The following is a 57,491-nucleotide window of genomic DNA, read 5'->3' as shown; positions in this document are numbered from 1 at the left end:
AAGCAAAACATCATCGACCGTATTTACCGTATGGTATGGCAAGTGCTTTTGGGGTTAATTCCTCTGCTTGTACTGAGCGTTATTCTGAACGGAAAAGTAGATGACAGCCTAATTACCATGATTGCAGTGTTGACTGGAATTTGGCTTGTAGGTGTACCGCTTTGGATGATGTTTTACAATCGTGGAAATGTTGCAGTACTAGAGTATGGATTAGATGTTGATGATGTTCAGATTAGGTACACCTACTATGACATGGTAACCGCTGTAGATTGGGACAATTATAACGGATTTGAAATATCACTTTTTTGGCCAAAAAGAATAAAGATTATGGCTAAAGAAGGTAAAACTATTGAGTTGAGTTATTACACGTTTTCGGCGGAGCAACGCAAACAAATCTTTCGAGTATTGTCGGAACAACGAGAGAAATTATGAAAGCAGAATTTTGGCACAACCGTTGGAAAAATCGTGAAATTGGTTTTCACTTAAACGAAGTTAATCCATATCTCATTCAATACTTCGACACATTAGCTATAACTCGAGGCGGACGGCTGCTTGTGCCCCTTTGTGGCAAAACCCATGATATTGGATGGTTATTAAAGCAAGGTTACAGCGTAATAGGAGCAGAACTGAGTGAGCAAGCCATTAAAGAGCTGTTCGAGAACTTAGGACTAAATCCAGCAATCGAACCATCGAAAAGTGGGTTGTGGTATCGTGCTCAAAATATTGATGTCTGGGTTGGTGATATTTTCGATTTGAGTGTTGCGGATATTGGCCGAGTTGATGCGATTTATGATAGGGCAGCATTAGTGGCATTGCCAGAAGACATGAGAACACGTTATGCAGGACACTTAGTCAACTTAACTCAGAAAGCACCTCAGCTGTTGATCACGTTTGAGTATGACCAACAAAAAATGGAAGGACCACCTTTTTCTGTGGGTTCAGACAGAATCTCGAAACTGTACCGCGAACATTACAGTAGCAAGCTTTTGCAAAGAGAGCCGCTTGAAGGTGGTTTAAGAGGCAGTGTTGATGCTCAAACCGTAGTTTGGCTGCTTAGGTAATCCAGCTCAGCGTTATCCATACTTTGAAAAACTCAGGGTCACGTAGGTTACATAGGCGAGCAGAAGTAGGCTTGCTTCCGCTCGTGATAGCTTCCTACCCGTATAGAGAAAAACCATAAGCACTGCTGTTGTTGCTAATAATACCCATTGGTCAAACTGCAGGATTCTTTCGTTTATAGACAGAGGCTTTACGACGGCAGAGATGCCAAGAATACCGAGTAGATTAAATATATTACTACCAAGAACGTTGCCAATCGCAACATCGGTGTGCCTGCGGAGTGCCGCTATTACACTGATGGATAGCTCAGGTAATGACGTGCCAATAGCAACTAGAGTTAAACCGATTACGGCTTCAGACACTTGAAAGTGCTCAGCAATATTAACTGCGCCTTTCAACAAGGACTGGGAACCCAGTATCAGTAGCACCAAACCTACGATGCTGACACTTATAGTCCAACCTATACTCCTGATATTTTTCGGTTCTTCTGACTTTGGTTCCTCTGATTCTGTTTGATAAGCATAAATCAGAAATGCAGCGAGTAAGACTATAAATAGAGCACCTGCCAATCTTGAGAACAGGGCGCCCCCAATCAAAATAAAAAGCAATGTTGAAAGTAGGACTGCCGTTCCGTCTCTTTTTAATACAAGAGGCTTCACAGAGAGAGGGCTGATAACCGCACATATCCCAAGAATCAGCAAAATATTGCCAATATTACTACCAATAACATTACCTACGGCAATGTCGGGTTGGCCATTGATTGTTGCATCCAAAGAAACGGCAAGCTCAGGTGCTGATGTTCCGAATCCTACAATAACAAGGCCGGTTAACAGCGGGGAAACATTGAAACGTTGTGCGGTGGCTAAGGCTCCTTTTATCAGGGCCTCGCCTCCCGTAAACAGGAGTGCTATTCCCATCGCAATCAGTAAAATGTCCACTACGGTTCTCCTTTCCACGCTGAGTAGACAATGCTAGCGCTTTCACAGGGATTCTATCAATAGGCTAAAAAATGATATTTGAGAGAAAAGAAAAACGGGAGCAAAAGCTCCCGTTTTTTAATACTTAAAAATGTAAGAATCAATATTCAAACATTGCAGAAATAGACTCTTCATTGCTTACTCTGCGAAGAGCTTCTGAGAGCATTCCGCTAAGCGTAAGCTGAGTAACCATTCCTGTAGCTTTCATTTCTTCTGAAAGCGGAATACTGTCTGTAACAATTAACTCGTCGATTTCTGAGTTTTTAATATTCTCTACAGCGTTGCCTGAAAACACTGGGTGAGTAGCATAAGCGTAAACTTTACGCGCACCATTCTTCTTCAGAGCTTTCGCAGCTTGCGCAAGTGTTCCACCGGTGTCGATCATGTCGTCAACCATAACGCAGTCGCGACCATTCACGTCACCAATGATATGCATAACTTGTGACTCGTTCGCTTTTGGACGACGTTTATCGATAATCGCCAAGTCTGCGTCGTTCATAAGTTTTGCCATTGCACGCGCACGAACAACACCGCCGATGTCAGGCGACACCATTACCGCGTCGTGGAACGTTTGTTGCTTCATGTGTTCAAGAAGTACTGGGCTACCAAAAACGTTGTCTACCGGTACGTCAAAGAATCCTTGAATTTGCTCTGCGTGTAAGTCGACAGTTAAAACACGGTCAACACCTACACTTGAAAGGAAGTCGGCAACAACTTTAGCTGTGATAGGAACACGAGCTGAGCGTACGCGACGATCCTGACGTGCATAACCAAAGTAGGGTAATACCGCGGTAATACGCCCAGCAGAAGCACGGCGTAACGCGTCAACCATAACGATAAGTTCCATGAGGTTGTCATTGGTTGGAGCACAAGTAGATTGGATGATGAATACGTCCGAACCGCGGACATTTTCGTTGATTTGAACACTGATTTCGCCGTCACTAAAGCGACCTACATCGGCATCGCCTAATTTGATGTAGAGTCGATCAGCAATCTTGCGGGCCAGCTCGGGTATTGCATTGCCAGCGAAGAGCTTCATGTCAGGCACGGTAAACCTCGACCAAATTGTTTTTGTGGATGCGGAAAATGTCGGAATTTAATCTTCCAGTTGTTTCGCCAGGGCAAGATGCGCTGTTGAGCGATTCATGCCTTTTGCAACCCAACCCCGATAATCCTTTGGAAGACTTGCCAGAGCTCGTTTTGCTTCGTTTTCTGATGAAAATGGAGCAAATAAGCAAGCACCGGTTCCCGTCATTTTAGACGCCGCGTATTGTAGCAACCACTGGTGCGCAGCCGCAACACTAGGATAAAGATTAAAGACAAGTTGCTGACAATCATTACCAAGTTGCTGCCAGTTTAACCCTGTAATTACTTGGTCTGTATGGTGAATTGGCTTTGTAGAACGAGGCAGTTCTGGATGAGTGAAAACTGCCGCGGTACTTACATGTACTTGCGGATGAACAATGACATACCAGCATTCACTGGGACTTGCAGCTTCCAGTTCCTCACCTACGCCCCGTGCTAAAGATGCTTCGCCGTGGATAAAAATAGGCACATCAGCTCCTAGCTTCACCCCTATATCTGCAAGTTCTTGGTAAGAAAGGTTGAGATGCCAAAGTGCATTCAGCGCAATAAGCGTTGTTGCTGCGTCGGAAGATCCGCCGCCTAAGCCACCGCCCATGGGTAGGTTTTTCGTAAGGTTTATGTCTGCACCCAAAGATGTGTCGCCGGCGATACCTCGCAAAGCTCTAGCCGCTTTTATAATGAGATTCTCTTCTGTGCTCACACCTTCAATTTGTGGAGACAATCGAAACTCGCCGTCGTCACGAGCGCGAAAAGTTATTTGGTCGGCTAAATCTACAAACTGAAACAAGGTTTCAAGCTCATGATATCCGTCTTGGCGCCTGCCCGTAATATGCAGAAACAGATTCAGCTTGGCAGGTGCGGGTAAGGTAATTTCCTTATTCACTAGTAATGTCCCACCTTTGTATCTGCAGTTTAATGCGTGTCCCTGCACCTGTTAACTCAATGCTGGTGGGCAGTTGCACCCATTGTTCTTCGTTGTCGACTAATAATGGATATGCACGGTAGTGGTTAAACTCAACAAACCACTCTTGATAGACATCACTATTTCTATAGGTGTAAGACCAAGGTGTACCGTCTTCATAGTATTTAACAGCCTGTATATCACTTGAGTTTGGAATAAGGCTGGTCATTGCGTTTTGTACCAAAGTGTAGGGTAACGGCAGGTTCAAATAGTAAGACAGAAGGTAATCTACATTTTCAGCGGTATAACTTTCGTCTTCGAGCTCTAACGTAGACATGTCTTGCTGAACAGTTAACCGCGCTAATGTCCCTTGTAACGGGTGGTACAAACGAAATACGGAGCTAGTGGGGGTAACTAATGTACTTTGCCATGTTAGGTTTGCTGCAGAGCGATCCTGATTAACGTCATCGAAAAAAGCTATTCGTCCTTGCACTTGCCAATTACGAATGAGCTGAACTTGTTGTTGATGGTACTCAATTGCGGCGTTGGAAACGTCTTCATAACCCGTTTGATTTGGGCTTTGGGATGCACAACCTACGACAATAAGAGTTGCTAAAACCAGTGATAGAGAACGGAAAAAGTTAATAACATTCACCTTATATTCAAGTAGAAACGCCATGCAACTTGGCTTTTAATCATGTGACCCTTAGCTTACAATAGCGCGCTAAGTTCATGCCAGACGTTTTGCGGGTTTAATTAAGACTTCATGACCATCCTTGCAGTGGGTATTAATCACACAACAGCGACCGTAGACATACGGGAACGTGTTGCATTTCAGCCAAAGCAGCTAGAGTCTGCTTTGCAGTCTATGCTGCAACAAGGGCTGGCAACAGAGTCTGTGATTTTGTCGACTTGTAACCGCACGGAACTCTACTTTTGCGCAGAACAAGACAATTTAGAGCAAGTGATTGAATGGTTGGCCATGTACCACCAAGTGTCGAAAGAAGAGCTTGGTGAATATGTTTATCAACACCAAGACGAACTTGCTATTCAGCATCTTATGAAGGTGGCATCAGGGCTAGATTCACTAGTTCTGGGAGAGCCGCAAATTCTTGGACAAGTGAAAGAAGCATACCAAGCAGCAAGAAATGCTGGTGCTATCGGTAGTGTATTCGACCGCTTGTTTCAAAACACATTCTCGGCTGCGAAGTCTGTGCGTACAGAAACTCAAATAGGTCAAAACGCGGTTTCTGTTGCCTATTCAGCGGTGAATTTGGCGAAGCATATTTTCGACTCGCTAGAAAAAGCTGAAGTATTAATTGTGGGTGCGGGTGACACAGCAGAGCTAGCGGCTCGTCACTTAAAAGACCAAGGTGTACGAAAGCTAAATGTAGCGAACCGCACGCAAGAGCGAGCTGAAGAGTTAACTTCAGTGGTAGGTGGTAAAGCATGGTCGCTCGACCAGTTACAGCATCTTTTGCCACAGGCTGACATTGTTATTAGCTCTACAGCGAGTCCTGTTCCGGTTATTGGTAAGGGTTGGGTGGAAACTGCAATAAAGCAGCGTAAACACAAGCCTATGTTGTTTATTGACTTGGCTGTACCTCGTGATATCGAGGAAGAAGTAGGCGAGTTAAACGACGTATACTTATACACCGTTGATGATTTACAAAAAATTGTTTCGCAGAACAAAGAACAAAGACAGCAAGCTGCAAAAGAGGCGAGTGAAATCATCGCTCGCCATGTTAGTGAATTTGAAGAATGGATGCGCAGCTTGAATGCAGTTTCATTATTGCGTGAATACAGAGTCAATGTGGAACGAATTGCTCAAATTCAAAAAGAAAAGGCGTTAAATGCCATTGCTGCAGGTAAGCCACCTGAAGAAGTTATTCATGAGCTGGCGACTAAACTCGCAAACACTTTGGCACATAAGCCAACAACCGCTATACAGAATGCTGCGAAAAAGAATGATTTAAATGCGTTAGCAGCATATCAACAATTGATTCATCAAGAGGCAGAAGAATAATAATGCTAAAAGCGTCGTTAGTGACCAAGTTAGAGTCGTTACAAGAGCGTTATGAAGAATTACAAGTTCTTCTAGGAAGTCCTGAAATTATCTCGGACCAAAACCAGTTTCGTGCGCTATCGAAAGAGTACTCTCAACTTGAAGAAACAGTAGCCTGTTTTCATGCTTGGCAGCAGGCTAAAGAAGACGAGCAAACTGCACAAGACATGATGAGCGACCCTGACCTAAAAGAAATGGCCGAGGAAGAGCTCGAAACAGCACAAGCTGAACAAGAACGCTTGAGCAGCGACCTACAAATTCTACTGCTACCGAAAGATCCTAACGACTCAAGACCGTGTTACTTAGAAATTCGGGCTGGTGCAGGTGGTGATGAAGCCGCTATTTTTGCGGGCGATTTATACCGAATGTATTCACGTTACGCCGAAGACAACGGTTGGCGAGTAAGCATGGTAAGTTGCAACGAGGGCGAGCACGGCGGCTTCAAAGAGGTTATTGCTTATGTTGCCGGTGACGGAGCTTATGGTCGCATGAAGTTTGAGTCGGGCGGTCACCGTGTGCAACGTGTGCCAGAAACAGAGTCGCAAGGTCGAATTCATACTTCGGCGTGCACCGTAGCGGTTCTTCCAGAAATTCCAGAAGCCGAAGCGATTGAAATCAACCCGGCAGATTTACGCATTGACACTTACCGTGCTTCAGGCGCTGGTGGTCAGCACGTTAACCGTACAGATTCTGCAGTGCGTATTACTCACATTCCGTCCGGTGTTGTTGTTGAGTGTCAGGAAGAACGTTCACAGCACAAGAACAAGGCTAAAGCTATGTCTGTGTTGTCGTCTCGCCTACAAGCGGCAGAAGATGCAAGACGCGCCGAGGAAGAGCAGTCAACGCGTCGCGATTTGGTGGCTAGTGGTGACCGTTCAGAGCGTATTCGTACTTACAATTACCCGCAAGGGCGTGTAACAGACCATCGTATAAACCTTACGCTATACCGCCTTGATGAAGTTGTGGAAGGTAAGCTAAATCTTATTTTAGATGCGATTCTGCAAGAGCACCAAGCTGACCTATTAGCGTCTCTAGCTGACGGTGGCGAATGACCATAGCAGAGGCACTGTCTTATGCAAAAGGGTTATTTATAACGTCTGAAACGCCGTTAATTGATGCTCAGTGGCTGCTTATGAAAGTTTTAGATTGTGACCGTGGGTACTTATACACATGGCCAGAAAGGAAACTTTCCGATGAGCAGTTAGAGCAGTTTAAAGCATTTAGTGAGCGCAGAGCTAAAGGCGAACCTGTCGCTTTTATTACCGGATCACGGTCGTTTTGGACTTTTGACCTAGAGGTTAACGACTCTACATTAATTCCCAGAAGTGATACTGAAATACTGGTTCAAACCTGTTTAGAGCTTGAGGTGCCCGAGCACGCCGATGTGCTTGAATTGGGCACCGGGACAGGAGCTATCGCTTTAGCCCTGGCCTCTGAAAAGCCTGACTGGGCAATTATTGCGGTGGACAAGTCTCATGAGGCGGTGGAATTAGCCCGAAGAAACCTAGCTAGACTGGAGTTTGGTAATGTAGAAGTATTCACGAGCGACTGGTTCAGCAAGGTAGAACTAGGCAAGACATTTAACCTTATTGTATCTAATCCTCCGTATATAGACCCCGAGGATCCTCATTTAACTCGCGGTGATGTTCAATTTGAACCGAAATCTGCTCTTATTTCTGAGCATCAAGGTTACAAGGATATCGAATACATTATTACAAACGGGTTAGATTTTTTGTGCAACGAAGGGTGGCTGGCGCTTGAACATGGCGCTGAACAGGCATTACAAGTGCGGGATATTTTTTTGAAAAAAGGTTATAAAAGGGTTAACACCGTTCAAGATTATGCTAATTTGGATCGCGTAACCTTTGCGCAGAAAAGTGTATAAAGCTCGTTTTCTAATAAGCGACAAGATGCAGTTGGGAGATTGAACGCCTGATGAAAAGTAACTTTCTATTTGCAGATGAAGCAGAGAAAGAGCAGGATTTACCCGAAGAAAGCTGGAAAATCCTTATCGTAGATGATGAACCGGAAGTTCATGCCGTTACTAAGCTGGCTTTAAGTGATTTTCAATTTCTAGGGCGTGGCCTAGAGTTCCATAGTGCTCATTCGGGCGCCGAAGCAAAAGAACTGATTAAGAACAACCCTGATGCAGCAATAGTGCTTTTAGACGTCGTGATGGAAACAGACGACGCAGGGTTAAATGTTGCGCGCTATATTCGTGAGGAGCTTGGCAATCGTTATACACGTATTATTTTGCGCACTGGACAACCAGGACAAGCGCCAGAGCGCACAGTTATCGTTAATTACGACATCAACGACTACAAATCTAAAACTGAACTTACCGCACAAAAACTGTTTACAGCAGTGATGTCTAGCCTTCGTAGTTACCGTGACATTATTTCCATTGTGCATAGCCGTAATGGGTTAGAAAAAATTATTGCTTCGACTAATGACCTTTTTGCTTTGCAGTCAATGGAGCAATTTATTTCAGGTTTAGTCCAGCAATTAAGTTGGCTAATTGGCGGTGCTCGACAAACGTTCTATGCGGCGGCAGATGAAACTCAAAAGTCGAGTGAAATGAAGGTTCGTGCAGCATACGGAGAAGACGCCGACCATCTGCAAGGACAAATTATCAAGTCTGCCTTACCGAAAGAGGCTTTGGTGGAGCTCGACTCGGTTATTCGTACCCATAGTATTTATTATGGCGAAGACTTTGTTTTGGCCTATTGTCCGAGCCAGTGCCGGCCTCAGGGAGCTTTGCTTTGTCTCGCAGGGCTATCTCGCCCCTTAACTGTTAAAGAGAAGGAGTTGCTGCAATTGTTTGCAGACAACGTGCAAGTTGCTCTCGATAACGTAATTTGCCTACAAGACACAGACCAGTTGCTATCAGAGCTAGTTGCTCGCCTTATGGAACTTGAGCAGGAAAGCTATGCTCAACACCCAGAAAAACAAAGCGCCTATGTACAGCTTGTTGCTGAATTTATGAAAGAGTTGAAATGGTCTGGCGAGAAAGCACAGGTTGCCGGCACGGCTGCAACACTGTTTGAGCGCGCGGAAAAGCTATTTGCATTAATAGAAGAGCAACCAGCCAGTAAAGTATCACCTTGCCAACAACGTATAATACGCGCCATTCGACCACTACAAATGGCCGACAGTAAAGTAAGCCAAGTTGCTGTGCGTGCTTTGGATGAGCGTTTAGAACGCAGTGACGGCATGGGACTACCGGCCGGTAAATTAGCAGACGAAATTTCTGATGAAGCATTTGTATTTGGTTTGGCGCGAATGTTTTATGAATTGGTTCACCAAGACCTACCACTTGAAGATATCATTGGCCGTATTGAAGCTGAGAGAGGCAAAATATATCCTGCTGAACTTTGCGACTTGGTTAAGAAAAAAGGTCAGTCATTTTATGAGCTAGTAATGCGGCTCGACTCGTTATAGGAGATATTCAGTGTACGAAGGGTTTAAACATTTACATGCCTTATTTGCGGTATTAAGTTTCGTATCGTTATTGGCCAGAATAGTATTGGCATGGAAAGACTCCAGTAAGCTGAATAGCAAACCACTTAAAATTGTTCCTCATGCTGTAGACGGTTTATTCGTTCTCTCGATTGTGGGTATTTTGGTGGTTACGGGAGCTCATCCATTTACTAGCGGTTTCCACACCGAAAAGTTTATTGGTTTCCTCATTTATGTCGTATTTTCTGTGCTGGCTGTTTTGGCATTGAAAGGGCGTTTCCCAGCTGTAACTAAAGTGCCGTTTTCTCTAATCGCTATTCTCACTTGGTTATGGTTAGCGCACGTAGCATTTGCAAAACAACCTATTTTGTTTGCAACTGTGCTGTAAAAACTTCAAGAGGCGAACATGCAAATTCAACAAGTAGATGTTGCAGGAATTCCTGTTAACAACGACAAGCCGTTTGTTTTATTTGGTGGTATGAATGTACTTGAGTCTCGTGACTTAGCTATGCGAATTGCAGAGCATTACGTAGATGTCACACAGAAACTCGGTATTCCTTACGTATTTAAAGCATCATTCGACAAAGCTAACCGCTCGTCTATTCATTCGTTTCGTGGCCCTGGCATGGAAGAAGGGTTACGTATTTTTGAAGAGATCAAGAAAACATTCTCAGTGCCGTTGATTACAGATGTGCATGAACCTCACCAAGCTGCCCCGGTAGCTGAAGTTGTGGATGTTATTCAGTTACCAGCATTTTTAGCTCGTCAAACTGACTTAGTCGTTGCTATGGCTAAAACCGGTGCAATTATTAATGTGAAAAAGCCACAGTTTTTAGCACCGCATGAAATGCGTCACATTCTGACTAAGTTTGCAGAAGCAGGAAACGAGAAAATCATGCTGTGCGAACGCGGCTCTAGCTTTGGTTACAACAACCTTGTTGTTGATATGCTCGGCATGGACGACATGAAAGCCTTCGCTCCAGTTATTTTCGACGCCACACATGCGCTGCAAAGACCTGGTGGAAGAGCTGACTCTGCCGATGGTCGTAGGGCTCAAGCGGCACAACTAGCCCGAAGTGGTATGGCTTTGGGAATTGCAGGTTTGTTTATCGAAGCACATCCGAACCCAAATGAGGCAAAATGTGATGGTCCATGTGCATTACCACTGTCTCGTTTGGAGACGTATTTACAACAAATGAAAGCTGTAGATGACCTAGTGAAAAGCTTTTCACCGCTAGATACGTCAGTGTAGTTGGGCGATATTTTATCGTTTGACAATACTTGTTCAATATATTGCAGTCAGGTACAGTAACCCAATAATTAAACACCTGTTTTAAACAGGGTGGTTACAGTATCTGGGTGCAAGTATTTCATGAAAAAAGCAGCGAAAACCTCTGAGCGTATTCTTCGAGCAGCAGAAACTTTGTTTTCAGAACAGGGTTTTGAAGCCACTTCTTTAAGAGAAATAACTCAAGTAGCAGATGTTAACTTGGCGTCAGTTAACTATCATTTTGGTTCGAAAAAAGCGCTTATTCAGGCGGTTATGGCTCGTTATCAGTCGGTTTTTATGTGTGCGCTACAAACAGAGCTCGACGCTTTAGATGACAATGAATTACCTAGTAACCAAGATATTCTCGCGTGCTTTGTACGACCACTCTCTCAGCTTGAAGAAGTACGTAATGGTGGCGCTGCAATATATTTAAAACTACTAGGTTACGCATACAGCGAGATACAAGGGCACCTGCGTGCATACACCATGCAAAGATTCGGTGAAACTATTAGCTATGTTTTCAATTTATTTCATCGGGCAAATGCGCATTTGTCTGCCGAAAATCTATTTTGGCGGCTACACTTTGCATTAGGCACAGTTTTATTTGCTCAAGTATCTAGCCAAGCGCTATGTGAAATTGCAGAAGCAGATTTCAATGATCCCGAACCACAAGAGCAAATGCTAACTAGATTATTACCCTATATTGCAGCGGGTATCGCCGCCAAATAGCAACTATTGCATCGGAGTACAGAATGACTTTATTACTGTTAATCATTATTGCCGGCCTTATCGTATTTGGTATTCCAGATGTGCGGAAAAGGCTTATTTCAAAGCCAGCGTTTGCATTTTTCAAGCGAGTACTTCCGCCAATGTCGACGACTGAGCGTGAAGCCATGGAAGCCGGAGATATTTGGTGGGACGGTGAGTTATTCTCAGGTAATCCGAAATGGGAGAACTTGCTAAGTACGGAGCCTGCAAAGTTTACCGAAGAAGAACAAGCGTTTATTGATAATCAGCTAGAAACGCTGTTAGACATGCTCGATGATTTTGAAATTATTGCGCATCAAAAGGACTTACCTGAAGAGGTGTGGAGCTACCTCAAAAAGGAACGATTCTTTGCCATGATTATTGGCAAAGAATATGGTGGCTTAGACTTTTCCCCTGCGGCTAATTCTCATATTGTGGCTCGTATTGCCACCCGTTCATTAAGCGCCGCTGTCAGCGTTATGGTGCCAAACTCGTTAGGTCCAGGCGAGCTTTTAACCCATTACGGTACAGCAGAGCAAAAAGAGCGTTGGCTTCCGGCTTTGGCTTGCGGTGACGAAATCCCATGTTTCGCTCTAACGGGACCAGAAGCAGGGTCAGACGCCGGCGGTATTCCCGACACAGGCGTGGTGTGCCGAGACCAATTTGAAGGCAAAGAGGCTATTGGTATTCGCCTGAACTGGGACAAGCGTTACATTACATTGGCGCCTGTTGCTACAGTTCTTGGCTTGGCATTTAAGCTTTATGATCCCGAGCAATTACTGGGTGATAAGGAAGAATTAGGCATTACCTGTGCGCTTATTCCAACAAGCCATAAGGGCGTAAAAACAGGGGACCGCCATTTACCGCTTATGCAAGCGTTTATGAACGGCACAACTCAAGGTAAAGACGTATTTATACCACTAGACTGGATTATTGGTGGTGTTGACTACGCAGGTAAAGGCTGGCGTATGCTCGTCGAGTGCTTGTCAGCTGGTCGGGGGATCTCATTACCTGCTCTCGCTACTGCCTCCGGCCATAATGCGGAGCGTTACACCGGCGCTTATGCTTATGTAAGACAGCAGTTTGGTTTGCCTATTGGGAAATTTGAGGGTGTACAGTCTGCGATGGGCCGTATTGGCGGTTTAAATTACAGTTTAGAGTCGATGAGACGTTTAACTGTACTGTCTCTTTATAATGGTTATAGCCCTTCTGTGATTACCGCAATGACCAAATACCACATGACGGAAATGGGGCGCACTGTATTAAATGACGCTTTAGACATTCATGCGGGTAAAGGCATACAAATGGGGCCGTTAAACTATTTAGCGAATGGCTATTTGGGCGTTCCTATTTCAATTACGGTTGAAGGGGCTAACATTCTTACCCGAAATCTGATGATTTTCGGTCAAGGTGCAACCCGTTGCCACCCATATGTATTAAAGGAAATGGAAGCCGCAAGCAATTCAGACGAAGAGCAAGGTTTAAAAGACTTCGATGCATTGCTTATTCGCCATATTGGCTTTGCCGCAAGGAACACGTTGGGTAGCTTCTGGCATGCTATTACCTCTTCGCATTTCGCATCTGCTCCTGTGAGCGGTGAATTAGTGCGTTATTACCAGCACTTTTCACGACTAAGTAGGGCACTTGCGCTATGTGCAGATATGTCTATGTTAACTCTCGGCGGAGATTTGAAACGTCGTGAAATGCTTTCCGCGCGTTTAGGCGATGTACTTTCCCACCTATACATGGGCTCTGCAGTTCTTAAACGATTTGAAGACGAAGGGCGCTTAGCTGCCGACTTGCCGTTTGTTCGCTATGCGTTAGATCATCATTTATTTGAGATTGGGAAGGCATTTTCAGCTGCGTTTGATAACTTCCCAGCACGTTACGTGGGTAGTATTTTGCGTCGTCTTACTTTCCCGTTCGGTGTTCATTTCAAAGCACCATCAGACAAAGACGCTCGTGATATTTCAGAGCAAATGATGATACCGGGTGGAACACGTGATCGTCATACGTTCTTGTCATATTACAAAGAAGATCCAAAAGATATGACCGGCCACATGGAACTTGCTTTCCAGCTTATGTTTGAACTGAAGTCAGTATATAAAAAGCTATTGAAAGCAGAAAAAACCGGTGAGTTAGACCGCAACTTAAGCGGTGATGAATGGGTTGATGCTGCTGCAAAACTAGGACTCGTTGACGAGGACCAAGTTCCTGCACTTAAAACCTGTGAAGAGCTACGTAAACGAGCTATAGCTGTTGATAGCTTTGCCTTCGAAGCATTTAAGAACAACAAATATGAGAGCTTAGTCGACTAAGCAAGGACTTGAATAAGATGGAACTTATTTTACCTACCAAGGAATACGAGCTGTCGTATAGAAGCTATATTGAAGAACTAGGGGACGAGGAACGTTATCCTTTTCCCTTAGACTTCGACCATCAAGATTTTTCCGCACTTTTAGAACGTATAGAAGAGATTCGAAACGGTATTCGATTGCCTGAAAATTACGTTGCCAGCACTACCTATTGGCTTATTGATAAAGGTGAAATAGTCGGTGTGTCCAACTTACGGCACCAGCTTAATGACTCCATTAGGTTTATGGGTGGGCACATAGGCTTAAGTACTCGGCCATCGGTAAGGAAAAGTGGTGTCGGTAAAATTCTCATGCAAAAGACTTTAGAGCAGGCAACGAATATGGGTATTCGAGAAATCCATATTCATTGTGAAAAGTCTAATCCAGCATCAGCTAACCTCATTCAGTCATGTGGTGGAGAGCTCCACTCTGAGGTTACTGGTGATGCTCACTCTGGTGTTGTTCAGCGTTTTATAATCCGCACCCTTTGACGGCTGTCACGCTAGGCGTTACAATTGATCAAGTCATTTGCTAATAAAAGAACATTAGAGTTCTTTAATTGGGGGCGTTGTAGGAAACTACCGTTTAGTCTTCATGAGCGGGCTTCAAGAAAGTTGGATTATTTAAATTCGGCTACAAGTATTGAAGATCTGAGAGTTCCTCCAGGTAACAAACTCCACGCATTAAGCGGTGATCGTGTAGGGCAACACGCCATATCAGTTAATGACCAATGGCGCATCTGTTTTCGTTTCGAAAATGGAGATGCTTACGATGTTGAAATATGTGATTACCATAAATAAGGGGGCTATTTTGTCATTGGTTAATTGTAAACGTCCCTACAGAGTGCCTACTCATCCGGGGGCAATGTTAAGAGAGGATTTTTTTCCTGAGTATAATCTCACGGTGAGCTCAGCTGCGCGTTTACTTGGTGTCTCTCGTCAATCCATAAATGAATTAGTTCGTGAGAAAAGGGCGGTAAGTCCAGAGATGGCGTTGAGGTTGTCGCGGTTGTTTGGTAACTCCGCTGATGTGTGGTTAAACGCTCAACGTGAATTAGATTTGTGGTTAGCTGAAAAAGCTATTAAAGATAAGCTTGAGCAAATAGAAACGATTCAGAGCGAAGTTACTGTTAGCTCTTGATTGGATCTTGAACATTATATTTAGGCTAACAAGGAACTCACTATGGCTGTGTACGCGCTAAACCTTTTCGATATTGCAGACAAAGCAAGTTACTTAGCTTACGCCAAACGATCAGTATCCGAAGTTACGGCGCATGGTGGCAAAGTGATTTCGTTGGGAAAGTTTCGTGAGGCTGCGAAGGGTGATATTGAGCCACGCACAGTAATGATACTTGTTGAATGGGAATCTAAAGAGGCTTTTGAGAGCTACCGAAACGACCCCAAACTTGCCGACCTGCATCCTCATAGGGAAAAGGGAGCAACCAACTATATTTGGCACTTGTTCGATAAGCTAGAAGACTTACGCCCCATCTTAAAAGACGAGGCGTAAACTCCACTTAATGCTCGCTTTCAAATTTATCGAGTAGCGGATTTCTTTGCATGGGCTGCCAATCAGTCGTTGAGGTCGTGGCAGTTGCCGGGCAGCTACCGTTCTCAATGTAGTGATAAGCAGTTGACAGCAATGGGTCGTTATTGTCTCCCCAGTCTCCAACTATAGTGTCAGGTGCACTGCAGTCAGGTGCTATGCCATCGAAGTACCCACCTTGTCCTACGGCGTTTACTGTTTCGAAATTGATAGAGAAGAGAATTTCATCGCAGAATTGTCGTGGGCTTTGGCCTACTGGTTTGCCGCACGTTCTATCACCAATGGTGACTACGTCGACAAACGGTCTTAGGCTGTTAATCACTAACTCTGATGAAGAGCAGCTCGATGGCGTAGTAAGTACGTAAACTTTATCTACGTTGAGTCGGGTAATACCTTCACCCAAATCAAATAGAATGGAGTTGGGTTGGAAGTTGTCGTTGTATCTGTAGGTCACGAAGATCTCGTTTTGAACACTGTTCCAAGCGGCTTGAGACGATAATTGATTAGCGATACGAATAAGACCGCCGCTGTTGTAACGCAGGTCGATCACGAGCTCGTCTACGCCGTCTAGTTGGTCATAAGCGGTATTCAAATCTTGTGCAGAGCGATTGATAAACGTGTCGAATACAAAGTAACCCACTTCAACATCACCCACTTGTTCCCTTTGAGTGTGCATAACAGTGTTTGTTTCAACTTCCTCTTTACTCATAATGGCGCTGAGTACTTGACCGTCAGGTGTCCGCCATACAATGTCTTTTTCAATGCCTAATTCGTTCGGTCCGAATATGTCGCTATTTGAGGCAGTGCCCTGTGATATGCGATTGAACCATTCTTCAATGCTAACACCGTCAACCTCAATAATACGGTCTCCACGGTTCAGCCCAGCTTGCCCTGCGGGAGAGCCATCGTAGACATAACGAATTTCAATAACGTCTAGGTCTGTTCTGTTATTGCTGCTAAAGCCAAACCCGTAATAAACAGCATTTACATAGCGGTCGATGTATTCTTGTTCGGTGAGTAAAAACGAGAATTGATCGTCGGGCCTTTTCATCGCATTAAGCAGTGCGTCTAAGCTAGAATACTGGGAGGGATTAATATTCGCAGGAATGTCGTCATTCCAAAGGTAAGATTCATACATGAAAGCAGCCATTTCACGATTCTTCCCTGTTTGGCTACAACTTCCAACAACGTCGCCTACAACTTCCATTTGCGTGAAGTCTTCGACATTACAACTGGTGGCTAACAGACTTAAACCTAAAATAAGCGGATATTTTACTTTCATAACGTTTCACACCTCTAAACATCTTAGTAACATAATGAGTGAGCGTTACCGATAATTCAAGAAGAGAAGAGAGTGCATGAGCGGTTATTTGATTGATATTGAAGGCACAAGATTTGAAGAGAAAGATGCAGAACTGTTCCAACATACTGCTGTACAAGGCATGATTCTGTTCACTCGTAACTTTGACAATACGTTACAATTAAAAGAGCTAATCCAAGACATTCGGAACGCGGTTCAAAGACCTTTTTTGATTTCCGTTGACCACGAGGGGGGGCGAGTACAGCGTTTCCGCTCTGAATTTTCACCTATTCCTGCCATGGCAAGCTTTTACCAGCACTACCCAAACGACCTCGAGAAAGCCCAAAATGACGCGAAAGAGATGGGCTGGCTTATGGCTTATGAGTTGCGATGCTTAGACATCGACCTGAGTTACGCGCCAGTACTCGACGTATTCGGGGACAGTGAAGTTATTGGTAATCGTGCTTTTGCAGAACAACCAGAGCTTATTGTAAAGCTTGCAAGTGCATTTATGCAGGGTATGCGTGAAGCAGGAATGCGTAATGTAGGTAAGCACTTTCCTGGTCACGGAACGGTAGTAGCCGACTCGCACATCGCGATTCCGGAAGATATGCGCAGCAAACAAGAGATATGGTCGAAAGATTTAGTACCATTTAAAGAACTGGTAGACCAATTAGACGCCATTATGCCTGCTCATGTCATTTACCCTGAGCTAGACACTATGCCTGCTGGCTTTTCAAAGTTTTGGGTGCAGGACGTACTTCGTGAAGAATTGGGCTTTAAAGGTGTAGTGATCAGCGACGATTTAACTATGGAAGGAGCTAAGGTAGTAGGCGATGTGAATGCCAGAGCGCAAGCGGCTTTTAGTGCCGGTGGCGAGCTACTGTTAGTGTGTAACGACCGAGAAGCAGCAGAAGCTGTAATTAGCGGAACACCCGTCCCAGAAGGCAATGAAAGCGCGGTTACCAAGCTATTAGGGCAAGCATTTGAGCAAAACCCTGAACGTCACCGCGCTGCGAAAGAACTTGCTTATTCGTACGCTAGTGGGTCTTGAATGTTATTAAGTTCAAAAGCCTGTAAACGTTCGCGGCATGCGCTACAACGTCCGCAGGCTTTTTCTCTACCGTTATAACAAGTCCATGTGTTGCTGTAGTCGAGGTTCATATTTAAGCCATCGGCAAGAATTTCAGCTTTGGAGTTAGTTAGGTAAGGCGAAACAATGTCTACCGGTTCATAGTTAGCTATTTGGCTAACGTCGTTCATGGCTTTTACAAATTCTGGCCGACAGTCTGGGTAAATTGCATGGTCGCCAGAGTGCGCGCCGTACCATACCTCTTGTGCATCCAGTGACACCGCATAGCCAATTGCAAGTGAAAGGAGAATCATGTTGCGGTTAGGCACCACAGTGTTTTTCATGTTCTCTTCTGCATATTCTGCGTCTGGAACATCAATGTCGTCCGTTAAGGAAGAACCTGCAAGAAGCGAGTTAATTGCGCTTATATCTACAACTTTGTGTGGAATGTTGTATTGCTCGCAAACTGCGGCAGCGGCAACCAATTCACGTTTATGACGTTGCCCGTAGTTAAACGACAGTGCGTGAACGTTTTTCCCTGATTGAATTGCTTTGTGCAACACCGTAAATGAGTCCATTCCGCCAGAATAGATAACCACAATGTTTTTCTTTAACGCCGATTCGCTCACAGCTGTCTTCTCCTTTATAATTCCCGTATATTTTAGCGCACTGCGAAGCTCGATAGAACTTTAAATACAATAAGGACCGTTTGCATGAAAATTGCCCCCGCACCCCAAATTCAAACAACTTTGCCGGTGAATGAAGCATTTGAAACCATTCAGGGCGAAGGTGTTTATACAGGTGTGCCAGCAATATTCTTACGCTTACAGGGGTGCCCAATAGGTTGCCCATGGTGCGACACCCAGCATACGTGGCCTATGGAGCAAACCGACAAAATTGAAATTAAAGACGTATTGGCTAAGAAAAAAGAGTCGAGTCAGTGGGCTTCGCAAACTCCAGCGCAAATATTAGAGCAATTCCAGCAACAAGGCTGGACCGCCAAACATGTAGTGATTACCGGGGGCGAGCCATGCATGTTCGACCTAACAGAACTTACCACAACGCTTCACAAGGCCGGTTATCAATGCCAAATTGAAACCAGTGGTACATTTGAAGTGCGCGTACACCCAGACACATGGGTAACCGTAAGCCCGAAAGTAGACATGCCCGGCGGCTACGCCATTTGCGCACAGGCCATGCAACGTGCGAACGAAATTAAGTACCCAATAGCCATGCAAAAGCATGTCGACGCATTAGACGAGTTGCTAAAAGAACACCCCGTAGACCCCACAGTTTCAATAGCATTACAACCCATCAGCCAACGGCCACGAGCAACAGAACTTGCCATAGAAACCTGCATCAAACGCAACTGGCGTTTATCGGTGCAGCTTCATAAGTACTTGGCGATCGATTAAAACCGCTAGGTTTTCTTTCCCAACTTAAATTTGCCTGCTAGACCTTGTGAAAGTGAGTTTTCATAGGGAGGTAGTTATGCGAGTTATCAAGTCTTCAGGTCAAGGTATGACTGAGTACATTGTTATTTTGGCATTAGTGGTGGTGTCTGCTATTGGGGTGTATTCGTTATTTGGGAAAACATTACGTAATCAAATCGCGGGTGTTGCTCAAGAAATATCGGGGCAGTCTGCAAACGATTCTCTCTCAGAAGCTCAAGACGCTGCTGACGATGCTGAAGACTCAGCAGCAGAAGACTATGGATTAGCAGATTACGATGAGTCAAACGAAGGTGATGGAGATTGAGGCTCGCACGGGGACAGGTTCTGGTGCTCGGTGTTTTACTTCTTAGCGGGATGTTTTTTGGGCTAGTAGCGGTGGTTAAGTTAGCAGTTCAGAGCCAACAGCAAGTGCATGTTGAAAAAGTAGCTCATCATGCCGCTCAATCATTGGCAGTTTTGGGGGCTAGAGACTTAAATTTCAAAGCTGCAACCAACCGTGCAATTTTGGCCAATGAAGTCTTTATTGGGCAATTAATGGCACTTCACTCATGGTTTTCTATGACTGAAGATGTCAGCGTGCGAACTGCGTTATTTACGAGTTGGGTTCCATATTTAAATGCAGCAACGCGAAGCCTAGCGAAAACCGTCCAGAGAATGAAGCAGCCCATCAATACAGGGATAAGCCTTACTATTGAAGCCCAGTCAGCGATTATCAAGGGGCTAGAATTCGCTCAAATGGCATTTCATCATGCTAGCTGGGTTTCTGCTTTGGAAACAGTGAATGAAGTTGTTGGACAAAGTGGGGAAGGCTATCAGATCGCGCTTCTTAACCACCAATCTCTTACGGGAGCTTCCGAATTATGGCTTAACTTTCAGCAGCGAAAGCAACCCGAAAATTACGCCGAATGGGTCGGGCATAGCAGAGACCCCTTTACTCGGAATAGGTCATACAATTGGTTCGATCTGCGATGGGTTTCGGTAGACCGTGCTGGAGGTTCTGAACTTGTGTCGAGAAATAACCAAGTGTATTGGCAAAGCATAGACACACTCGCAGTTCATCAGCGTATTCTGTTTAGTCATCATGAGTACCGTTATGGCGGCGGCGCTAGCTATAACCGTCAGCGTCCGCCTCGTAGAGCCTCGAGAAATGAGTTTGGTGGAACTTATCAAATTAATAGAAGAACGACCGGTAGAGCTTTAAACCGAGTGAACAGAATCGCTAGGGCACGTGCGACACCATATCAATATCTTCTGTCAGAAGAGAGTAATGAATTCCCTCAAGTCACCGTAGTGGTTACTTCTTCGGTGAAACATGAATTATCGCAACAACCCCTCCTACATGTAGGTATAGGAAGGTATGAAGTCGCTTTTTCTCGACCTCAATCTCTATTTCCGCGCCGAGATAGAAATACAGAGTCTCCTAACTTATTTAATGGCTTATGGTTTGAGCGAGCGCATCCGGTAACGACTATTGATAGATCTGTAATCGAACAACAGGTTAGGGCGGTAACTTTATGATATTTGAAAAAGGGCAAGCCATGCTCGAGTCCTCACTTTTTATCGGATTGGTGGGATTGATTGTATTGTTCGCGTTTGGAGAATTCTCGGAGCGACTAATCGACAAGTATGACGCCGACCAGCAGGCAAATATTGTGTTAGAACAAGCATGGATTAGAAACGCTTTGAATATGCGCGCATTAATTCCTGAAAAGCTTGACGAGGACTATGATTTTGCTGAAGGAGATGAAATTGATTTCAGTCTAGAAACGGATGAAGAGTATTCTTCGGCGAGCGTTTTATCAGGTGTTTGGAGCACTTTACCTGGAATTGAAAATTCACATTTTCCACTTGGAAACCAAAACCGGGTAAAGGTACTAAATCGTGGCGAAGAGTGGTTTAGTTACCGAAAAATCAATGATAGTTGGAGCGCAAAATCACAAGGTGATCTCTCAAATGCTCCACGCCAATTTGTAACTTCACATCATATATCTAAACTTCCTTTTGAAACCGTTCAACAATGGGTCGCAATCCTTCCGTTTGCTCGTGAGTTTGGCCCGAGTAGCTTGAAACTGGGCTGGGTTGATCCTGAGGTTGTACCCGAGTATCAACCGGAAGAGCATTGAATCTCGCTTTATTAGCTTTGGTGATGAACGGTGAAATTGCTTCGTTCGACATTCCTGAGCACTGGGAAACAAGGGTCGTTCTACCCGCTACAGATCTTCATGTTTTTGAAGTTCAAAGTTTGGAAATACGAGAGTCGTTCTCGGACATTGAAGCTTGGTTAGCAAATCGTTCGTGTCACGAGGTGTATCTGGGTACAAGCGATACATACACAGTCGTAGAAGAAGTTCGAAACTATTGGATATGTGTAGACCCAGAGCAAATAGTCAGTGTGGAAGCTTCGACGAATAAAACATTGTGGCATCAGACGAAATTAAAGGAAAACGCGTCTGAGCATCAGTCATTTGCATATCGTTGGCCAGGGACAATATTAAATACTTCATACAGCTCTATTAGCTTGTGGAGATATGCGAGGAAAATTGAAAGTGAGCTAGGCAGAGGTACGAACCAAGTTGTCCTTCGCCAAGTAGCGACTCAAAGCTATGTAATTGCATGGTATGAAGAGGATAGCTTTGTCGTAAAGACAGCACAAAAGAAAAATGGAAAGTTGCTAACTTTTGAGCTGGAAATACATCAAACGGAAATTGGTGAGTGATACAGCATGAGCAAGAAGAAACTACTTGTAAATTTATTTATTCCCCTAATTTTGGCTGTCGTGTTTTCTGTCGTAGCGTTTGCGATGATGAGACTAGAGGTTGAGCGTCAGGTAAATGCTCGCCCGAGGCTACCTCCTTTACCCGTAGATAAGCGCGCAGTTTTAGTTCCTGTTCGAGACTTAGACGTTGGAGAAGTGGTTTCTAACGAAAACCTTGCGGTTAGAAGACTAGCTGTTGAAGCATTGCCGGTAGACACACTTGTGATAGGCAGTCTAGAAAATGTTACTGGTTATAAGACTAAGGTCGCTGTTTTTGCGGGAAAACCTCTTCAACGCATACATTTACAGGAAGGTGATAATGGATTTGTCGAGCATTTAGAAGAAAATTATTACCCATTTACTGTCGAAGCCGAGCCCGTATGGACTCACGATAGAGCTTTTCAACTCGGTGACTCGGTAAGCATTTATCAAAGAAAGGTAAATCTGTGGGAATTGTTGGTTTCCCAAGCTCCTATCATTAGGTTGTCACCACTGCATGTCGGTCAAAGTGAGCAGGAGTATGACTACGTCACATTTGGAGTTCCACAACGTCAATATGCGTTACTTAATGAGTTAAATCACCGCTCTGAATTGAAATTTGTCATCTCTAATGGACAGTCAGAACCTATTTTAAGGTCATTCACTGAACCTAGTCTCTTTGGCGTAGCTTACGGGGCGCGGTGAAGATGCGATTTCATATACTGGGTTTATCGCTTTATTCCTTTCTGACGCTTCTTTCAATTAAGTTATACGCTAATGAAAGAATGATACTCGAAGTGGGAGAGCAAGTTTCGATAGAACTGCCATTCAATCCAAGTCGAGTGGTGTCGAGTCAGCCAGAGCTTGCGGAAGCATTATTAAGCGATACCTTTCTTCATGTAAGAGGGCTTAGAGCTGGCTCTTTAAACATTACAGCTTGGAATGAAAATGCTACGGAGCGAGAGAAGGTAGAGTATGATTTTGTTATTTCTCCCCCAGAGAGAGCCATTTTAATTCATTTTCTAGATGTGATTTTAGCAGGCAGCAATGTAGAGCGGTTGCAAACACCTGAGAGTATTTGGTTATCAGGACGGCTTGAGGAAAAGACGTTTGAACAGGTAAGACAGCTTGCAAGTTCATTTCAAAGCTTGGATGTCTCACAATTAACAAAAATTGAGAAGCAGCCAGAAATGCTGATTTTTAATATTCAAGTTGCAGAGCTAAAAAAAAGCTCATTAACTCAGTACGGAGTGAACTGGAGCGATAGCGTAAATGGTCCGTCTGTATCTTTATTCACCCAGTTCTCCGAGAGCAATACCGGCAGAAGTGATGCTCTAACAAACTTGAATCTTGGATGGGATTTTTCACTATCTTCGATACTTAGCTTGCTTCAACAAAGAGGTGAAGCAAGGCTTTTAGCCTCTCCAACTATCCGGTCCTTGGAAAATGTTTGGAGTGAGTTCCATGCTGGAGGTGAAATTCCAGTGCCTGCTGCATCAAATGATGGTAACCCCAACATTAACTTTCATCCCTACGGAATTAAAATTAGGACGAAAGGAGAAATCGATGATCAGGGCGATATCAAAGTTTATGTTGATGCGGAAATGAGTAATTTGGACTCGGCAGTATCAATAAATGGTATCCCAGGTTTATTAACTCGCCGATCTCAGTCGGAAGTCGTGGTAGAGCCTAATGAAATTTTGATATTAGCGGGTATGAAAAGCCAAGAAAGCTTTCAGAGTAATAACAATACCCCTTTAGAGTGGCTAGGTGGCTCACAAGAGATTCGTAGTCAAATGACGGAGCTAGTTGTGTTTCTTCAGCCAAACATAGTCTCCTTGCAAGAAAACCGTGCGACCGAAACTGAACTAAGAACAAGACATCTTACAGAGCAACTTCAATTAGCGCAGTGTATTGAATAAATGGAGAGTTAGGCATGGATGCTTATGAACGAATTAAACAGTTAGCAATACGGCAATTGGATCAGAGTCATAATGTTCTAGAAGATATGGAGGAGAGCGCGGTTCGGAATTACCTGACCAACATGATTGATGGAGAAGTTCAAAGTACCTTTGATGAAGGTGGGTTTAATGGAGGATTTGAGCACCCTAGAGAAGTTGTTCGTACTTTACTAGACGATTTGTTGGGGCTTGGTCCTATTGACGATTTACTGAGAGATCAACAGGTTTCTGAAATTATGGTGAACCGGTTTGATACTGTGTTTGTTGAGCGTGGAGGGAAACTTAAGCGTTCACCAGTGAACCTCGAGAGTGAGCAGCGTGTTCGCCAGATCATTGATCGTATTGTTACTCCTCTAGGGCGGCGTATTGATGAGAGCTCCCCCATGGTGGATGCTCGTTTGGCTTGTGGCTCTCGTGTAAACGCGATTATACCTCCTCTCGCTGTTGACGGTAGTAGCCTAACTATTCGTAAATTTTCAAAAAAACAGTTAACCCTTGATGATTTAGTGCAAAGCGATAGCTGTTCAGCGGAACTCGCTGATATTTTACCCATTCTGGTAACGAGTAAATTTAATATTTTGGTAAGTGGAGGAACAGGAAGCGGGAAGACAACTTTACTGAATATATTGTCATCATTTATCCCCGGTGAAGAGCGCATTGTTACTGTGGAGGATGCGGCTGAATTACAGGTAAACCACAGTAACCTTGTTAGATTGGAGGCCAGACCTGCCAATCAAGAAGGTGAGGGCGAAGTTTCTATTCGTAAGTTGGTTGTTAACGCTCTTCGTATGCGTCCAGATAGAATCATTGTAGGTGAGTGCCGAGCTAGTGAAAGCTTAGACATGTTGCAAGCTATGAATACTGGTCACTGTGGCTCTATGACCACAATACACGCAAATACATGCAGAGATGCGCTGAGGAGATTGGAAACTTTAGTGCTTATGTCTGGAATGGAGTTACCGATTAATGCGATTCGTCAGCAAATGACTAGCGCTATTCACTTTGTACTGCAAGTTTCAAGAACATCAGAGGGAAAGAGAAGAATTGAGTCATTGTGTGAGGTTCAGGGATCTGAATCGAACACAATACAGCTCGCAGAACTGTTCAAACGTGATCCGGTAAGTCAAAAACTTATCCCTACTGGTGAAGTCTCTTTGTTGACCCAAGTTTTACCTGAGAGTTATAAAGCGCGAATTATCTCAGCCACAATGGGCGCAGACTAATTCTAGCCGCTGCGATAATGATAAGTATTGGCTTAGTGACATACACGCTGTATTCGGCGTGCAAAGCTGCGTTGAGCGATTATTTTATGGCGTTAGAAAACCGATACGAGGAACAGATACAGCAGGGGTTAGTGGAATTGTTTCTATTTATACCCGCACGGCAATTCTTGTTTATCTGTATGTCATTAGCTGGTTTTTTAGCAATACTATGCTGGTTATTAACCCAAAGCTTGGCTTTAACGTTTAGTTTTTTTCTGATTAGTTTTATTTTTCCTCCAGTCCTTTTAAAACGCCTTAAAAATACTCGTGTATCGAAACTGGTTAAGCAACTTCCCGATGCAAGTATCATGTTAGGTAATCATGTTTCATCTGGAGGCTCATTAAATAGCGCTTTTGACTTTGTTGCAGCTAATGCCGAGTATCCTTTAAGCCAAGAATTAGGGTTAGTAATGAGGCGTGTACGGTTAGGGTGGAAGCTCAATGAAGCTTTGCAAAGAATGGCCGCAAATCTTGAAAATGAACAACTGGAAAGATGGGTGTGCATGTTGACTCTTATATCCTCTTCTGGCGGGCAACTGGCAAAAATTCTTGAATTACTGGCAAACAACATGCGCTTGCGCAGTCGCTTGCAAGACCGGGTAAGAAGCCTTTCGGCGCAAGGTAATATGCAAGGCAAAGTGATGTCGGGTCTTCCATTTTTATTGTTTTTGGCGCTTTACATGATTGAGTCGGAAGCGATCACCATTCTCATAAACAGCACATTTGGAGCTTTACTTATGGGAACCGTTATTTTCTTGGTTGTTACAGGACAGCTTTGGATGAGAAAATTATTGAATGTCAGGGTTCCGTTGTGATTTATATATCGCTCACTCTGTGTATTGTTATTAGTGCGTTTTATTGGTCATTGCGCTACTTGTTGACGCATGGGGTTATTATTAGGCGCTATTTAAATTCTATTGCGGCATACCTATTTGAGAGGCTACCCAAATCGAGTAAAGGCGCATTACTGTTTCCCATGCGCTTAGCTGGATACAGTCAAGAATATGTACAACTAAGAACCACTTTACTCGTGCTGTGTTTCTTTTTGCTGGCACCACTCAACTTTTTTCTAATGAATCCCTTTTTCTTTGTGGCCAGCGCCATCGTTTTATTGTGGCTTTTAAAGCCTTTTTTAAATGCGTCTCGAAAAGCGAAATCGAGAAGAAAAGAAGCTGTATATCAGTTACCGCATGTACTTGATGGTCTTGCGTTACTATCTATAGCGGGTTTTCCCATTGCCACTGCATTGCAGAGGGTGCTGAGGGATATAAGGTCGGGTCCTTTAACGGAAGAGTTGAAGCTAGCTATGAGCCGTCTGAAGACAGGGTACTCTTACTCTCAAGCGATTGAGTCTGTTTACTTAACTTTACCGTGCCCGCAAATTAGAATCTTTATAAACTTACTGAAGCAGTCGGCTCTTCAGGGAAGTGGTGTACATGCTCTCATGACAGAGCAATCTAGAATTAATCGTGAAAATATCGAGTTTGAAATAGAAAAAGTCGCGCAAGAAACGCCTGTAAGGCTTCTTGCCCCGCTCGCATTACTGATCTTTCCCGCTACCTTACTGCCATTTGTTGGTCTGATTTGGGTGAAGATGCAATGAAGCAGTTGTGTGAAGAATATGGCATAGAGAAATTATGGCGCCCCATGTCATTTTGGCATCGAGCATTAGGTTGGATGGTAAAACCGAACCAGTGTGATGCATTGTATTTACCGAAGTGTAAATCAATACACACAATGTTTATGTTTGAATCGATCGATTTGATTTGGCTGGATCATAACGGACGCGCACTTCAGCAGCATAAAGCAGTGAGGCCTTGGTCCGTTAGAACTTGCTGGAACGCTTATGGAGTCATCGAAAAGCGGACAGCTGTAAGCTCTTAAACAAGGACGTAAAAATGAATAAAAATCGATTCCCCGCGTACATGGGGTTTGTACTATCGCTGAGTTTATTGACAGGATGTGAACTTACCGGCTTTGCTCAGTCTACCTGGTCTCCAATTAAACGTTCCGAGTTAGAGTTAAGAGCTAGTCAGGCAATGAATCGTGGGGACTATTTAACAGCGGAAAGCGACCTAAGAAAGCTTTCGCGTAACTACCCAGAAGACTTTCAGTATCAACTAGAACTTGGCTATTTATATCTTCGAACGGGTGAGTATATGAAAGCACATGGGTTGATATATGGCGTAACTCAGCAAATTCCAAAGAATATACAAGCGTGGGAGTTACTCGGACTAGTACAGCTGCGCCTCGCAACCGCGTCATTTATTGAGTCTCAAACATTAGCTTCATCGAACAAGAATAATCAAATTATAGAATGGCTATTCGAACTTCAAACAGGGCAAAACTTTCCTCAATTAGACGAAACAAAAACCACCTTACCGGGTTCTGACTAAACATGGGCATGAAAGGAGGAGCAGGTTATTTTATTCCTATTGCTTTGGCTATTCTTGGGTTGGTGAGTGCAACATTAACTACCGCCATGTTGATTAATGCGGTTAAAACTGCGGAGACTCAACGTAGCTATGCTCTCCAACAGATCCATGAGGTTCGGATGCATCTTCTCAGGCTATATTGGAGTAAATCAAAAACTCAGAGTTTCAATCAATGGGTTGAGAGTAATGGTGTAGTAAAGGCACTCGCCAGTTTAGGAGAAATAGCTACACGCGTAGAGGTATTAGAAAAGCCATTACGTTTAAATATTGCCTTTCTGCGAGCATCGATGGCACAAGAAGTTTCTAAAGTACTTGTGGATGTGTCTCTGGATAACTCTACTGTATCACTGTTGCTGCCAGAGTCCTTTGATATCGTGGGCAGTCGAATTGCTACTAGGGGAGCTCACAATACGAACGGAAATCTACAAATGCGCGCCTCTTTAGAATTTGAAGAACACAATATACAGCAGAGTAACGATGTAAGTGTAACTGATCTACATGCCGAGACTGCAACGAGTGATTCCGCAGATTCTGTTGCGTTGAGCACCGATACTCTAATTGGGAGACATGGGGATATTTCTGAGCTGGACTTTCAGGATATACAAAGCAGTTCTGGAATTCTTGGAAATACAAATATAGGTGCCGCCAGTATGAATGAGGTTAGTTCAGCACAACTGTTAACTGAATCAGCTGATGTAAAGGGGCTCGTCTCCGTAGAAAGTTGGTCAGAAGAACTTAACGCAACTGAAGTTAAGGCTTCGGAAGTCGTCATTCGCAACAATCTTGTTCTGTCTGGTGATGCTAACACGCGATTTTTAGAGGCATTTTATCGCTTAGAAGAATTACAGACTAGCGTAACTCGCTGTGTACAGGTGAGTTTATGGTGTCTAGCCGCAGAGCCTCCCAAACTCAGTAATTACTCTTGTGAAGGGTGCAGTGTGGAGCAAATAGATAAACAATTTAGTGCTACGCTCCATATGCATATCGAGTCATGTATTCATGGCTGTAGTATTCAAGCTCAAGCTTCAAATGGCGCAGAAGTGATGTGTGACAAGAACAATATCCCGCCTCATGAGTTTGGTGATCTTGTTTGCTGGGTAAGCCATGAGCTAACTACTGAGGGGGAATATAATTCGGAAGTTGTGATTTCGGCGAGAAACTTAAAAAGTACCAGTGTCTCCACTTATTTGGTGGCACAAATGGAATGGATAAAACTTCCAGAACATAACAACGAGTGTGCTGGCTATGCGTATTTTCACCCGATATATAACTCTACGCCCCAAATGTTTGCCAATTTTGTGATACCCACTATTCCGTTGAATGAAGTTCATACAGATATCGTTTCAGGACGAGAGTGTGAGATGCTCAACCCTGCAAGTTTCTATAATTGCAGGATTGAACAAAAGTGCGGTTCCGATGGAAACTGGCTTCCTGTGAATGCAAATTGCATTTGCGAAACTTAACGAACCTCGTGCTTCAGCATCCGCTCTTTCTGGCGTGCCCAGTCGCGGTCTTTAATGGTGTCGCGCTTGTCGTGAGACTTCTTACCTTTAGCAAGGTAAATTTCAAGCTTCACCCAGCACTTCTTCCAATACATAGCGGTGGCGACAATAGAGTAGCCTTCGCGTTCAGACTTGCCGATAAGGGTACTTAATTCGCGCTTTTTCATAAGCAGCTTGCGTGTACGCTCTGGGTCGCACACTACATGGCTTGATGCGCTGTTGAGTGGCTGAATGCGAGAACCAATCAGAAAGGCTTCGCCGTTGCGCAACAGAATATAACTGTCGGCAATGTTTACTTTACCTGCGCGGATGCTTTTTACTTCCCAACCTTGAAGCTCGATTCCGGCCTCGAACTTGTCCTCTAAAAAATACTCGTGGCGGGCTTTTTTATTGAGGGCGATGGTACTACTGGAATTCTTTTTTGATTTCATGCGCCTATTATACCTTTTCAGGCGTTGCATGAAAGGAAAAAGAATTGGTTTTTGACGGTAGCAGGCAAGGGCAGTACACGTTAAAATGTGCGCCATTTTGAAAAACTGAACTTCTAATAAAGAGGTTGCGCAATGCCGCAAGTGGAACGCAGCGCTTTAGTGCACTATAGCTGCGAACAAATGTTTGACTTGGTGAACGACATAACCGCTTACCCAGAGTTTGTGCCTGGTTGTGTGGGTGCGCGTTTATTAAGCTCGAACGACGTTCATGGTAACCAGGTTATAGAAGCCGAGCTTTCCATTAGTAAGGCGGGCATTCAGCAAACATTTGCCACGCGAAATACGTTGCATCCGCACCATACGGTAGACATGCAATTGCTGAATGGGCCTTTCAAGTCTTTGCAGGGGGGGTGGAAGTTCGAACCGCTTTCAGACGACGCTTGTAAAGTTATCTTGCAACTCGATTTTGAGTTTTCCAGTAAGTTACTTCACTTTGCCTTTGCAAAGGTTTTTAATGAGGTAACAAGCCGAATGGTAGACGCGTTCGCAAAACGCGCAAAACAGGTATATGGCAGTGGCGGAACTCGTTAATGTTGAAGTGGTGTATGGCACACCAGAAAAACAGAAAATTGTTTCTACGCAAGTTCCTGAAGGAACCACAGTGGAAAAAACAATTGAGCTTTCTCAAATTGATAAGTTTTTTCCTGAGTTCGAGGTAAGTGCCGACCGTGTGGGTATATGGAACCGCACTTGTAAGCTTACCGACACGGTAAAAAATGGCGACAGAGTTGAAATATACCGACCGTTAATTGCCGATCCAAAAGAAATACGCCGTCGCCGCGCAGAGCGTGCGAAAGAAGAAGGGCGCGCCGACAAAGTAACCGGTGGTCGGCCAGACAAACAACGTAGTGAATCGAAGTCGAGTAGTACATCGTGAAGTTATATATTATGCGTCATGGCGAAGCCGAGCCTCCTGTAATGCGCCCATATCCAGGTGCAGACGCGAATAGGGTATTAACAGATTGTGGCCATGCTGAAGCAGAAACTGCGGCGCAGTGGTTGAAGAAGCATGAGAAGGGTATTGATTTAGCTATTGTGAGCCCGTATTCGCGTGCTCGGCAAACCTACGACCATGTTGCTGAGCAAATTCCTGTAGAAGTCACTGAGATTAGTACCGAGATTACACCAGACGGTGACCCTGAAATGTTTGCTGGCGCTTTGTTAGCAAGGTTGCAAATTGAGCCTGCAGAGTCGGTGCTGGTGGTGTCTCACATGCCTTTTGTGTGCTATTTGGTGCATTATTTAGATACCGCAGTGCAAGCGCCTTTGTTTCCAACTGCCGGTATTGCCGTTTTAGATGTAGAGCCTTTAGCCATGAGTGGTGCTCTGAAGTCGTTTTATAAGAATCAAGATGAATAGGAGCTTGCGCCATGGGCGAGAAGCACGAGCACGAAAAGAATACTGAAAGCAAAAAAATAGAGCTAGGCAAAGGTTTAAAAACAATCGCCGACTGGCAGCGCTATATTGCGACTAAGCTTCACCATGAAGACGTTTGGTTTGGCCATGGGGCTGAGAGTGGCTGGGAAGAAGCTAATTTACTTCTTTCTGAAGTGACCTGTTTACCGTTTGAGGCGTTGTCTGAATATGGCAACTGTCGTTTAGCGAAAGAAGAACGAAAGCATTTAGCAAAAATGCTTGAGCGCCGGCTATACGACCGTGTTCCAGCGGCTTACTTAGTGCATAAAGCATGGTTTGCGGGATTGCCGTTTTACGTAGACGAGCGCGTTCTTGTTCCTCGTTCACCCATTGGTGAACTGATTACGAAACAATTCTCGCCTTGGTTAACGCAAGAGCCAATGCGCATTCTCGACTTGTGTACGGGTTCTGGCTGTATTGCTATCGCATGTGCCGCGGCATTCCCTGAAACATACATCGACGCGAGCGATATTTCAGAAGACGCATTAGCAGTAGCTCAAATGAATGTTGCCGAGTACGACTTACATGAACAAGTTACGCTTATTCAGTCGGACGGATTTACAGACATACCTGCACAAAGTTATGACTTAATTGTCACTAATCCGCCTTATGTAGATGCTGAAGACATGGATGACTTGCCGCAAGAGTATCACCACGAGCCGGAATTAGGCTTAGCGGCTGGCGAAGACGGATTAGATCTTGTGAAGAATATTTTGCTCGACGCTCCACAGTATTTGAGCGAGCAAGGTATGCTGATATGTGAAGTGGGCAACAGTGAAGTTCATGTAGCAGAGCGTTGGCCGGAACTACCGCTAACTTGGTTAGCATTTGAAAACGGTGGTACTGGTGTTTTCCTTGCCTACCGTAATGACTTGGTTCAGTTTAAAGACCATATACAAAGCCGTTAAGCAGTGCTCTGTTAAGTACTGATAGCACAAAACTGATTTATTGAAGGGGTCTGTGATGCCTGGCAGTAGTTTGGGAACCATTTTCAAAGTTACAACCAGCGGCGAAAGTCATGGGCCTGCTTTAATGGCCATTGTCGACGGTTGTCCTCCAGGCTTAACTTTAAGCGAAGCCGATATTCAAAAGGAACTAGACTTAAGGAAGCCGGGCGGAAATCGGTACACCACGCCACGCCAAGAAGCTGACCAAGTGAAAATTCTTTCTGGTGTGTTTGAAGGTAAAACTACTGGAACGCCGATAGGTTTACTGATTGAAAATACCGATCAGCGTAGCCGCGACTACTCCAATATTAAAGACCTATACCGACCAGGACATGCCGACTATACGTACGACCAAAAATTTGGCTTTAGAGATTACCGCGGTGGCGGGCGCTCATCCGCTCGAGAAACAGCGATGCGTGTTGCCGCTGGTGCAATTGCCAAAAAATGGTTGTCACAACAAGGCATAAGCATTGAAGCCGCCATGGTACAAATGGGGCATATTCAAGCAGAGAAGCTAGACTTAGAGTTAGCGAAAACCAATGCTTTCTTTTTTCCAGACGACACTAAATTAGATGCGTTAGACCAACTGATCCGCGACTTAAAAAAGGAAGGTGACTCAATTGGTGCTCGTATTCGGGTGCAGGCAAAAGGGTTACCACCTGGTCTTGGTGAACCTGTCTTTGACAGGCTAGAAGCAGATTTAGCAAAGGCATTAATGAGCATTAATGCAGTTAAAGCTGTTTCCATAGGAGACGGTTTTGAAGTTGTCACTCAAAAAGGCAGTGAGCACCGAGACGAAATTACTCCCGAAGGTTTTAAAAGTAACCGAAGTGGCGGAGTGTTAGGGGGCATTAGTACGGGCCAGCCTGTTGTTGCCGACATAGCGTTGAAGCCAACTTCTAGTATTAAAACTGCGGGGCAAACGATTACTAATCAGGGTGAGCCTACTGAGGTTTCAACTGGCGGTAGGCACGACCCTTGTGTTGGAATTCGTGCTGTTCCTATAGCCGAAGCCATGATGGCTTTGGTGGTTATTGACCATTTCTTACTGCAACGTGCTCAAAATGGTGATGTAACACCAACAACTTTCCGGGTTCCATGAAGGCTTTTCGATTATTAGGTTTTGCCTATTTTGGGTACTTTGGCGTACTTGCGCTTCTTGTGCCGTATTTGGGTGTTTTTCTCGACGCGTTAGGCTTTAATTCGAAGGAGATAGGCGAACTTATAGCCTACGCTACGCTGTGCAGAATTATTGGTCCACCTCTCTGGGCAACATACACCGACCGAACAGGCAAGCGCCTGCCCATTATGCGGTTTGCAGTGCTTATTTCTTTAGTCTTCTTAAGCGTGCTCTATTTTGCGGAAAGTTACATTCAGGTTGCTTTTGTACTTGGTGGTATGAGCTTATTTTGGTCGGCTATTTTGCCACAGCTTGAAGTGGTTACTTTAAATACCCTGGGCGACCAACACCAGCGCTACAGTAAAATAAGGTTAGGCGGCAGTATTGGTTTTATTATTGTTGCGCTAGTTGCCGCTGAACTCATGGCATGGGGTGGTAAAACCTCGTTTCCGTTACTCGCAGCCTTGTTGCTTCTACCGCTTGCCGTTGTCGTGTTTTTGCTTCGAGAACCAAATATAAAACCGGTAGAAACCTCGGAAATTGACACGGAATCGCTTTGGACAGCGGTTTTTTCTCGCCCGTTCATCATGTTTATGGCGTCTAGCATTCTATTGCAACTTAGTTTTGCACCGTTTTATGCGTTCTTCGCGCTTTATTTAGGCCAGCTAGGTTACGACCCAACCGCAGTAGGAATAATCATTGCACTAGGCGTTGCAGCCGAAGTGGTTATGTTTGCAGTAGCTGGCAGAATTGTTGGGCGGTTTAGAGTGTCGAGAATTTTGGCATTGTGCATGGGGTTAACCGCAATACGTTGGTGGGCATTAGCTTCTTTTGCCGACATTCTTGTTTTACTTGTCTTAGTACAACTTATTCATGCATTTAGCTTCGCGTTGCACCACAGCACTGCAATGAGGTTTATTCATAGGCACTTCCAACAGAAACACCAAGGTAGGGGGCAAGCTATTTATGTCAGTGTTGGCTTTGCCGGCGGCGGGGCTATTGGTGCATATATTTCAGGTATTTTGTGGCAAGACGGCGCAGGAGCCGATTTAACGTATTTAGCTGCATCTATTTCTGCATTTTTAGGCATGCTAGCTGCGTTCGGTGTGGCTCGCCCTAAACATGAGCGACTACAAAATTCGACCAACCACTGAACTTTACGACTGATAACTCCCTAGTAACTAGAGTCTGTGGCTTATATTGGTAATAATCGAAGCATCTACTTATAAAAAATGAGGCAACTCATGGCAAAAACACAACATATTGTTTCTTTGGCGGTATTGCTGCCGCTTACTTTTGCGTCTTGGCAGGGCGTTACCACGCTTGCTCATGCTGACGAGCCTAGTGGCGAACAGCGACCATTGTCGGTTTCCGATATTATGAAGTTTCGCGAAATTGAGCGCCAAGACTGGAGCGATTCAGGCTTAGTGTATGCGTATGACGCTGTTCCAGATTTAGGCGACCCAACAGGCTATGTTGTTCGTTCAACAGAGCAACTTTCAGTAAGTAATCAATGGGAAGTTGAACGAGGCACACACCCGCGTGTGTCTGCAAATGGTGCTTATGTTGTATTTACACAACGACCTGCTTTGTTAGCACGTGAACAAGCTGAAACGGACGAAGAGAAAAAGGCATTGGTTACCAATCAAGTATTGGTGAACGTGGCTACGGGTGAGCAAACTGTATTCGAGAATGCTGAAAGTGCTGAATTCACGGGGTCAAGCCAAACCTTAGTAGTGTTGCAAACCCAAACATTGAGTGATGCCGAGGATGATGGCAAAGAGACGCCGGTTCTAGTTTTTGTTGATGTAAACACGGGGCAACAACGCTCTGTACAGAACGTTTCACAATTTGTTGTAGCAGATTCGGGTGATCGTGTGGCTTTTCAAACTAAAGCTACCGACGAGAATCCAGGAGAGGTTTGGGTTCGCAATACATCAAATAACTCACAACTAGAGCTTATTGAAAACACCGGAAAAGCAAAGGCTGCGATGAGCTTTGACGAAGCTGGTGACAGTATTGCGATTCTTGCGGCGGCTCCAGACAGCGACAAAGACGAAGAAACACGCCAACTATTTGTTTGGAATTTCGGTGAAAGTGAAGTTTCTTCTGTTGCGTATGAAAGAGACGGTTGGGCTATATCAGAGCATAGCCGAGTTTCTTGGTTATATGACGACACAGCAATTGAAGTAGGTTTTCGCCCGCTAACAGAAGAAAGCGAAGATCTTCCTAAACCAGAAACTCTTGAAGATCTTTACTCATTGGAACGTATTTTGGACGACCGACGCGTACAAGTGTGGCATGGTGACGACGACCGCATTTCTACCCACCAACGTGAAGGTTATCGCCGCTCGCAACGTGCAACTGCGGAGTCTTTATATTGGGTAGATACTCAGTCATGGGTGCACTTAAGCGACGATGTTGAGCTAAGCACTTGGATTGACGACGACTATGCTGCGGCTATGCAGTCGGACGCAACGCCTTATCTGCGTGAAATTACGTGGAACGGCTTCTTCCATGATATTTACCACGTGAATGTTCGCACTGGCGAGAAACAACTTGTAGCGGAGAAAGTGCCGAGCTGGCAGCGTGGAGAAATGTCACCTAACGGTGAATACATTGCATTCTTACAAAACGAGAAACTCAACCTATTCAGTGCCGAAACCAGTACAAGCCAAGAAATCGGTAGTGGAATTGATGTTTCTTGGGTAGACGAAGAAAACGATCGCCCACAAGGTGCTTACGGCTATGGCTTCGGTGGTTGGTTAGCCGATAGCTCTGCGTTCTTTGTTTATGATCGCTTCGACATTTGGCAGTTTAATGCGCAAGGCGACTACCAGAACTTAACGTCTGGACAAGGTCGTGAAACCGAGCGTTCTTTCCGAATTGTAGAGAAGGACGAAGGCTTTTATGGCGCTAACGAGGCGTTGTTCTTACGCGCATACAACGAAGACACCAAGGGCAGTGGTTTCTATGCGCTTAACCGCGGTAACCAAGGGCTTTACGAGTTAGTTGCGGGTGAGAAAACTTACGAACTTGTGCATTGGGAAAACGAAACCAATGTAATTTATTTTACTGAGGAAGATTTCAGACAATTCCCTGACGTTCAAATCACTGACTTTGGATTTGCTGAGCCTACACGGATTACTGAAGTAAACCCTCAACAAAGCGACTTTATTTGGGGTGACGCAGAACTTGTAACTTGGGAGTCAACGGTGGGTGAAGAGCTAGAAGGCATTCTAATTAAGCCTGATAACTATGATCCGAACCGTCAATACCCAGTTATGGTTTATTACTACGAGAAATTCTCGCAGCGTCTGCATCAATTTAACCAGATGAAAGTAAACCATAGACCCAACTTCCCATTTTACTTAGGCCAAGAATACTTAGTGTTCTTACCTGACATTAACTTCCGCGTTGGTGCTCCGGGACCTAGTGCAACAGAGTCACTGGTACCGGCAATGGAAATGTTAGTTGAAGAAGGCATAGCGGACCCTGACGGTCTAGGGCTGCATGGACATAGTTGGTCTGGTTACCAAACTGCGTTTGTTGTTACCGAAACCGATATTTTCGATGCGGCAGTTGCCGGTGCTCCAGTTTCAAATATGACCAGTGCATATAGCGGAATTCGTTGGGGTAGTGGTTTGGCTCGTCAATTCCAGTACGAGCAAGGGCAAAGTCGCCTAGGCGTAAACATGTATGAGGATATCGACCCGTACATTGAGAACTCGCCAGTATTTTTTGCTGACCGTATTAATACGCCAATGCTTATTCAATTTGGTGACGAAGACGGAGCTGTACCATGGGAGCAGGGTATTGAATACTATTTAGCTCTGCGCCGCTTAGACAAGCCTGTGGTGATGCTCCAGTACGAAGGCGAACCACATCACTTGCAACAATACGCAAATAAAGTCGATTACACGCTAAAAATGTTAGAATTCTTTGATTACCACTTAAAAGGTGAAGGTTCACCGAGTTGGTGGCTTGAAGGAGTCGAATATCAGGCGTATGACTGATGAAGTTTTAAATGCAAATGAAATAGTGCGGTTATTTAACCGCACTTTTTTGCATACATATCACACGGAGCTTATCCAAGGTGGCTCTGAGCCACTTTACCTGCCGGCTGCAAGAAATCGAGCCTATCATCAAATTGTATTTAGTCATGACTATGTACGTTCCGCGTTACATGAAATATCGCATTGGTGTGTAGCTGGGAAAGTACGACGTCACCTATTGGACTACGGTTATTGGTATGCGCCAGACGGTCGTAACGCAGCTCAGCAAGCCGACTTCTTAAAAATGGAAGTGAAGCCACAGGCTTACGAGTGGTTGCTAAGCCTTTGTGCTCAAATTCAGTTTGAAGTGAGCTTAGACAACCTAAATGCGCCCCACGCGGTTCAAAGCCAACAGAAGTTACAATTTACGCAGGATGTCGTCGAATACGCGCAAACTTTATACAAAAACGGCTTACCCGAGCGGTTACTGAGCATGTGCGAAACACTGTGTAATTTTCACGAGACAACCATGCCCAATTTTTATGAACTAGAGCACTACGCTCATTCACTGTTAAACCAATGCTGTCAGAAAGAAGGACTTCGCGCTGTATGAAACGACTAAAAATAGGTTTGGTTGTTAACCCATATGCTGGTATTGGCGGCTCGACCGCATTGAAAGGCAGTGACGGCAAAGCTATACGTGAAGAAGCGCTGAAGCGGGGCGCCATTCAGAACGCCCCAAACCGTGCAAAAGCGGCGCTAACGGTATTATTTGAAGCGTGCGGGAATGAGCAAGAAGCCATTGAATGGCTAGCCCCAGAAGGAACTATGGGGGCTGATTTACTGAGAAGCTTTGGCGTGGATCCTGTCGTTTGCTATCAACCTAATGAGCAGCAAACCGAAGCGAGTGATACTCAAAGTTGTGTGCAGGCTTTTCTAGAGCATGGCGTTGACCTCATTCTATTTGCGGGCGGTGATGGCACTGCAAGAGATCTAGCAACCGTAATTAAAGACCAAGAGATTCCAGTTATCGGTATTCCTGCCGGCGTTAAAATTCATTCGGGTGTTTATGCTATTCACCCGCGGGCAGCAGGGCAGGTAGCAAGCATGGTTGTTTCTGGTCAGCTAACTACGGTGCGCTGGGCCGACGTAATGGATATCGACGAGACCGCGTTTAGGCAAGGTACAGTTCGCGCTAAACGATATGGCGAGCTTATGGTGCCCAGCGAGTTGGAATATATGCAAGCCGTTAAAGTGGGTGGAAAGGAAAGCGACGAGCTAGTTTTAACCGACATCGCAGACGATATTATTGAGTCTATGGAGCCAGGTCATTTATACATCATGGGCTCTGGCTCTACTGTAGCCGCAATAATGGAGCGGTTAGGCGTAGAAAATACGCTTTTAGGGGTAGATGCAGTATGTGATGAAAAGCTGGTGGGCCAAGACTTATCTGCTCGGGAACTTGTGGAATTAAAAGAGCAATACCCAGAAACACATTTAGTGATTACATTAATTGGTGGTCAGGGCCATTTACTGGGCCGCGGGAATCAGCAGTTGAGTCCTGAGTTGTTAAGGTTAATTGACCGTTCGAACGTGCATATTGTCGCTACGAAAGAGAAGCTAAAAGCATTGAACGGAAGACCTTTAATTGTTGATTCAGGTCAAAACGACGTGGACGACTTATGGGCTGGACTTATTTCTGTGGTAACGGGCTACCATGACCGAACTATGGTCACGATAGCCGCATTCAACCGAAGTTAGAACTGAGATACCGGCATTCTTACGATAATGCCATCAAGTTCTTCGGTCATTTCGATTTGGCAGCTTAGGCGGCTGTTGTCTTCCGGCTCACGTGCCACGTCGATCATGCTTTCTTCAATATCATCAGCAGCGGGTAGTTTGTTTAACCAAGCTTGATCAACATATACATGGCAAGTAGCGCAAGAACATACGCCTCCACACTCTCCAATAATACCGTCGATCATGTTATCTGTCGCAGCTTCCATTAGGCTTTGTCCAACTGGAACGTCTACTTCATACTCACCACCTTGGTGGTCGATAAATACTGCTTTTGGCATGGAATTACCTTATCTATTCAATCTTTAGTTTAAGCGCTGTCGCGATTACGTTATTGCTAATGCTATGATGTTTAATATTGTACCACGACCCAAAAGTTCAAGGGAAAACAGAATCTATGAGCCAGCACGATCACAAAGAATATTTCGTTTCTTGGGAAGAGTTACACCGCGCTACACGCGAATTAGCCCGCAGACAGTTGCCGGCAGAGCAGTGGAAAGGAGTTATAGCTGTAACTCGTGGTGGTTTGGTACCCGCAGCTATTCTGTCTCGTGAACTGAATTTACGTGTAGTAGACACCGTTTCGATTCGTTCTTATATGCATCAGTCGCAACAGGCAGAACCTGAAATGTTAAAGCCAGTGCAAGCTACTGAAGATGGTGAAGGTTTTATTGTTATTGATGATCTAGTCGATTCTGGTAACACCCTTCGATACTTACGTAAACAATTACCTAAAGCGAAGTTTATTACGGTATACGCTAAACCTGCTGGCTTACCTTTAGTAGACGACTATGAGGCGGATATAGAGCAAACTACGTGGATTCATTTCCCGTGGGATATGCGTTTGCATTATATTGACCCGTTAGCAGGGCATGAAAGTTAAGTTAACTTACTCAAAATAAAAAAATCCGCAGAGGTTTAGGTACCTTTGCGGATTTTCACATCTAGCAAAATAGAATTAGCTCGTTTTCGAACGTAGGAACTCTACTGCATCTGCAAGGCTTACCTTTTCCTTGTCTGAAGCCGAGCGATGTTTATATTCCGCCGCGTTGTCATCAAGGTTCCGCTCGCCAATAACAAATGTGTGTGGAATACCGATAAGTTCCATATCCGCAAACATTACACCAGGACGCTCTTTACGGTCGTCAAACATAACATTGAAGCCAGCCTGTTGTAGTTCCTCGTATAGCTTTTCAGCTGCAGCTTGAACGCGTGCAGACTTGTGCATATTCATAGGTAAAACCACAACGTCGAAAGGGGCCATGCTTGCTGGCCAAATAATACCGTTGTCGTCGAAGTTTTGTTCAATAGCTGCTGCAACGATGCGGGTTACGCCGATACCATAACAACCCATCATAAGGTGCTGATGCTTGCCTTCTTCATTAAGAACGCCAACATTCATAGCTTCGCTATATTTTGTTCCTAGCTGGAAAATATGACCAACTTCAATGCCTCGAGCAATACTTAGCGTGCCGTTACCACAAGGGCTCGGATCGCCTTCAACCACGTTTCGAAGGTCAGCAACGTCGGTAAACTCTGCATCGCGGCCCCAATTGATACCAAAATAATGGAAGCCATCTTCATTAGCTCCTGCACTAAAGTCTGACATCACGGCTACGCTACGGTCGACGATAACAGGCATAGGTAGGTTAATTGGACCTAGAGAGCCTGGACCCGCGCCAACCGCGTCTCGAATTTCTTCGTCGCTCGCGAATTGAAGAGGGCTAGCAACACCTTCAACTTTAGATGCTTTTATGTCGTTTAGTTCGTGGTCGCCACGAACCATTAAAGCCACAAGTTTTGAACTGCCTTCAACTTCGGGATCACCATGTACAATAAGTGTTTTAACGGTTTTCTGAATATCGACCTTAAAGTTCTCAACGAGTGCTTTAATTGTTTTCGTATTAGGTGTTTGTTCTTTGCGAAGCTCTTCAGTCGCAACGTCTTTCTCTGTTTTCTCTGAAATAGCTTCTGCTAATTCAACGTTGGCCGCGTAATTAGAACTGTCGCTGAATGCAATGGCGTCTTCACCTGATTGAGCTAGCACATGAAACTCGTGTGAAGCATTACCACCAATAGAGCCCGTGTCGGCAATAACCGGACGGAAATCGAGCCCTAAGCGTTCGAAGATACGACTGTAAGCGTCGAACATGGCTTGGTATGTTTCTTTTAATGAGTCTTCGTTGGTATGGAAAGAGTATGCGTCTTTCATGATAAATTCGCGCGAACGCATTACGCCAAAACGAGGTCTTATTTCGTCGCGGAATTTAGTTTGAATTTGGAATAAATTAAGAGGTAGCTGTTTATAACTACTAATTTCTTTACGAACGAGTTCGCTTATTACTTCTTCATGGGTTGGGCCAAGCACAAACTCGCGGTTGTGTCGGTCGTTGAGCCTCAGAAGCTCTGGGCCATAGTCTTCGTAACGACCTGATTCTTGCCATAAGTCTGCAGGTTGCACCATAGGCATTAATACTTCGATAGCGCCTGCATTCTCGAGTTCTTCTCGAACGATAGCTTCTACTTTCCGTAGCACACGAACGCCAGTGGGTGTCCAAGTATATAAACCTGAAGCAACTTTACGGATCATTCCAGCTCTTAACATAAGCTGGTGGCTGACAACTTCTGCGTCAGCAGGGGTTTCTTTTAAAGTTCCTAGTAAATACTGGCTCGATCGCATGGGCTCTTTCTCGTTCTCAAATTAGTGTTTTTCGAATGAATGTTTTTAACTCAACATTGACGCGCGAAATGACATGGCATTCTAGCAGTCGAAGCGCCGCACAAAAAGCCTTTCATGCGAGTTGAAGGGTATTTTCAGCGATGCTCTAGCTCGACTACATACGCCACGTTGCTTATTACTCGCCATTTAATATTGAAATCGTATAATGCCATGCCATAAACACGGTCTTCATTCTGGTTTGTATGATAGGCGGGGCGGGGATCCTGTGCTAGAACTTCTTCAATCAGTTTATAAAGGTAAGGGAAATGCTTAGCTTGCGTACTAAGAGCTTCACGGGCGCACTCAGAGAACTCAACCTTAAGATCAGAGCTTGGGCTTTCTTGTGCAAAACCACTTATTGCCTTTGGTAATGCATCTGAGTAAGCAATATAGGGCTTTATGTCTAATATTGGGGTTTGGTCTAATAAGTCGATTCCACTAACACTTAAAGCAACAGTGCCTTTATGTTCATTTATAGCTTCAATTTTCACAACTGAAAGGCCAATCGCATTTGGACGAAACGTCGACCGTGTGGCAAATACTCCGCGCTTTTCATTTCCACCCAAACGAGGAGGGCGAACGAGTGGCTTCCAACCCTTAGCCTGAGTTTCATGAAAAATAAATTGAACCCAAAGGTGAGAAAACTCCTCTAAACCTCTAAAACACTCAGCTTGATTATATGGTGAATAAAAGTCTATACGGCCAATTGCACTAGGAACTAGTCCAGGTTGCCGAGGAATTGCGAACTTTTCTTGATATGGAGAATGAATAATTCCAATTGGATTCATAATTGTTAAATAAGGAAGTCGCTTTTACTGCCACCCGTGTTTAAAGCCTTTTGAATTGGTTTTGGTGCACGACCTTGTCCAGTCCAGGTTTGGCGATTGCCGTTATCATCTATATATGCGTATTTCGCTGGTAATGGCTTACGCTTTTTGCGAGGTTTGGCTTCACTATCACCTCCCTCAATTAATTCCCCAGCGCTAATATTTGCTTCTTTCATTTGGCGCTTTAAGTCTTCAATAACTCTTTGTTTTTCTTCTTGTTCGCGCAAATATTCTGCCTCTTCTTCAACTCTTTTTTCAATAACAGTTTGAAGCTTATCTGCTACTTCTTTTAATTCGGCAACGCTCATAGATTTAGTTGCAGCATTGAGTCTACGAGCATGAGAAAGAATATTTATAAAGTCTTTCATGTTTTTACCTTATTCGGACAATTAGAAATTATTGAAAAACAAATGCGATTGAATATTTATAGATTAACTTTACAGTCAAAATATAGAAATAAACAACACATAAAATTAATAAAAAGGGTAATTCAGATATCTCTTACTGTATTTAATTAATGATTAATTTTTATTTCCATAAATAAATAAGCCGGCGTGAAAGCCGGCTTATTTTGATATTACATATTCGGGTAATTAGGACCACCGGTACCTTCTGGGGTAACCCAAGTAATATTCTGGCTAGGATCTTTAATGTCACAAGTTTTACAGTGTATGCAGTTTTGTGCATTTATCTGAAAAACCGATTCGCCATTGTCGTCTTCTACCACTTCGTATACGCCAGCAGGGCAATAACGTTGCGCAGGCTCCGCATACTTAGCTAAGTTCACTTGAATCGGTATATTTGCGTCTTTTAACCGTAGGTGGCAAGGCTGATCTTCTTCGTGGTTCGTATTCGATAAGTAAACCGAAGAGTTACGGTCAAAGCTTAGTTGGCTATCCGGTTTCGGGTAATCAATTTTGCTCGCTTTACTAGCTTCAAGCATACCTTCATGGTCAGGGCGTTCGTCCTTAATAGTGAAAGGTAGCTTACCGCCAAACCAGTTCTGGTCGATTGTGTTGTATGCGCCACCCATCCATGTACCGAGCTTATGGATTGCTGGACCAAAATTACGAGAACCGTAAAGCTCCTTGTATAGCCAGCTCGCTTTAAAATTAGTTTCGTATTCGGTTAAGTCGGTATGGGACAAGTCTTTCTGAAGCGCTGCAAATATAGTTTCTGCAGCAATAATGCCACTCTTCATTGCAGTATGGTTGCCTTTAATTTTCGCGAAATTCAGCGTACCAGCGTTACAGCCGGTCATAACTGCACCAGGCATGGTCATTTTAGGAAGCGAGTAGAACCCGCCTTTTGCAATAGCTCGAGCGCCGTAGCTTACGCGTTTACCACCTTTCAGTACTTTCGCTATTTCTGGGTGATGTTTATAGCGTTGGAACTCAGCAAAAGGATTAACGTGAGGGTTCGTGTAGTTTAGGTCGACAATAAGACCAACGAAAACTTGGTTATTTTCGGCATGGTATAGGTAACCACCACCTGTCGCTTCATCGAGTGGCCATCCCGTGCTGTGTACTACTAAACCTTCTTCATGTTGTTCTGCAGGTACATCCCAAATTTCTTTAAATCCAATAGCATAATGCTGTGGAGATTTGCCTTCATTCAGGTTGTACTTGTCGATTAGAGTTTTTCCAAGGTGCCCTCGGCAACCCTCAGCAAAAACGGTGTAACGTGCACGAAGTTCCATGCCAGGCATGTAACTGTCTTTCTCTGAACCGTCTTCGGCAACACCCATATCACCGGTGATTACACCTAAAACTTCATTGTTGTCGCCATATAGAACTTCTGATGCAGAGAAGCCTGGGAATATTTCTACGCCCATACCTTCCGCTTGTTCGGCAAGCCAGCGACACATGTTTCCCATGCTGGTAATGTAATTGCCGTGGTTATGGAATGTCTTTGGAACCATAAAGTTAGGAAGTTTGGTTGCGCTGGTTTCATTTTTAAACATGAAAATATCGTCGCGCTTTACTTCGGTGCTCAAAGGAGCACCAAGCTCTTTCCAGTTTGGGAAAAGTTCAGTTAAAGCACGTGTTTCGAACACAGCTCCAGAAAGAATATGAGCGCCAACCTCAGAGCCTTTTTCAATGACGCAAATTGACAGTTCTTGCTCAGCGGCTTGTGCTTGTTGTGCTAATTTACATGCAGTGGACAAACCCGCAGGTCCTGCACCTACAACAAGTACGTCGAACTCCATACTTTCGCGTTCCATAACTACTCCTACAACCTGTTAGTCAATTTGAATGGGCACTAAACCTTCATACCGCGTCAGCAATTCTGTCATTTCTTCTGCTGGGATAGGGCGGCTGAACAAGAAACCTTGCCCAATAGTACAACCACGCTCTAGCAGAAAGTCGAGTTGCTCTTCGGTCTCAACGCCTTCAGCAACGATACCTATGTCTAAGCTATTCGCGAGGTTAATGATGGTTTGTGTAATTGTAGCATCGTCTTTATCGTCAGGTAGGTCGCGTACAAACGAGCGGTCTACCTTTAAAGCATTCACCGGGAAGTGTTTGAGATAAGACAATGATGAATAACCAATACCAAAGTCGTCGATGGCAAGTGTCATACCGTGCTCGCGTACTGCATGCATGAAGTTAGTATGCGACTTTATATTTTCTATAAACACTTGCTCGGTAAGTTCGAGTTCGAGTGAACCATTTGGAATTTTTGTTTGCTTAATTACATCCAGAATGAAATGGATAAGATCCGGCGATTGAAGTTGCTTACCCGACAAGTTTACGGATAGTTGCAGGTCGTCAAACCCGGCGTCGTGCCACTTTTTCAACTGTGCACAGGAAGCCTTCAGTACGTAGTCAGAAATCGGAATAATTAAACCGGTGTCTTCCGCGAGTGGAATAAAGCGGTCAGGTCCAATAATACTGCCGTCTTCGTCTATCCAGCGCACAAGAGCTTCTAAGCCAATAACCCGGCGACTAGTCATGTCTACCTTAGGCTGATAGTAAACCGTTAACTTCTCGTTCTCTACCGCACTTCTTAGCTTCTTCAAAAGCTCAATTTTGTCGTTAAGTTCTTGGTGCAGCTCATGGCTGTAGACGTGGAAAGTACCTCTACCGCGCTCTTTTGCTCGGTACAGAGCCGTGTCTGCGTTCCGCATAATATCTTCGCCTTGGTCTTCGTCAGACTGGCTGATGGCGATACCGATACTTGCGTTTATATAGAGTTCGTAATCGTCGATAATAAAGTGCGTTTCTAACGCGTCAATCACATTGCGGGCTAACGACTCTAACGTGCCGATAGAGTGAATTCCTGTAAGGGTCATGGCGAATTCATCGCCGCCCATTCGCGCAAGTATACCGTTATCACCTTGTAACTGAGACAGACGCTCTGCTACGCGTTTAATAAGTGCATCGCCTACGGTGTGTCCCAGTGCGTCATTTACTTCTTTAAAATTGTCTAAGTCGATAAGTAGCGCGCCGACTTGCATGTCTGTGTTGCGCACTCGCTTCATTGCTTTCTCGAGATGTTCCATAAGCGCGTTTCGGTTGGCTAGGTCAGTTAGCCAATCGTGTTCAGCTAAGTAAGCCATACGCTTTTCAACACGCTCTCGTTCTTCAATTTCGGCATAAAGGTCGAGGTTAGTGTCGGCTAGTTCCTGTGCGCGCACTCGGCTTACGCCTAAAACGACGAGAACGAAGGTAAGCAGCCCTGTAGAAAGTAAGCCTGCGATAACCACAAATAGGGGTAAGCGACCGCGCATTTCGCCTAGTCGTTCTGCAGAAGGCCATAGGTCTAGAGCAAAATTCTGATCAAACAATCGAACGGAGTTTGTGGTCGACCATGTCTGATAATACTTTTTGTCGGCAAAAAACTCGAAAATGGCATGGGTACCATTTGCAGGGCGAATTTGGAACTGAGAGCCTTCAGATAAGAACCGACTTGTCGTGGCTCTGAGGAGTTGGTTCATGTTGATTTCGCCAACATAATAGCCGCGTGGGTCTTGCTCCAACTGAGAAACAACCATTAGCATGTCTGCTGCATGTTGGGCCATATCACCAGCGGGGATAAGATATCGGTTGGATCCGCTTAAACCCGAGAGACTTTGGCCTGAATGTGCTGAAAACCGCTCGTTGCGCATTTCGGAATTCAAAATGGGTGGATACGCTCCTTCGATAACTCCATCCACATTCACCCATAATAAAGAGCGAAAATGAGGGAAGTAAGCGTGAATAGACTCCGCGTCTTCTAACCAAGCCGTACCGGAACTTTGTGGTTGTGCTGAATGTTGCCTTGCGACCCAAGTTAAACCAAACATGTGAAATTGCACTTCTCGCTCAATTTCACTTTGTAGGGCAGAAAGTTCATCTTGTAGACTGGATTGTATGTTTTTATTGTCAATATAGCGAAGGGCTAGCGTAACCACTAAGGTTAACGCTAGACCGCAAATAGCCGCTAAAATTGCCTGTCTATAATGAGTTAATTGCTGCATTTAATTCTGTCTTATTTTTCAAAGCAAGCCCTGATGATTACTTAAACACTACTTTTACGCAACTATAATCACGATTATAGGGTTAACTCTGAACGATCTTTAAACAAGTCTAAGGCTTCAGGATTCGCAAGTGCGTCAGTATTTTTAACCGTTTCACCGTGAATAACCTGTCTTACCGCTAATTCAACAATTTTTCCGCTAATAGTTCTCGGTATATCAGCCACTTGCAAAATAACAGCTGGAACATGTCGTGGTGTTGCGTTAGCGCGAATTGTTTGCTTAATCTTTTTGATTAAGTCGTCATTCAACTCAATGTTTTCGCGAAGACGAACGAATAGCACCACACGTTCATCGTCACCCATGTTTTGACCAACCGCTATACTCTCGAGAACCTCGTCCACTTTCTCAACTTGGCGGTATATTTCGGCAGTACCTATGCGAACACCGCCAGGGTTTAAAACTGCATCTGAGCGACCATAGATGATCACACCATCTTGATCGGTAATTTCCGCGTAGTCACCGTGTGCCCATATATTTTTAAATCTCTCAAAATAGGCGCTTTGGTATCGGCTGCCGTCAGAGTCGTTCCAAAAGCCAATAGGCATACACGGGAATGTTTGAGTACAAACAAGCTCACCTTTCTCATTTCGAACGGCTTCACCTTGCTCGTTAAATACATCCACCGCAAGTCCCAGCCCGCGACATTGGAGCTGTCCTCTGTAGACTGGAAGAATAGGGTTACCTAACGCAAAGCAACTAATAATGTCTGTACCACCCGAAATTGAAGACAAACACACATCTTCTTTGAAGTCCCGGTAAACATAGTCGAAGCTTTCCGGTGGTAAAACTGAGCCTGTAGTCAGCACAGCTTTTAAAGAGCTTAAGTTATGAGTTTCTTTCGGCTTTGCACCAGCCTTTTCTAGTGCAGACAAATACTTAGCACTGGTACCAAACACCGTAATACCTTGCTTGTCGATAAGGTCAGGCATGGCGTTTTCATTCGGGTAGAACGGTGAACCATCAAATAAAGACAAACGCGCGCCAATAGCTAGTCCGGAAACAAGCCAATTCCACATCATCCAACCGCAGGTAGTGAAGTAAAATAACGTATCTTCGCGGCGCAGATTGGTGTGTAGACCATGTTCCTTATAATGCTGAAGTAACGTACCGCCGATACCATGAACAATGCACTTGGGAACACCCGTAGTGCCCGAACTAAACATGATATAGAGTGGGTCATTAAAGCAGCGAGGCTCAAATTCAATGCTCTCGGCTTGGTGATCTAGGAAGTCGTTCCACTCTATGCAGTCACTAACTTGATGCTCAATACCCGCGAAAGGGATGAGGATTTTAGATTCTACGCTCGAAAGCTTGTCTAAAATGCCATTTACTTTGTCAGAAATGTTGAGTGTTTTGCCGTTATAGAAATAACCATCTACGACAAATACCACCTTTGGTTCGACTTGGCCGAAACGGTCTAATACACCCTGTTCACCGAAGTCTGGAGAACAGCTAGACCAAACTGCGCCTAAACTGGTGGTGGCTAACATCGCCACAATCGTCTCGTTGCAGTTAGGTAACATACCAGCAACGCGATCTCCTGGCTTTACACCAGCTTTCTTCAGCGCTGAAGCCAAAGCTGCAACTTGACTGTAAAGTTGTTGGTAACTTAATTCTTGGGTTTGACCATGCTCGTTTTGAAAGATAAGAGCAGGGCGGTTGTCTCGATACCGCAATAGGTTTTCGGCGAAGTTTAATTTCGCGTCTGGAAACCACTGCGCACCGGGCATCTGCCCTTCATTAATTAAAGTCCGCTCGCCACGCTCACCAATAACATCGAAATAGTCCCAAATCATCGACCAGAACGTGTCTTTATGCTGAATTGACCAGTCGTATAGAGACGAATATCGTCCTTGAAATCGTTGATTCTCGCTTTTCTCAACGTAATTCATAAAGTCTGTCATGCGAGCGCTTTTAATTGTTTCTTGGCTCGGCTTCCACAAGGGTTGACTAACTTCTGAGCTCATTGGGTTCTCTCTTAAACTGTTTATGGTGAATTATGATGTAGCTAATGCCGCAAGACTAACATTAGAACGCGGCCCATGCTCTAGGTGTTGGCAGATTTCGTGACCTGCTCGGATGACTTTGTCTAAGTCTACGCCTGTTTCTATGCCCATCCCGTGCAACATATAAAGCACGTCTTCTGTGGCTACATTACCACTCGCACCTTTGGCGTAAGGGCAGCCGCCTAAACCGGCAACTGCACTGTCGATAACACTTACACCCAGTGGTAAACATGCGCATAAGTTTGCAAGCGCCTGACCGTATGTATTGTGAAAATGCAGCGCTAGGCACTCCATGGGCACTTGTTGCGCGACAGCGGTGAGCATTTCGACTGCCTTGGTGGGAGTTCCGATTCCAATGGTGTCACCTAGTGATATTTCATAGCAGCCCATGTCGAAAAGTGTTTTGGCGACACGCACTACGTCTTCTAAAGGCACTTCTCCCTGGTACGGGCAACCCAACACACATGAAACGTAGCCCCGTACTGGTAGGCCTTTTTCTTTTGCGGCTTCAATGACCGGTTTGAAACGCTCCAAAGACTCTTCGATAGTGCAGTTTATATTCTTTTGGCTAAATGCTTCTGATGCCGCACCAAAGACCGCTACTTCGTCAGCATTTACCGCGACGGCGTTTTCAAAGCCCTTCATATTAGGTGTCAGCGCTGAGTAGGTAACGTTCTGCTTGCGGTTGATCTGTCCAAAAATTTCCGAACTGTCAGCCATTTGAGGTACCCATTTAGGGCTCACAAAGCTACCAGACTCGATGGTTTGTAAACCCGTTTCGGACAGCGCATTGATCAGAGCGACTTTGGCCTCCGTTGGCACTGAAGTTTCGTTCTGTAAGCCGTCTCGCGGCCCAACTTCAACAATTTTCACTTGCTTAGGTAATGCCATAATAAAGCCTTAACCTTCCTCGTTCGGTAACAGTGAGACTAGTTCCGCGCCGTCGCTAACAAGGTCTCCAGCCGCAAAAAACACTTGGTCTACTTGCGCATCTACGGAGGCTCGAATGGTGTATTCCATTTTCATCGCTTCCATAATAACTAGCGCGTCACCTTCTTGAACGTTATCACCAGCTTTCACTAGAACTTCCAGAATAGTACCGTTCATGGGTGCTGTTAGCGTTCCTTCGGCTTCTTCATGCTCTAATGCAGAAATAGGGTCATAGTGTAGTGCAGACAATTCACCTTGCGATGAAAATAAGTGATATCCATCTTCGGTAGCGTACACATTATATTGGCTGCGATGACCATTTAGTGTCGCCGTGGTTGCGTCATGCCAAGTAATGGCTATGTCGTGCTCTTTATTTTCAAGCGTTTTGCCATTTTGGCTGAATAGAAATGTTTCTACATTCTCGCCAATCAGTAGCTCTACTCGGTGTTGTGGGCGCTTGTTCAGGTGCCAGCCTTTAAGTTGTTCCCACACGTCACTGCCTTCGTTAGCTTGAGAGGCCACCCAGCTCGCTAAAATCCAAGACAGTTGAGAATGAACTTCCGTTTCTAAGCTATGTTTTAAATCGTCTTGGTAGTCATCTATAAAATGGGTACTAGCTTTAGCATCTACAAACACTGGGTGTGTCGCAATGCTATGCAGATAATTGGTGTTGGTATGAGGACCTACAATGTGAGTTTCTCGCAAGGCATTCTGTAGCTTACGTAACGCCGCATCACGGTTTTCGTCCCATACGATCAACTTCGCGATCATGGGGTCATAAAAAGTCGTAACCTCGTCACCTGCAATTACTCCAGAGTCTATGCGCACACTCTCGCTAGCCTCTGGGAATTCGAGTACATTTAATACACCAGAGCTTGGCATAAAGTCTTGTTCGGCATTTTCTGCGTATATCCGGGCTTCAAATGCGTGGCCATTAATCTGGATATCTTTCTGTTTCAGAGGCAAAACTTCACCTGCAGCAACACGAAGTTGCCACTCAACTAAGTCAACGCCCGTGATCATTTCGGTTACTGGGTGCTCTACTTGAAGACGAGTATTCATTTCCATGAAATAGAAACTCTCGTCTTTGTCGAGTAAGAACTCTACGGTGCCCGCACCTTCGTAATTAATCGCTTGTGCAGCTCTAACCGCGGCTTCACCCATTGCTTTACGCGTATCTTCCGACAGGCGTGGGGCAGGGGCTTCTTCAACTACTTTTTGATGTCTACGCTGAACTGAGCAGTCACGTTCTGCTATATATACCGCGTTACCGTGACCGTCACAGAATACCTGAATCTCAACGTGGCGCGGTTGTGCAATGTATTTTTCAACTAGCATCTTGTCGTTAGAGAATGACGATGTTGCTTCGCGCTTGGCTGAGGCTAGTGCCTCGCTGAACTCACGCTCGGAGTTCACGATTCTCATACCTTTACCGCCACCGCCGTAGGCTGCTTTGAGTAAAACGGGGAATCCTATTTTCTTCGCTTCGCCTAGAAGAAAGCTCTCTGCTTGCTCTTCACCGTGATAGCCAGGAACAAGTGGAACGTCTGCTTTTTCCATAATGGACTTTGCGGCACTTTTTGAGCCCATTGCCGCAATTGCAGATTCAGGCGGACCAATGAAGGTAATGCCAGATGCCTGCAAGGCATTTGCGAAGGTTTCATTTTCAGAGAGAAAACCATAACCAGGGTGCACCGCTTGAGCCCCTGTAGACTTCGCTGCTTCAATAACTTTGTCTACTTGTAAGTATGACTCACTGCTTGGAGCTGGGCCGATATAAACAGCTTCGTCTGCTTGCAGAACGTGTTGTGCGTTTTTATCTGCTTCCGAGTAAACCGAAACGGTTTTTACGCCAAGTTTCTGGGCTGTGCGAATAACTCGGCAGGCAATTTCACCTCTGTTCGCAATTAAAATTTTACTAAACATGTATTAATTCCCGTCCGTTGACTCAATCCAAGAGGGCTTTCTTTTTTCTAAGAAAGCAGACAAACCTTCTTGCCCCTCTGGAGACACTCGAATTTCCGCAATACGTCTTGCTGTTTCGGCAATCAGTGCTTCGTTAATCTCAGCATTTGTGACGTCTTGAATAAGTTTCTTACCTGCTGCAACAGCTGCAGGACCATTTTGTGAAACGTGATTCAAAATATTTTGAATACCTTCGTTTAAGGCTTCTTCAGACGCGTAAATGTCGTGTAGTAGTCCACAATCTTTTGCTTCTTGAGCAAAAAACCGCTCTGCGGTTAAGGTATATCTTCTTGCAGCTCGAGGACCCATGGCTCTGGTTACATAAGGACTAATAACCGCAGGAATGAGCCCAATTTTTACTTCAGATAAGCAAAAACTTGCGCGCTCTAAACCCAAGCCAATGTCACAACATGCGACTAAGCCTACAGCGCCTCCGAATGCCGCGCCTTGCACTCGAGCAATGGTTAAGCAAGGGAGTTCATCTAGTTCACGCATAAGCGCGCCTAGGTTGCCCGCGTCTTGCACATTCTCTTCGTAGTTTTTCTTCGCCATCGAGCGCATCCAATTTAGATCTGCGCCGGCTGAAAAGCTTTTACCCTCTGAACACAAAACGAGAGCCCGAATGTCTCCGCGGACACGTATTTGGGCAAGTGCTGCACGAAGGTTGTCGATCATTTCGTCGTCGAATGCGTTATGCACTTCCGGTCGGTTCATGCTCAATGTAGCAATACGATTCTCGTCTATGTCTAACTGCACGTAATTCATACTTTCACCTTACATTCGGAATACGCCGAATTTCGTGTCGTTAATTGGAGCGTTAAGCGCGGCGGAGATACTTAAACCAAGCACATCACGAGTTTGTGCAGGGTCAATTATGCCGTCGTCCCATAATCTGCCTGAAGCGTAGTAGGGGTGACCTTGGCTCTCGTAGGTATCAACTATTGGTTTCTTGAATTTTGCTTCGTCTTCAGCAGACCAAGTTTCACCTTTTCTTTCTTTTCCGTCGCGAGTAACTTGCGCCATAACGCCAGCAGCTTGTTCGCCACCCATCACGGAGATTCGTGCATTTGGCCACATGAACATCATGGTTGGGTCGTAAGCTCGTCCACACATTCCGTAGTTACCTGCGCCATAGCTACCACCAATGAGTACGGTAAACTTAGGTACTTGTGCACAGCTCACTGCGGTCACCATTTTAGCGCCATGCTTGGCAATGCCCTCGGCTTCGTATTTTTTCCCGACCATAAAGCCGGTGATGTTTTGCAAAAATACCAATGGAATTTTACGTTGCGCACAAAGCTCAATGAAGTGTGCGCCTTTTTGTGCCGATTCAGAGAAAAGAATCCCGTTGTTGGCGACAATCCCGACGGGAAACCCGTGAATTCGAGCAAATCCTGTGACTAAGGTATTGCCGTAATTCTGTTTAAACTCATCGAAATCAGAGTCATCAACGATGCGTGCAATAACTTCATGCACGTCATAAGGCTTTCTTAGATCGGTGCCAACGATGCCGTATATTTCTTCAGGGGCATATTTCGGTGGCTGAGACGGACGAATATCTAATTTCGTCTTTTCCTTTTTGTTCACACGTTTAATGGCATTTCTCGCTAAACCTAAAGCGTGTTCGTCATTTACTGCATAGTGGTCCGCAACACCTGAAATCCGTGTGTGAACATCTGCGCCACCTAATTCTTCAGCACTTACTTCTTCGCCGGTGGCTGCTTTTACAAGCGGTGGTCCTGCAAGGAAAATCGTACCTTGTTCTTTGACGATAATGGACTCGTCAGCCATGGCTGGTACATAAGCCCCACCAGCTGTACATAACCCCATAACCACCGCAATTTGCGGAATACCTTGGGCAGACATATTCGCTTGGTTAAAGAAAATACGTCCGAAGTGGTCTCGATCTGGAAATACTTCGTCTTGTCTCGGAAGGTTTGCTCCGCCAGAGTCGACTAAGTAAATACAAGGTAAGTGACAGCGTGCAGCAATGTCTTGGGCGCGTAAGTGCTTTTTCACGGTTAGCGGGTAATATGTACCGCCTTTAACCGTAGCGTCATTGGCAATAATCATGCATTCAGTGCCTTCGACACGACCGATACCGGCAACTACACCAGCAGCTGGGACATAATCTTCGTATACGTCCCAAGCGGCGAATTGACCAATTTCTAAAAATGGTGAGCCCGTGTCGATTAGGCGTTCGATACGGTCGCGGGCCAACAACTTACCCCGTGAAACATGGCGTTCTTGGTAGCGTGGACCGCCACCTTGCTTGATTTGCTCTAGTTTCTCTTGCAAGTCACTCAATGCTTCAAGCATCGACTCGCGGTTTGCAAGATAGGTTTCGTCTCGCGTATTAACTTTCGACTGAAGAATAGCCACAAAGCTTCTCCTTTAACTCAGGTACTATTTAGACTCGTTGAATAGCTCGCGACCAATCAACATACGACGAATTTCTGAAGTTCCTGCGCCGATTTCGTATAGTTTTGCGTCGCGCAATAAACGACCTGTAGGGTATTCGTTGATGTAACCGTTACCGCCAAGTAATTGGATGGCGTCTAGTGCCATTTTAGTTGCGAGTTCAGCTGCATAAAGAATAGCACCTGCTGCGTCTTTACGAGTTGTTTCGCCGCGGTCACAAGCCTTGGCTACTGTGTAAACATAAGCTCTTGCTGCGTTCATTTGGGTGTACATGTCGGCTACTTTGCCCTGTACTAATTGGAATTGCCCAATTTCCTGACCAAACTGTGTACGCTCGTGAATGTACGGCACTACAACGTCTAAACAAGCTTGCATGATGCCTAGAGGGCCAGCAGCTAATACTGTGCGCTCATAGTCTAAACCACTCATAAGCACTTTTACGCCCTCGTTAAGGTTACCCAAAACATTTTCGGCAGGCACACGAGCGTCTTCAAATACAAGCTCACATGTGTTGGAACCACGCATGCCTAACTTGTCGAGTTTCTGCGCCGTGCTAAACCCTGGTGTGTTGTCGCGTTCGATAATAAACGCGGTAATACCTTTAGAGCCTTTAGTAGGTTCTGTTTTTGCGTAAACAATTAGAATGTCAGCGTCTGGGCCATTGGTAATCCACATTTTGTTGCCGTTCAATACGTAGTGGTCGCCGTCTTTTTTTGCTGAAAGCTTCATGCTCACCACGTCAGAACCTGCATTCGGTTCACTCATAGCTAGTGCGCCCACGTGATCACCAGAACATAGTTTGGGTAGATACTTTTCTTTTTGTTCTTGTGAGCCATTAATTTTTAACTGGTTTACACAAAGGTTTGAGTGCGCACCGTAGCTTAAGCCAACAGAAGCCGAAGCACGGCTAATTTCTTCCATTGCTACGATATGTTCAAGGTAACCCATACCCGAGCCACCAAACTCTTCAGGAACGGTAATTCCGAGTAATCCCATGTCGCCAAACTTCTTCCATAAGTCCGCTGGGAACTCGTTTTTCTCATCGATCTCAGCCGCTCTTGGTGCAATTTCCTCGCGCGCAAAACTGTTAACTGCTTCACGCAACATGTCAGCGGTTTCACCAAGATCAAAATTCATGGCTTTGAATTGACTAATCATTACTTCTACTCCTCGGAATTAACTGGCTTCTGGGGTTTGCTCAGGGGCTAAACCATCGGTTACCGGTTTGGATTTTTCTTCAAGTTCGGCACGACAACCGGCTTCAACTGCGGTTAATTCGTGAAGAACAACTTGAATGTCGTCTAATTGTTGATGTAGAGCTGCTTTTTTGTTTTCTATCAGCTCTAGCATGATTTGAAGTTGATTGGTTGAGCTGCCGTCGCGGTCGTACATGTCGAACAGTGTTTTAGTTTCCGCTAAGGTAAAGCCAAGACGTTTGCCTCGAAGTATAAGCTTCAGGCGAACTCGGTCCTTTTGGTGATAAATCCGCGTTTGCCCACGTCTTTCTGGTTTCAGTAGGCCCTGGTCTTCATAGAAACGAATACTGCGGGTAGTAATGTCAAACTCGCGTGCTAAATCACCAATACTAAAGGTGTCTTGGGTACGGCGCACGCGCTCTGGATTCATTTTAAATGTGTTGTTCATGGCTCAGCACTCAACATCTAAGAACTGCACAATAGCTTAGATGAAGTTTACGTTAACGTAAAGTTTTGTGTTGAGTGACTGAGCCGAATGGAATGTTAAAAGGGATAGACCAGTGAGAAGCCAAAAGCTTTCGGTGCGGTGTCGTACGAAATGTTAATGCCAAAACGGTCGTCTCGCCCAAAGCGATAGAGGAAACCTGTATTTACATTAAGGTAGTTTTTGTTTCTTTCGCCGATGGAATTTGCAGAGTCAGTATACACTTGGTGAGCGTAACCAAGACCGCCATAGACTTGGAACTCTTGAGAGAACGAATAAATACCGCCCGCATTTAGGAGATTAAAGTGGTTGTCGTCTGCAGAAACCCCAGTAATTTTATGCTCGGGAATGCCTAGTGAAGCGTAAACACCAATGCCGCCAGGCTCTGCATTAAACTTTCCGACCCAGCCAATGTAGTATGCTGGGTCACCTAATGAAGCTTGAATTAACCTGTTCCCTGCGTCGTTTTCAGTACCAGAAGCAACGCCCACGGTGAATACTGATTGAATATCATCTGCGTATGCATTAACCGAAGCTAAAGTGAGTAGCAGTGGCAAAGTAATCTTTTTAATATTCATAACAATCCTTTGAAATCGGTGATTCTTCTATTTTATAAATCATGTGAATAGATTACGCCAATGGCGATTAGTTCAACATTTGTTTTACTGCATGATTGTGCGAGAATGCTGCGCAAATAATTTAAGGAGTTTAGTATGAATTCAGATCCAGTAGTTATTGTTTCAGCTTCGCGTACCCCAATGGGCGGCTTTCAAGGCTCATTAAGTGACGTTTCAGCGACCGAATTAGGTGCTTCTGCCATTAAGTCTGCGTTAACTAAAGCAGGCGTTGACGGCGGTGACGTGAGTGAAGTTCTTATGGGGTGTGTGTTACCTGCTGGCCTTAAACAAGCTCCAGCACGTCAGGCTATGTTAGGCGCGGGCTTGCCATTTGGAACGGGAGCTACAACGTTGAATAAAGTCTGTGGTTCTGGATTAAAAACAGTAATGATGGGACACGATTTGATTGTTGCAGGTAGCGCGGATGTGGTTGTTGCCGGCGGTATGGAAAGCATGTCGAATGCACCTTACTTGCTAGACAAAGCACGCTCTGGCTACCGCATGGGGCACGGGCAAGTTATCGACCATATGATGTGGGACGGCCTACAAGACGCTTATGAAGGCAAAGCTATGGGTTGCTACGCGCAAGACACAGCCGACCAATATGGCTTTACGCGCGAAGACATGGACAACTTTGCAATTCGTTCTTTAACACGCGCACAAAAAGCGATTGAAAGTGGTGCGTTTAAAGATGAAGTTGAGCCCGTTACTGTTAAATCTCGTCGCGGAGATACGGTTGTAGAAATTGACGAGCAACCCGGTAATGCGAAAATCGATAAAATTCCGAGCTTAAGACCTGCATTTGCTAAAGACGGAACCGTTACTGCAGCAAATTCTAGCTCGATTTCAGATGGT

Annotated in this window: 59 protein-coding genes (2 of these 59 cut by a window edge); 38 read left to right on the top strand and 21 right to left on the bottom strand. The window is 44.8% G+C overall.

Annotated features, from left to right (window positions below; translation table 11 throughout):
* Both DQX04_RS03325 and tmpT read left to right on the top strand, forming a co-directional pair.
* Positions 1-432, top strand: partial view of a hypothetical protein gene (locus DQX04_RS03325; RefSeq protein ID WP_126266334.1) — the 3' portion only. The gene continues 27 nt to the left of window position 1, outside the view; the window shows 432 of its 459 coding nt (coding positions 28-459); its start codon lies beyond the left edge, outside the window; the stop codon is at positions 430-432.
* Complete coding sequence (tmpT, locus tag DQX04_RS03320; protein WP_111914406.1) at positions 429-1,061, top strand: thiopurine S-methyltransferase; 633 nt, start codon at positions 429-431, stop codon at positions 1,059-1,061. Before DQX04_RS03325 ends, tmpT begins: the two co-directional genes overlap by 4 nt.
* Positions 1,062-1,073: 12 nt before the next feature.
* Here tmpT and DQX04_RS03315 read toward each other — a convergent pair whose 3' ends face one another.
* The 4 genes from DQX04_RS03315 to lolB all read right to left on the bottom strand — a co-directional run bounded on the left by DQX04_RS03315 (position 1,074) and on the right by lolB (position 4,702).
* Positions 1,074-1,997, bottom strand: a complete 924-nt coding sequence (locus DQX04_RS03315; RefSeq protein WP_111914404.1) for a calcium/sodium antiporter — start codon at positions 1,995-1,997, stop codon at positions 1,074-1,076.
* A gap of 139 nt (positions 1,998-2,136) precedes the next feature.
* A complete protein-coding gene (locus DQX04_RS03310) occupies positions 2,137-3,084 on the bottom strand; it encodes a ribose-phosphate pyrophosphokinase (protein ID WP_111914403.1) in 948 nt (315 codons plus the stop codon).
* A 48-nt stretch (positions 3,085-3,132) separates the two neighbouring features.
* Positions 3,133-4,005 carry a 4-(cytidine 5'-diphospho)-2-C-methyl-D-erythritol kinase gene (ispE, locus tag DQX04_RS03305; protein ID WP_111914401.1) on the bottom strand — a complete coding sequence of 291 codons (873 nt, stop codon included), beginning with the start codon at positions 4,003-4,005 and terminating at the stop codon, positions 3,133-3,135.
* Entirely contained in the window at positions 3,998-4,702 is a 705-nt protein-coding gene (gene lolB / locus DQX04_RS03300; RefSeq protein ID WP_111914399.1) for a lipoprotein insertase outer membrane protein LolB, read from the bottom strand. The genes ispE and lolB overlap by 8 nt, the downstream gene beginning before the upstream one ends.
* Before the next feature lie 87 nt (positions 4,703-4,789).
* Between lolB and hemA the strand changes: the two genes are divergently transcribed.
* The 12 genes from hemA (at position 4,790) to DQX04_RS03240 (ending at position 15,427) form a co-directional block, all read left to right on the top strand.
* Entirely contained in the window at positions 4,790-6,049 is a 1,260-nt protein-coding gene (gene hemA / locus DQX04_RS03295) for a glutamyl-tRNA reductase (RefSeq protein WP_111914397.1), read from the top strand.
* Between the two features lie 2 nt (positions 6,050-6,051).
* On the top strand, positions 6,052-7,140 hold the full coding sequence (gene prfA, locus DQX04_RS03290; RefSeq protein WP_111914395.1) for a peptide chain release factor 1: 1,089 nt from the start codon (positions 6,052-6,054) through the stop codon (positions 7,138-7,140).
* Positions 7,137-7,973, top strand: a complete 837-nt coding sequence (gene prmC, locus DQX04_RS03285) for a peptide chain release factor N(5)-glutamine methyltransferase (RefSeq protein ID WP_111914393.1) — start codon at positions 7,137-7,139, stop codon at positions 7,971-7,973. The genes prfA and prmC overlap by 4 nt, the downstream gene beginning before the upstream one ends.
* 50 nt (positions 7,974-8,023) lie before the next feature.
* Entirely contained in the window at positions 8,024-9,529 is a 1,506-nt protein-coding gene (locus DQX04_RS03280) for a DUF3369 domain-containing protein (protein WP_111914391.1), read from the top strand.
* 10 nt (positions 9,530-9,539) lie between these two features.
* Entirely contained in the window at positions 9,540-9,935 is a 396-nt protein-coding gene (locus tag DQX04_RS03275) for a SirB2 family protein (RefSeq protein WP_111914389.1), read from the top strand.
* An 18-nt stretch (positions 9,936-9,953) separates the two neighbouring features.
* Positions 9,954-10,799: a 3-deoxy-8-phosphooctulonate synthase gene (kdsA, locus tag DQX04_RS03270; protein ID WP_111914388.1), complete on the top strand. Its 846-nt coding sequence runs from the start codon at positions 9,954-9,956 to the stop codon at positions 10,797-10,799.
* Positions 10,800-10,919: 120 nt separating this feature from the next.
* The gene (locus DQX04_RS03265) at positions 10,920-11,546 is read left to right on the top strand and encodes a TetR/AcrR family transcriptional regulator (RefSeq protein ID WP_111914386.1); all 627 of its coding nucleotides are present in this window, start codon (positions 10,920-10,922) and stop codon (positions 11,544-11,546) included.
* A gap of 23 nt (positions 11,547-11,569) precedes the next feature.
* A complete protein-coding gene (locus DQX04_RS03260; protein ID WP_111914384.1) occupies positions 11,570-13,882 on the top strand; it encodes an acyl-CoA dehydrogenase in 2,313 nt (770 codons plus the stop codon).
* A 17-nt stretch (positions 13,883-13,899) separates the two neighbouring features.
* A complete protein-coding gene (locus tag DQX04_RS03255; RefSeq protein WP_111914382.1) occupies positions 13,900-14,409 on the top strand; it encodes a GNAT family N-acetyltransferase in 510 nt (169 codons plus the stop codon).
* A gap of 24 nt (positions 14,410-14,433) precedes the next feature.
* Complete coding sequence (locus DQX04_RS12600) at positions 14,434-14,718, top strand: type II toxin-antitoxin system RelE/ParE family toxin (protein ID WP_111914380.1); 285 nt, start codon at positions 14,434-14,436, stop codon at positions 14,716-14,718.
* A complete protein-coding gene (locus DQX04_RS03245) occupies positions 14,690-15,058 on the top strand; it encodes a HigA family addiction module antitoxin (RefSeq protein WP_207801079.1) in 369 nt (122 codons plus the stop codon). Before DQX04_RS12600 ends, DQX04_RS03245 begins: the two co-directional genes overlap by 29 nt.
* A 42-nt stretch (positions 15,059-15,100) precedes the next feature.
* Complete coding sequence (locus DQX04_RS03240; protein WP_111914378.1) at positions 15,101-15,427, top strand: DUF1330 domain-containing protein; 327 nt, start codon at positions 15,101-15,103, stop codon at positions 15,425-15,427.
* 7 nt (positions 15,428-15,434) lie between these two features.
* On the opposite strand, the gene DQX04_RS03235 is transcribed toward DQX04_RS03240, so the two are convergent.
* Positions 15,435-16,745, bottom strand: coding sequence for a S41 family peptidase (locus DQX04_RS03235; protein ID WP_111914376.1), 1,311 nt, complete (start codon positions 16,743-16,745; stop codon positions 15,435-15,437).
* Between the two features lie 76 nt (positions 16,746-16,821).
* Between DQX04_RS03235 and nagZ the strand changes: the two genes are divergently transcribed.
* Complete coding sequence (nagZ, locus tag DQX04_RS03230) at positions 16,822-17,817, top strand: beta-N-acetylhexosaminidase (RefSeq protein WP_111914374.1); 996 nt, start codon at positions 16,822-16,824, stop codon at positions 17,815-17,817.
* Here nagZ and queC read toward each other — a convergent pair.
* Positions 17,793-18,464 carry a 7-cyano-7-deazaguanine synthase QueC gene (gene queC, locus DQX04_RS03225; protein ID WP_207916198.1) on the bottom strand — a complete coding sequence of 224 codons (672 nt, stop codon included), beginning with the start codon at positions 18,462-18,464 and terminating at the stop codon, positions 17,793-17,795. The two genes, nagZ and queC, sit on opposite strands and share 25 nt — an antisense overlap.
* A gap of 84 nt (positions 18,465-18,548) precedes the next feature.
* Between queC and queE the strand changes: the two genes are divergently transcribed.
* The 12 genes from queE to DQX04_RS03160 all read left to right on the top strand — a co-directional run bounded on the left by queE (position 18,549) and on the right by DQX04_RS03160 (position 29,144).
* Positions 18,549-19,250 carry a 7-carboxy-7-deazaguanine synthase QueE gene (gene queE / locus DQX04_RS03220; RefSeq protein ID WP_111914370.1) on the top strand — a complete coding sequence of 234 codons (702 nt, stop codon included), beginning with the start codon at positions 18,549-18,551 and terminating at the stop codon, positions 19,248-19,250.
* 76 nt (positions 19,251-19,326) lie between these two features.
* Positions 19,327-19,593, top strand: coding sequence for a Flp family type IVb pilin (locus DQX04_RS03215; protein WP_111914368.1), 267 nt, complete (start codon positions 19,327-19,329; stop codon positions 19,591-19,593).
* A 71-nt stretch (positions 19,594-19,664) separates the two neighbouring features.
* A complete protein-coding gene (locus DQX04_RS03210; RefSeq protein ID WP_126266333.1) occupies positions 19,665-20,807 on the top strand; it encodes a hypothetical protein in 1,143 nt (380 codons plus the stop codon).
* Positions 20,804-21,412 (top strand): hypothetical protein, encoded by a 609-nt coding sequence (locus DQX04_RS03205; protein WP_111914365.1) that lies wholly within the window; start codon positions 20,804-20,806, stop codon positions 21,410-21,412. Before DQX04_RS03210 ends, DQX04_RS03205 begins: the two co-directional genes overlap by 4 nt.
* Positions 21,409-22,005 carry a hypothetical protein gene (locus tag DQX04_RS03200; protein ID WP_111914363.1) on the top strand — a complete coding sequence of 199 codons (597 nt, stop codon included), beginning with the start codon at positions 21,409-21,411 and terminating at the stop codon, positions 22,003-22,005. The genes DQX04_RS03205 and DQX04_RS03200 overlap by 4 nt, the downstream gene beginning before the upstream one ends.
* A 6-nt stretch (positions 22,006-22,011) precedes the next feature.
* The gene (locus tag DQX04_RS03195; protein ID WP_111914361.1) at positions 22,012-22,728 is read left to right on the top strand and encodes an SAF domain-containing protein; all 717 of its coding nucleotides are present in this window, start codon (positions 22,012-22,014) and stop codon (positions 22,726-22,728) included.
* 2 nt (positions 22,729-22,730) lie between these two features.
* A complete protein-coding gene (locus DQX04_RS03190) occupies positions 22,731-23,945 on the top strand; it encodes a pilus assembly protein N-terminal domain-containing protein (RefSeq protein WP_111914359.1) in 1,215 nt (404 codons plus the stop codon).
* Between the two features lie 14 nt (positions 23,946-23,959).
* On the top strand, positions 23,960-25,207 hold the full coding sequence (locus DQX04_RS03185; RefSeq protein ID WP_111914357.1) for a CpaF family protein: 1,248 nt from the start codon (positions 23,960-23,962) through the stop codon (positions 25,205-25,207).
* 137 nt (positions 25,208-25,344) lie between these two features.
* The gene (locus DQX04_RS03180) at positions 25,345-26,061 is read left to right on the top strand and encodes a type II secretion system F family protein (protein WP_165831928.1); all 717 of its coding nucleotides are present in this window, start codon (positions 25,345-25,347) and stop codon (positions 26,059-26,061) included.
* The gene (locus DQX04_RS03175; protein WP_126266332.1) at positions 26,058-26,849 is read left to right on the top strand and encodes a type II secretion system F family protein; all 792 of its coding nucleotides are present in this window, start codon (positions 26,058-26,060) and stop codon (positions 26,847-26,849) included. Before DQX04_RS03180 ends, DQX04_RS03175 begins: the two co-directional genes overlap by 4 nt.
* Before the next feature lie 295 nt (positions 26,850-27,144).
* Entirely contained in the window at positions 27,145-27,642 is a 498-nt protein-coding gene (locus tag DQX04_RS03165) for a M48 family metallopeptidase (protein WP_111914349.1), read from the top strand.
* Between the two features lie 8 nt (positions 27,643-27,650).
* Positions 27,651-29,144 (top strand): hypothetical protein, encoded by a 1,494-nt coding sequence (locus tag DQX04_RS03160; RefSeq protein WP_132327469.1) that lies wholly within the window; start codon positions 27,651-27,653, stop codon positions 29,142-29,144.
* Here the strand turns inward: DQX04_RS03160 and smpB are convergent.
* On the bottom strand, positions 29,141-29,614 hold the full coding sequence (gene smpB / locus DQX04_RS03155; protein WP_207801078.1) for an SsrA-binding protein SmpB: 474 nt from the start codon (positions 29,612-29,614) through the stop codon (positions 29,141-29,143). The two genes, DQX04_RS03160 and smpB, sit on opposite strands and share 4 nt — an antisense overlap.
* A 132-nt stretch (positions 29,615-29,746) precedes the next feature.
* On the opposite strand from smpB, the gene DQX04_RS03150 reads away from it, so the two are divergent.
* From DQX04_RS03150 to DQX04_RS03110, 9 genes are all read left to right on the top strand, one after another.
* Complete coding sequence (locus tag DQX04_RS03150; RefSeq protein ID WP_111914345.1) at positions 29,747-30,205, top strand: type II toxin-antitoxin system RatA family toxin; 459 nt, start codon at positions 29,747-29,749, stop codon at positions 30,203-30,205.
* Positions 30,189-30,551, top strand: a complete 363-nt coding sequence (locus tag DQX04_RS03145) for an RnfH family protein (protein ID WP_207916199.1) — start codon at positions 30,189-30,191, stop codon at positions 30,549-30,551. Before DQX04_RS03150 ends, DQX04_RS03145 begins: the two co-directional genes overlap by 17 nt.
* Positions 30,548-31,033: a phosphohistidine phosphatase SixA gene (sixA, locus tag DQX04_RS03140; protein WP_126266330.1), complete on the top strand. Its 486-nt coding sequence runs from the start codon at positions 30,548-30,550 to the stop codon at positions 31,031-31,033. The genes DQX04_RS03145 and sixA overlap by 4 nt, the downstream gene beginning before the upstream one ends.
* An 11-nt stretch (positions 31,034-31,044) precedes the next feature.
* Positions 31,045-31,998 carry a 50S ribosomal protein L3 N(5)-glutamine methyltransferase gene (gene prmB / locus DQX04_RS03135; protein WP_111914339.1) on the top strand — a complete coding sequence of 318 codons (954 nt, stop codon included), beginning with the start codon at positions 31,045-31,047 and terminating at the stop codon, positions 31,996-31,998.
* A gap of 55 nt (positions 31,999-32,053) precedes the next feature.
* Entirely contained in the window at positions 32,054-33,139 is a 1,086-nt protein-coding gene (gene aroC, locus DQX04_RS03130) for a chorismate synthase (protein WP_111914337.1), read from the top strand.
* Positions 33,136-34,311, top strand: coding sequence for an MFS transporter (locus DQX04_RS03125; protein WP_111914335.1), 1,176 nt, complete (start codon positions 33,136-33,138; stop codon positions 34,309-34,311). Before aroC ends, DQX04_RS03125 begins: the two co-directional genes overlap by 4 nt.
* 90 nt (positions 34,312-34,401) lie before the next feature.
* On the top strand, positions 34,402-37,173 hold the full coding sequence (locus DQX04_RS03120) for a S9 family peptidase (protein ID WP_165831927.1): 2,772 nt from the start codon (positions 34,402-34,404) through the stop codon (positions 37,171-37,173).
* Complete coding sequence (locus DQX04_RS03115) at positions 37,166-37,765, top strand: elongation factor P hydroxylase (RefSeq protein WP_111914331.1); 600 nt, start codon at positions 37,166-37,168, stop codon at positions 37,763-37,765. The genes DQX04_RS03120 and DQX04_RS03115 overlap by 8 nt, the downstream gene beginning before the upstream one ends.
* Complete coding sequence (locus DQX04_RS03110) at positions 37,762-38,913, top strand: ATP-NAD kinase family protein (protein WP_111914329.1); 1,152 nt, start codon at positions 37,762-37,764, stop codon at positions 38,911-38,913. Before DQX04_RS03115 ends, DQX04_RS03110 begins: the two co-directional genes overlap by 4 nt.
* Here DQX04_RS03110 and DQX04_RS03105 read toward each other — a convergent pair.
* Positions 38,910-39,230, bottom strand: a complete 321-nt coding sequence (locus DQX04_RS03105) for a 2Fe-2S iron-sulfur cluster-binding protein (RefSeq protein WP_111914327.1) — start codon at positions 39,228-39,230, stop codon at positions 38,910-38,912. The genes DQX04_RS03110 and DQX04_RS03105 overlap by 4 nt on opposite strands.
* Before the next feature lie 116 nt (positions 39,231-39,346).
* Between DQX04_RS03105 and gpt the strand changes: the two genes are divergently transcribed.
* Positions 39,347-39,832: a xanthine phosphoribosyltransferase gene (gene gpt / locus DQX04_RS03100; protein ID WP_111914326.1), complete on the top strand. Its 486-nt coding sequence runs from the start codon at positions 39,347-39,349 to the stop codon at positions 39,830-39,832.
* Between the two features lie 75 nt (positions 39,833-39,907).
* On the opposite strand, the gene DQX04_RS03095 is transcribed toward gpt, so the two are convergent.
* From DQX04_RS03095 to DQX04_RS03035, 13 genes are all read right to left on the bottom strand, one after another.
* Complete coding sequence (locus DQX04_RS03095) at positions 39,908-41,629, bottom strand: proline--tRNA ligase (RefSeq protein WP_111914325.1); 1,722 nt, start codon at positions 41,627-41,629, stop codon at positions 39,908-39,910.
* Between the two features lie 134 nt (positions 41,630-41,763).
* Positions 41,764-42,456 carry a tRNA (N6-threonylcarbamoyladenosine(37)-N6)-methyltransferase TrmO gene (tsaA, locus tag DQX04_RS03090; protein WP_111914324.1) on the bottom strand — a complete coding sequence of 231 codons (693 nt, stop codon included), beginning with the start codon at positions 42,454-42,456 and terminating at the stop codon, positions 41,764-41,766.
* A 5-nt stretch (positions 42,457-42,461) separates the two neighbouring features.
* Positions 42,462-42,863, bottom strand: coding sequence for an H-NS family nucleoid-associated regulatory protein (locus DQX04_RS03085; protein ID WP_111914323.1), 402 nt, complete (start codon positions 42,861-42,863; stop codon positions 42,462-42,464).
* A gap of 209 nt (positions 42,864-43,072) precedes the next feature.
* Positions 43,073-44,719 (bottom strand): electron transfer flavoprotein-ubiquinone oxidoreductase, encoded by a 1,647-nt coding sequence (locus tag DQX04_RS03080; RefSeq protein WP_111914322.1) that lies wholly within the window; start codon positions 44,717-44,719, stop codon positions 43,073-43,075.
* 18 nt (positions 44,720-44,737) lie between these two features.
* Positions 44,738-46,957, bottom strand: a complete 2,220-nt coding sequence (locus tag DQX04_RS03075; RefSeq protein WP_111914321.1) for a bifunctional diguanylate cyclase/phosphodiesterase — start codon at positions 46,955-46,957, stop codon at positions 44,738-44,740.
* 74 nt (positions 46,958-47,031) lie between these two features.
* Positions 47,032-48,984: an acetoacetate--CoA ligase gene (locus tag DQX04_RS03070; protein ID WP_111914320.1), complete on the bottom strand. Its 1,953-nt coding sequence runs from the start codon at positions 48,982-48,984 to the stop codon at positions 47,032-47,034.
* Between the two features lie 30 nt (positions 48,985-49,014).
* Positions 49,015-49,914, bottom strand: a complete 900-nt coding sequence (locus DQX04_RS03065) for a hydroxymethylglutaryl-CoA lyase (protein ID WP_111914319.1) — start codon at positions 49,912-49,914, stop codon at positions 49,015-49,017.
* A gap of 9 nt (positions 49,915-49,923) precedes the next feature.
* Positions 49,924-51,879, bottom strand: coding sequence for an acetyl/propionyl/methylcrotonyl-CoA carboxylase subunit alpha (locus DQX04_RS03060; protein WP_111914318.1), 1,956 nt, complete (start codon positions 51,877-51,879; stop codon positions 49,924-49,926).
* A 3-nt stretch (positions 51,880-51,882) separates the two neighbouring features.
* The gene (locus tag DQX04_RS03055) at positions 51,883-52,683 is read right to left on the bottom strand and encodes an enoyl-CoA hydratase/isomerase family protein (RefSeq protein ID WP_111914317.1); all 801 of its coding nucleotides are present in this window, start codon (positions 52,681-52,683) and stop codon (positions 51,883-51,885) included.
* 9 nt (positions 52,684-52,692) lie between these two features.
* The gene (locus DQX04_RS03050) at positions 52,693-54,300 is read right to left on the bottom strand and encodes a carboxyl transferase domain-containing protein (protein WP_111914316.1); all 1,608 of its coding nucleotides are present in this window, start codon (positions 54,298-54,300) and stop codon (positions 52,693-52,695) included.
* 24 nt (positions 54,301-54,324) lie between these two features.
* Complete coding sequence (locus tag DQX04_RS03045; RefSeq protein ID WP_111914315.1) at positions 54,325-55,497, bottom strand: isovaleryl-CoA dehydrogenase; 1,173 nt, start codon at positions 55,495-55,497, stop codon at positions 54,325-54,327.
* 18 nt (positions 55,498-55,515) lie between these two features.
* Positions 55,516-55,983, bottom strand: a complete 468-nt coding sequence (locus DQX04_RS03040) for a MerR family DNA-binding transcriptional regulator (protein WP_243618877.1) — start codon at positions 55,981-55,983, stop codon at positions 55,516-55,518.
* 95 nt (positions 55,984-56,078) lie between these two features.
* Positions 56,079-56,597, bottom strand: a complete 519-nt coding sequence (locus DQX04_RS03035) for a hypothetical protein (protein WP_111914314.1) — start codon at positions 56,595-56,597, stop codon at positions 56,079-56,081.
* A gap of 135 nt (positions 56,598-56,732) precedes the next feature.
* On the opposite strand from DQX04_RS03035, the gene DQX04_RS03030 reads away from it, so the two are divergent.
* Positions 56,733-57,491: the 5' portion of an acetyl-CoA C-acyltransferase gene (locus tag DQX04_RS03030; protein ID WP_111914313.1), read on the top strand. The gene runs 423 nt beyond the window's last position; only the first 759 of its 1,182 coding nucleotides appear in the window; it begins with the start codon at positions 56,733-56,735; its stop codon lies off the right edge, out of view.

It is taken from the genome of Aliidiomarina sp. B3213, from assembly GCF_003290085.1.
Taxonomy (GTDB): Bacteria; Pseudomonadota; Gammaproteobacteria; order Enterobacterales; family Alteromonadaceae; genus Aliidiomarina.
This window is presented reverse-complemented; position numbering and strand designations above follow the sequence as displayed.

What these genes read in the sequence shown, in the direction of transcription:
- tmpT (WP_111914406.1), top strand. Translation starts at nt 429, where the DNA reads ATGAAAGCAGAATTTTGGCACAACCGTTGGAAAAATCGTGAAATTGGT.
- lolB (WP_111914399.1), bottom strand. Translation starts at nt 4,702, where the DNA reads ATGGCGTTTCTACTTGAATATAAGGTGAATGTTATTAACTTTTTCCGT.
- hemA (WP_111914397.1), top strand. Translation starts at nt 4,790, where the DNA reads ATGACCATCCTTGCAGTGGGTATTAATCACACAACAGCGACCGTAGAC.
- prfA (WP_111914395.1), top strand. Translation starts at nt 6,052, where the DNA reads ATGCTAAAAGCGTCGTTAGTGACCAAGTTAGAGTCGTTACAAGAGCGT.
- prmC (WP_111914393.1), top strand. Translation starts at nt 7,137, where the DNA reads ATGACCATAGCAGAGGCACTGTCTTATGCAAAAGGGTTATTTATAACG.
- DQX04_RS03280 (WP_111914391.1), top strand. Translation starts at nt 8,024, where the DNA reads ATGAAAAGTAACTTTCTATTTGCAGATGAAGCAGAGAAAGAGCAGGAT.
- kdsA (WP_111914388.1), top strand. Translation starts at nt 9,954, where the DNA reads ATGCAAATTCAACAAGTAGATGTTGCAGGAATTCCTGTTAACAACGAC.
- DQX04_RS03265 (WP_111914386.1), top strand. Translation starts at nt 10,920, where the DNA reads ATGAAAAAAGCAGCGAAAACCTCTGAGCGTATTCTTCGAGCAGCAGAA.
- DQX04_RS03260 (WP_111914384.1), top strand. Translation starts at nt 11,570, where the DNA reads ATGACTTTATTACTGTTAATCATTATTGCCGGCCTTATCGTATTTGGT.
- DQX04_RS03255 (WP_111914382.1), top strand. Translation starts at nt 13,900, where the DNA reads ATGGAACTTATTTTACCTACCAAGGAATACGAGCTGTCGTATAGAAGC.
- DQX04_RS03245 (WP_207801079.1), top strand. Translation starts at nt 14,690, where the DNA reads ATGTTGAAATATGTGATTACCATAAATAAGGGGGCTATTTTGTCATTG.
- DQX04_RS03240 (WP_111914378.1), top strand. Translation starts at nt 15,101, where the DNA reads ATGGCTGTGTACGCGCTAAACCTTTTCGATATTGCAGACAAAGCAAGT.
- DQX04_RS03235 (WP_111914376.1), bottom strand. Translation starts at nt 16,745, where the DNA reads ATGAAAGTAAAATATCCGCTTATTTTAGGTTTAAGTCTGTTAGCCACC.
- nagZ (WP_111914374.1), top strand. Translation starts at nt 16,822, where the DNA reads ATGAGCGGTTATTTGATTGATATTGAAGGCACAAGATTTGAAGAGAAA.
- queE (WP_111914370.1), top strand. Translation starts at nt 18,549, where the DNA reads ATGAAAATTGCCCCCGCACCCCAAATTCAAACAACTTTGCCGGTGAAT.
- DQX04_RS03215 (WP_111914368.1), top strand. Translation starts at nt 19,327, where the DNA reads ATGCGAGTTATCAAGTCTTCAGGTCAAGGTATGACTGAGTACATTGTT.
- DQX04_RS03205 (WP_111914365.1), top strand. Translation starts at nt 20,804, where the DNA reads ATGATATTTGAAAAAGGGCAAGCCATGCTCGAGTCCTCACTTTTTATC.
- DQX04_RS03195 (WP_111914361.1), top strand. Translation starts at nt 22,012, where the DNA reads ATGAGCAAGAAGAAACTACTTGTAAATTTATTTATTCCCCTAATTTTG.
- DQX04_RS03190 (WP_111914359.1), top strand. Translation starts at nt 22,731, where the DNA reads ATGCGATTTCATATACTGGGTTTATCGCTTTATTCCTTTCTGACGCTT.
- DQX04_RS03185 (WP_111914357.1), top strand. Translation starts at nt 23,960, where the DNA reads ATGGATGCTTATGAACGAATTAAACAGTTAGCAATACGGCAATTGGAT.
- DQX04_RS03165 (WP_111914349.1), top strand. Translation starts at nt 27,145, where the DNA reads ATGAATAAAAATCGATTCCCCGCGTACATGGGGTTTGTACTATCGCTG.
- DQX04_RS03160 (WP_132327469.1), top strand. Translation starts at nt 27,651, where the DNA reads ATGAAAGGAGGAGCAGGTTATTTTATTCCTATTGCTTTGGCTATTCTT.
- smpB (WP_207801078.1), bottom strand. Translation starts at nt 29,614, where the DNA reads ATGAAATCAAAAAAGAATTCCAGTAGTACCATCGCCCTCAATAAAAAA.
- DQX04_RS03150 (WP_111914345.1), top strand. Translation starts at nt 29,747, where the DNA reads ATGCCGCAAGTGGAACGCAGCGCTTTAGTGCACTATAGCTGCGAACAA.
- prmB (WP_111914339.1), top strand. Translation starts at nt 31,045, where the DNA reads ATGGGCGAGAAGCACGAGCACGAAAAGAATACTGAAAGCAAAAAAATA.
- aroC (WP_111914337.1), top strand. Translation starts at nt 32,054, where the DNA reads ATGCCTGGCAGTAGTTTGGGAACCATTTTCAAAGTTACAACCAGCGGC.
- DQX04_RS03125 (WP_111914335.1), top strand. Translation starts at nt 33,136, where the DNA reads ATGAAGGCTTTTCGATTATTAGGTTTTGCCTATTTTGGGTACTTTGGC.
- DQX04_RS03120 (WP_165831927.1), top strand. Translation starts at nt 34,402, where the DNA reads ATGGCAAAAACACAACATATTGTTTCTTTGGCGGTATTGCTGCCGCTT.
- DQX04_RS03115 (WP_111914331.1), top strand. Translation starts at nt 37,166, where the DNA reads ATGACTGATGAAGTTTTAAATGCAAATGAAATAGTGCGGTTATTTAAC.
- DQX04_RS03110 (WP_111914329.1), top strand. Translation starts at nt 37,762, where the DNA reads ATGAAACGACTAAAAATAGGTTTGGTTGTTAACCCATATGCTGGTATT.
- DQX04_RS03105 (WP_111914327.1), bottom strand. Translation starts at nt 39,230, where the DNA reads ATGCCAAAAGCAGTATTTATCGACCACCAAGGTGGTGAGTATGAAGTA.
- gpt (WP_111914326.1), top strand. Translation starts at nt 39,347, where the DNA reads ATGAGCCAGCACGATCACAAAGAATATTTCGTTTCTTGGGAAGAGTTA.
- DQX04_RS03095 (WP_111914325.1), bottom strand. Translation starts at nt 41,629, where the DNA reads ATGCGATCGAGCCAGTATTTACTAGGAACTTTAAAAGAAACCCCTGCT.
- tsaA (WP_111914324.1), bottom strand. Translation starts at nt 42,456, where the DNA reads ATGAATCCAATTGGAATTATTCATTCTCCATATCAAGAAAAGTTCGCA.
- DQX04_RS03085 (WP_111914323.1), bottom strand. Translation starts at nt 42,863, where the DNA reads ATGAAAGACTTTATAAATATTCTTTCTCATGCTCGTAGACTCAATGCT.
- DQX04_RS03080 (WP_111914322.1), bottom strand. Translation starts at nt 44,719, where the DNA reads ATGGAACGCGAAAGTATGGAGTTCGACGTACTTGTTGTAGGTGCAGGA.
- DQX04_RS03075 (WP_111914321.1), bottom strand. Translation starts at nt 46,957, where the DNA reads ATGCAGCAATTAACTCATTATAGACAGGCAATTTTAGCGGCTATTTGC.
- DQX04_RS03070 (WP_111914320.1), bottom strand. Translation starts at nt 48,984, where the DNA reads ATGAGCTCAGAAGTTAGTCAACCCTTGTGGAAGCCGAGCCAAGAAACA.
- DQX04_RS03065 (WP_111914319.1), bottom strand. Translation starts at nt 49,914, where the DNA reads ATGGCATTACCTAAGCAAGTGAAAATTGTTGAAGTTGGGCCGCGAGAC.
- DQX04_RS03060 (WP_111914318.1), bottom strand. Translation starts at nt 51,879, where the DNA reads ATGTTTAGTAAAATTTTAATTGCGAACAGAGGTGAAATTGCCTGCCGA.
- DQX04_RS03055 (WP_111914317.1), bottom strand. Translation starts at nt 52,683, where the DNA reads ATGAATTACGTGCAGTTAGACATAGACGAGAATCGTATTGCTACATTG.
- DQX04_RS03045 (WP_111914315.1), bottom strand. Translation starts at nt 55,497, where the DNA reads ATGATTAGTCAATTCAAAGCCATGAATTTTGATCTTGGTGAAACCGCT.
- DQX04_RS03040 (WP_243618877.1), bottom strand. Translation starts at nt 55,983, where the DNA reads ATGAACAACACATTTAAAATGAATCCAGAGCGCGTGCGCCGTACCCAA.
- DQX04_RS03035 (WP_111914314.1), bottom strand. Translation starts at nt 56,597, where the DNA reads ATGAATATTAAAAAGATTACTTTGCCACTGCTACTCACTTTAGCTTCG.